Here is a 55,562-nt window from a genome sequence, read left to right as displayed (position 1 = left end):
AGCGGCCGGGTGGGTCCGGCTGAGATCCCGGCCCAGTCGTTGGCGCGGGCGTAGGAAGCCAGCACTGTCGCCCATTCGGCGCGGTTCCAGACGAATGTTCCGCGCCGGCCCGTGGTCCCTGCCGTCGCCGCCACCCACCACCGGCCCTTCCACGGCCTTCCCGGGTCACCACCGGTTTGGGTCAGGGACTGCAAATGGTTCTCAAGATCCGCCAGCGCCAGGCCGGGTGTGGTGATGGCCTCGTCGAAATGCTCCATCAAATCCGCTTTGGTCACTGGTGGCAGCTGGTCCAGAGGAGCGTCATGCAGGCCCGCATGGTGCCGGCGGTAGAACTCCGAGCCGGCGTAGGCCGCATGGCGCAACTCTTTGAGCGCCTGGTCCTGATGGGCTGCGATCCTGGCCGGATCCCAACGGTCACGCTTCCGCCACGCGGCCCGCAGGAACAGCACACGGGAGATAAGGCGCAGATCCACGGCCGTCTCTTAGCGGTTCCCGGCCGGGGTGAGTGGCTGGGAGGTGCGGGCGGTGGTGGCTTCGGGTGTTTCCGGGCGGGGCAGCCGGAGCCGTTTGAGCAGCAGGGCGTTGACGGCGACCAGGAAGCTGGAGCCGGACATCGACAGGGCAGCGATTTCGGGGCTGAGCTTGATCCCGGCGAAGGCGAAGACCCCCGCTGCGATGGGCAGCGCGATGGTGTTGTAGCCCACGGCCCAGCCCAGGTTCTGACGCATTTTCCGCAGCGTGCCTTTACCGATCCGCAGGGCAATGGGCACATCGAGGGGGTCCGAGCGCATCAGGACCAGGTCCGCTGTTTCGATGGCCACGTCGGTGCCGGCGCCGATGGCGATGCCCAGGTCGGCCTGGGCCAGGGCCGGAGCGTCGTTGACGCCGTCACCGACCATCGCGACTTTCTTCCCCATTTGCTGCAGCTGGGCGACCTTGGCCGACTTGTCCCCGGGGAGCACCTCGGCGATGACGGTGTCGATACCCAACTGCCCTGCGATTCTCTTGGCGGTTGCCTCGTTGTCTCCGGTGAGCATGACGACTTCGATGCCTGCTTCGTGCAGGGCGGCCACGGCGGGAGCGGCGGTTTCCCTGGCGGCGTCGGCCATCGCGATCACCGCGGAGGCCTTCCCGTCGACGGCGACGAGTACCGCGGTGCGGCCGGTCGCGGCCAGGTCATCGCGTACCGTGGCGAGCGGGCCCAGGTCGATGCCTTCATCGGCCATGAGTTTGCGGTTCCCCACCAGTACACGGCGCCCGTCCACCGTGGCGCCGGCGCCGTGGCCGGGAACGTTCAGGAAGTCCGAGGCAGTCAGCGCGGGCGCGCCTTTTTCGCGGGCGTGGCGGACGACGGCCGCGGCGAGGGGGTGCTCGGATTCCTGCTCGACGGCGGCGACCAGCGCCAACAGTTCGGCCTCCTCGATCCCTTCAACGACGACATCGGTAACTTCGGGTTCACCCTTGGTCAACGTACCGGTTTTGTCCATGACGACAGTGTCGATCCGGGCAGAGACTTCCAGGGCGGTGGCGTTCTTGAACAGGACCCCGCGTTTTGCGCCGAGCCCGGTGCCGACCATGATCGCCGTCGGGGTAGCCAGGCCCAGCGCGTCGGGGCAGGTGATAACGACAACGGTGATGGCAAACAGCATGGCCGCCTGGATCCCGGCGCCGAGGGCGAGCCAGGCGGCGAACGTAACGGTTCCGCCGACCAGGGCAACAAAGACCAACCAGAACGCCGCCCGGTCCGCCAGGCGCTGGCCCGGTGCCTTGGAATTCTGGGCTTCCTGGACCAGGGCCACGATCTGGGCCAGGGCCGTATCCGCGCCGACTTTGGTTGCCCGCACCCGCATCGTGCCGGTGGTGTTAATCGACGCCCCGATCACCTCAGAGCCGACGGTCTTGGTCACCGGCAGGCTTTCGCCGGTCACCATCGACTCATCGACCTCGGACTGGCCGTCCTCCACCTGGCCGTCCACCGGGATCTTGGACCCGGGTCTGATCAGCAGCAGGTCCCCGGTCTGCACTTCGGAGGTGGGGACTTCCACTGTCTCCCCGTTGCGGATGACCAGGGCCACCGGCGGGGCGAGTTCAAGCAGGGTGCGGATGGCTTCGTTCGCCCCGCCCCGCGCCCGCATTTCGAACCAATGCCCCAGGAGCACGAAGGAAGCCAGGACGGTGGCGGCTTCGTAGAAGACCTCGCCGCCGCCGGTGAGGGTAATCCAGACGCTGTACAGCCACCCGGTGCCGACAGCGATCGCGACCAGGACCATCATGTCCAGGGTGCGGGCACGCAATGCCCGGTAGGCGCCGTCGAAGAAAATCCAGGCCGAGTAGAAGATCACGGGCAGGGACAGGATAAGCGCCATCACGTCGTCGCGGAGCCCGAACGGCGTGGGGACGGTGAAGCCGAACATGTCCCGGCCCATCGGGGACCACAGGGTCACCCCAACGGACAGGGCCGCGGCGACCAGGAACCGGTTGCGCATGTCCTTGACCATGTCATCCATCGACATTCCGGCGTGATGTCCGCCGTGGCCCATGACATCCTGCGCCGCCCGCGCCGGTCCGTCATGACCGTCCACGGCATGGCCTGCGTGGCCTGGATGGTCGTCCCCGGGCCGGTGGGCGTGGTCCTGATGCCCGGCCGGTGGCGCGGGGGCATGGCCGTGGTGCAAGTCTTGGCCCTCAGGGTGGTGAATGTGCTGCATGGGGCGGTCACCCTCGTCGTGGGCATGTCCAGCGTGAGTCCGAGTGGAGGTGCCCGACCCGGGGGCCTCATGCGACATGTCCATGGGTGAGCAGATGTGGTCGGGCACGGATTCGCCCCTGCAGTGGTAGCCGCAGTCGCGCACCCACCCCGTGATCTGTTCCAGCGAGGTCACCGACGGATCAAAACTGACGGTCGCGGTCTGGGCGACGGCGTTGGCGTCGACGGTGACGACCCCGGGCCGCTGCAGCAGCACATGCTCGACGATGCCCTTGGAGGTCGCCCAGTGCAGACCTCGAACCTCCACGATGGCATTTTTCAATCCCGGTATGGCTGGCCCTGCAGGGGCAGGCTTCGGATGGGCTGACATGATCGTCCTTTCGCAGGCGTGTCTGAGGAAAGCAACTAGGGCTCGGGAGCCCCGTTGCCAGACCTTCACTGCGTGAGGGCTTTGCCCCTGACGTCGTTTTCCGGTTACCCACAACCTATACCCCCTGGGGGTATAGGTCAAGGGTTTGGGGGAAAGATTCGTACCCGGCTTCATGCCTTGCGGCGGAGCACGGTGAGGCGGGCCATGTATTCGGTCTCGTCGATCTCGCCGCGGGCGAAGCGTTCGGCGAGCATGTGCTCGGCGGGCCCTGTGCCGGGGGCGCCCGGCGCTCCGCTCTCGTAGCGGCGGCTGCCCGCTCCGGTCGAGCGGGCCAGCAGGACGAGGGCGGTGATGACGGCGCCCCAGAACAGGACAAAGCTCAGCACCATCAGGACGTAACCCCAGCCGCCCATGTTTCCGTCCCAATACATCATCGCCTTTTCCTTCCCCGCCGCCGAACCTACGTGTTCCCTTCAGATCACTGTTGTCCCTTCCGGCTCCTGCCGGCAGAGTCTTTAGTCACCTTGCCCTGACGCACCTTGCCTTGGACCGTCCTGCCGTCCGGGTGGCAAAGAACAAGCCATAGCGGGACCAGGACCGGACCGGGGTCGGCCGGTGCCCGCGGGGAACGTTCCTGCCGCGGAAGGAACAGGGACACTGCCACACCGATAACGGGCACAAGCACTGTCTTCGCCATCAGGTCATCCAGGCGGGACCACCCCGTGCAGGGCACGGGAGAACGCCGAAGCATCCTCCAGGCCCGGCCGGAAGGCAAAAAGTACACACCCCATACGCCGATGATCCAGAGCATCATTGCAGCCGCGGGAGGCTCCTGGCCCCCGTGTGGTTGGCGGACTTACTTCTCCGCCGTGTTCAAAGGGCGAGCTGGCGCAGGTGGCAGTGCTGGATCAGTTCGATGGCTTCGTCAATGTCGTCGGTGACCCGTAGGAGCCGGATGTCATCGCCGGCGACGAAGCCCTGGTCCTGGAGATGGTCACGGATCCAGTCCACGAGCCCTGACCAGTGGCTGGTGCCGATCAGGACGACGGGGAATTCGTGGATTTTTCCGGTCTGGACGAGGGTGAGGGCTTCAAAGAGTTCATCGAGGGTGCCGAAACCGCCGGGCAGGACGATGAATGCAGAGGCGTAGCGGATGAACATGAGTTTCCGGGCGAAGAAATACCGGAAGGACATGGACACGTCAAGGTAGGGGTTCAGTGACTGTTCGCGCGGGAGTTCGATGCCCAGCCCAACAGAGGTGCCTCCGGCCTCAAGGGCGCCGCGGTTGGCCGCTTCCATCAGCCCGGGCCCTCCGCCGGTGATGACCGCGAAACCGGCGCTGGCGAGGCGTGCGCCCAAGGCCTGTGCTGCCTGATAGCGCGGATCGTCCGGGCCCGGACGCGCGGACCCGAAGACGGTCACCGCCTTGCCGAGCCGGCCCGAGAGCAGACCGAAACCGTCGCCGATCTCGGCCGCTATCCGTGCCATCCGGGCGGGGTCCTCGGCCGGGTCGGCAAGTGCTGCACGCAGTTCGTCATCCGTCATTTTCATGGCAGTCCCGCTCCGGCATGGACGCGGCAGTGCAGGTTGTGTTCCCCGCCCTCCTCGGTGGTGAGCCGGCCGTCCTCGATGGTGATGATGCGTTTCGCAGCAGTCCGGAGTCGCTGGTCGTGGCTGACGATGATGACGGCCCGGCTTTCCCGGCACGCGGTTTCGCACAACAGCAGGGTCACGTCCAGCCCGGTCCTGGCATCGAGGTTCGCTGTTGGTTCGTCGGCGAGGATCAGGCGCGGGTCGTTGGCCAGGGACCGGGCGATCGCGACGCGCTGTTTCTCCCCGCCCGAGAGGTCCTTCGGCAGGTTCCGAAGCCGGTGTCCAAGCTGGAGTTTCTCCAGCGATTCCCGGGCTTTGGCCCGTGCCTGCCTTCGGGGAACACCTGCAGTGAGCAACGGCATCATGACGTTTTCTTCGGCCGTCAGGGCCGAGAGCAGGTTGAAGGTCTGGAAGACGAATCCGAATTCCTGCAGCCGCAGCCTGGACAGCTGCGCCGGTGAAAGGACCGAAGTGTCCTGCCCGGAAACCAGGACCCGGCCGGCCGTGGGTGACATCAGGGTGCCGATCATGGACAGCAGGGTTGTCTTCCCGGACCCGGAGGGGCCCATCACGAGCACGATGTCCCCGGCATCAACCTCAAGGGAGACATGGTCCACGGCCAACACCGCGGTATGGCCGGCGCCAAAGGTCTTTGAGACGTCCTGGACGGAGACGACGTTCATGCCCTGAACACCTCGGCCGGGTCGATGTGGGCCAGCCGCCGGACCGGCAACAACGAGGACACCACGGCCATGGCCACGGTAACGGCGAAAATCCACCCCGCATCAAACCAGCGGATTTCCGTGATGAACTCCGGAACGTACTGTCCCGCGGCGGCACTGATCACCAAAGCCAGGCCGGCGCCGGTGAGGTATCCGAGCACCGCCGCGGTGACGGCCTGCTCCACCACGACGGTGTAGAGCTGGCGGTTGCTGACTCCGATGGCTTTCAGCACCCCGTATTCGCGGGCTTTTTCGATGGTGGAGGTGAAGATGGTCAGGCCGATGACGGTCATGCCCACGGCGATCCCGATCAGCAGCAGGACCAGGATGATGGGCAGGAAGGTGTCCCGGACAATGTTCGTGTTGTTCTCCACGAACCGGTCCTTGGTGATGGCGTCAACGGCGGGGTTGGCTTCGATCCTGGATGCTACCTGCGCCGCGTCGGCGCCGTTCTGGACCGTGACGAGGAAGAAGTTGGTGGCGCCGGGAAGCTGGAGGATACTTTCGGCATCCTCCTTAGTGGCGAACGCGAAGGAGAAGCTGAGGATGTACCCGCCCTCGGAGTAGCCGGCGACTTTCAGCGTCCTGCCCGCGACCGGGATGGTGTCTCCGATCCGGATGTTTTCACTGCGTCCGACCACCGCGTCGATGATGATCTCGCCACGGTCGGGGACGGCTTTGCCTTGAACCACCCGTGCGGGTGCTCCGACACCGTTCTCCGTGTCGTCGGCGATGACGTAGAGGTTGATGTCCTTGCCGTTGTGGTCGAAGGCGACCCTGCGTCCGCTGAAGGGTTTGGCGCTGGCAACTCCGGGAACACCGCTCAGGTAGTCCCGGACAGTCAACGGCAGCACGGAGGGGGTGTGGAACATGTCCGTCGCTCCGGTCTGGCTGATCCAGTAGTCGGCCGGCACGGTCCTGATGTATTCACCGATCTTGTTGCTCCAGCCCTGGTACAGGCCCTGGATACTCATGATCAGCAGCACGCTGAAGGCGACCCCGCCGACGCTGATCAGCAGCCGGGTCTTTTCCTGGACCAGGTTCTTCACCGCCAAAAACAGCATGGCCGCGCCCCGTCTTCCGCGCCGTGTCCGTGTCCGGTTTCCGGCCCGTCACCGGCCCTTCTGCAGCGTCGGCCCTGCACCTGCAGGACGGCGCCCGAAACGCGGAATGAAGCCGGGGACCTCCCGGACGTAGGCGGCATACGCGTCGCCGAACTCAGCGCCCATCTGGCGTTCCTCCTTCCGGGCCAGCCGCAGGTAGACCACAACCAGCACCGGAAACATCAGCAACGTCAGCAGGGTGGGCCACTGCAGCAGGAACCCCGCCATGATGACCAGGAACCCCACGTACTGTGGATGCCTCACCTTCGCATACGGCCCCGAGAGCGCGAGCCGGTGCTCACGCTGGGCGGCAAAAAGGACCTGCCAGGACCGGTACAGCAGGATGAACCCTGCCGCGATCAGCACATTGCTCAACAGATGCAGCGGACTCAGGTGCGGGTCCCCCTGCCAGCCGCCGAGGTCCTGCCACAAATGCCCCGTGTTGTGGCTTAGCAGGTCCCCGCCCGGCATCCGGTCCCCCAGCCACCCTGAGAGCAGGTAAATCGTCAACGGGAAACCGTACATCTCGGTGAACAGCGCCACGATGAACGCGGAAAACCCGCCCAGCGCCCGCCAATCGAGCTTTGTCCTGGGCCGGACGAAACTGAAGGCGAAAATGATGAACACCGCCGAATTGATGATCACCAACCACCACAGGTCATACCCGTAGTCAGTGGACATGGCCGGCACCCCCGCCCGGCAGCGGACCGGCAGGGCCCTCCTGCCCGGAGCGGCTGTGACCACTGGAGCTGCCATGACCCCCGTGGCCGCCATGGCCGAACATGCAGAAACTCATCACCAGCACCACTCCCAGATACGGCAGCGCGTCCAGGAGATGGAGCCAGTGGTTGGTGATCAGATACACCGCCGCCACCACGATCAGCACTATCAACAGGGTCTGGGTCCGGGGCCGGAAACTGCCCGGTAACGGGCGGGATGTATCCGGAGCGGGACGGTCAGGAAAGCTGCTCATACCCTGATCTTCAATCAGCAAGACTGTCCCGACATAGAGCCGAACGGCCCCCAACCTCACTGCTGCTTCCCAGCCGCACCTGCAATCCCTTACCCCTTGCGCCCCATACCCCCTAGGGGTATCCTTCTGGTGTTGTCAGTGACGTGGTATGTCCCGGCCCCAAGGCCATCACAGCCGTTCATCCCCAACAGTCCCCACCATCCCTGTTCGAAGGAAAAACTGACATGTGTGGAACCACCGAACCACGGACCCAGCTCCCCCTGGCATCTGCCGCCCAACACGCTTGTGCATGCTGCTCACCGGCCGCTGATACTGCAGCCGATGCTTCGGCTTCCGGGGCAGCGGTCCAGGCTTCCGGTACGCAGTACGTCCTGGAAGGGCTGACCTGCGGGCATTGTGTGCAAACAGTTGAAAAGGCAGTGTCAGCAGTGGCCGGGGTCGAATCGGCGACCGTTGACCTGGTTCCCGGCGGAGCGTCACAGCTGAGGGTCACCGGCACCGCCGGCCGGGAGGAACTGGCCAAGGCGGTACGCTCCTCCGGATACGTCATGGCCGGGTCGAACTAAGCACCTCCCCGGCACAACCGGTGCCGGTTGCCCCGGGCGGCGCTCCTTAATGTCCGCTGTGCTCGGTATGGTCCACGGTCGGCACCGGGCCAGGACTGACGTCCTGGCCGGTGCCGCTGATGGCCGGCCCGATGACAAACGCCGACAAAGAGAACATGGCGGCGAAGACCAGCAGCCCCAGTGCCGGCGCGACCCAGCTGCCAAAACGCCGGTACAGGCGGATCAGCATGGGAATGGACGCAAGGAGCCCCAGCGCCCCGAACAGGGCGGTCCCCCCGGAACCTGCCACCAAGGCTGTCCCGGCGAGCAGCCCAACATGGTGCAGGACGTGCGGCAGGAGCCCAAGCACCAGTCCCATCGCCCCGACCACCGTGTGCCACAGGGCATGGAGCCTGCCCCGAACAGTGGGTCCGGGCTCCTCCGCCCCGCGTCCGGCCCTGGAGACCGGGTGCAGGTGGGAGGAATGGTTGCCGGTCACGGCATCTGCCCTTGGACGGGTGCGCCGGAGGACATCAAGGCTGGCTCATTCCTTCCCGCTGGCCCGGGACCGACCCCGGACCACGAGCACGGGGCAGGGCGCGTGATGAAGGACCTGGCCCGATACGGAACCGAGCAGCAACCCGGTGAATCCGCCCAGGCCGCGGGAACCGACCACCAACAGGTCGGCGTCCTCGGCCGCCCGCAGCAGCACCGCGGCCGAATTACCCTGAATCACGTCGCCGGTGACCTGCACACCCTCGCTGTCCACACGCTTCAACGCCTCCTTCTGGAGCCGGCGGGCCACCTGGGGGAAGATGTCGGGTTCCCGGATCAGGCCTTCCATGCCGACGGTGACGGGCGGGAACGCCCACGCGGTCACCACACGAACCTGCCCGCGCCGTAGCCGGGCCTCCCCGAACGCCCACTCCAACACGAAGGGCGACAATTCCGAACCGTCAACCCCCGCCACCACCCGGAATCCTTCCCCGCCACCCATAACCCGCCTTCCGACCGAATCTGCATTTGGTCCCCTCAGTGTCTTGCGTGCCACCATCAGCCGCTAGACCCAAAGGTCCCGACCCGAACTTCAAACTCTGCCAGACGACTGACCGGAATGCCGTGAAATGTGGACTTCAGGTGGTGAAGTTCATATGCGGTATCCGACAAGGTACGGTAAGCATACTGATGATTGCACTTTTGGGGGCTGGCTACCGAAGGGATGAGCATGTCCGCCTACCTGAACCTGGCGCTCTCCTTCGCTGTTGCGGTCATAGGTGTCGGCGGGCTGTATGCGCTGCACCAGCTAACTGCCGTAGCGAGGAATCCCTTGGTCAGTAAGCCATATACCAGCGGCTGGATCCCTGAACAGCACGCCCTCTCGCGGTATCACGCCCGCTACTACCCCGTGACGCTGGTCTTCCTGGCGTTCGACGTCGAGATGCTCTTCATGTATCCGTGGGCTGTTGTGGTGTCTCGCATGGGCGCTTCAGCTGTCATCGAGATGTTTGCGTTCCTGGGCGTGTTGATGGCCGGCGTGGTGTGGGCGTGGCGCGAGGGAGCTTTCAAGTGGGCCTGAGGAATGTGCTGGCGCGGGCTGCGGTGGCACGATGCCATGTGTTTTTGGTCGAGGCGTTTGCGGGTGCCCGGTCCAGGATGGCTGTGGAACGCTTTATTGCCGACAACGGCTGGGTGGAAGCTCTTTCACCTGGCGACGCGGACATCCTCTGCATCTGCGGGGAGGTTCCGGATGATCAGGCCGACGCGCTGGAGCGCCTTTGGGATCAGTTGCCGGGCCCCAGGAGCAGGACCGTGGTCACTGGCCCGGAACATGCCGGGCGTGCGCTGAATGGCTGCTTCGAGAAGCTGCTGGATGTGGACGAACAATTCCGGCTCGAAGCGGAACGCAGCGCTAGTGAACCGGAACAGGACGACGAAGGAAAAGGTGACGGCGGCATGGACCACGGCGACATGAGCCACGAGGGCATGGACCACGGCGACATGAGCCACGAGGGCATGGACCACGGCGACATGAGCCACGAGGGCATGGACCACGGCGACATGGAGATGCCAATGCCGGGGGGAATCGGTTTGGCGGGCGAGGGCAGGGACCGCGACGGTCTTGACTTGGATGCCCTGAAGGTGCCGTTGGGGCCGTATCTTCCGTTCTGGCCGGCCGGGTTGGTCCTGCACTGCGAGCTGCAGGGGGATGTCGTTTTCGCTGCCCGGGCTGAGTACGTGTTCGACCAGGCCACTGAGACTCGTGTTGGCGGGCAGTTGGGGACGGACCGCGTGGCCTTGGTGCGGCAGTCTGATCTCGTGTCACGCCTCCTGGCCTTGGCCGGGGCCGCACGGGAGGCCGCGAGGGTGCGGGGTGTTCGTGATGCTGCCTTGGATGGTGCGGTGTTGGATGAGTGCCGGCGGTCGCTTGCGGCAGCCGGTACACGGCTGCGCCGCGATTGGCTGTTGCGGCGGACGCTGCAGGGAGTCGGGCGCATTCCGGAGGGAGGCGGGGAACCTGGGGAATTCGGTGGCACGGATGCCTGGGACCGGCTCCTGGCCGTGCTGGATGGCACTGCGGCCGGCACTGCAACCGCGGTTGGAGTGCCGTTGGGCGTCCTGCCGAACCTGGTCCGGGGACTGGAGTTGTCCGTGGTGCGGCTTATCGTTGCAAGCCTGGACCTTTCGCCCGTACCTGTACCGGCAGCGGACGGAATGGCGCGATGACTCCGGACGTGGTTCAGCAGCTTCCTGCCTGGGGGCCGTTGGCGGCCCTGGTGGCGCTGGTGGTGGTGGCCCTGTCCGGGGCGATGATCAACGGAGTTCTGGCTGCACGCTCCAGTGGGCGCAGGGGCGGCGGTTTCGCTCCAATTGCGGAGGCGGCCCGGCTGCTCCGACAGCGAAGGCTCTCCACGGTGGCAGCCGATGAGCTGCTGCGCAGGGTGGGCGTGGCCGGGTTGACGGTGGCTGCGGCGCTGAAGGTGGCCGTGCTGCCGGTAGGTGGCTGGGTGGTGTCTGACCTCGCCGTGGGCCTGGTTTGGTTCAATGCGATGGACGTCCTGGTGTGGGCCTTCGTGTGGCTCGCCGGCTGGGGGCAGAACAGCGTGTTTCCGTTGGTGGGCGGTTACCGGTTTCTGGCCTTGGCCGTGGCCTATGAACTGCCGTTGATGTTTGCTTTGACTGCGCCTGCCGTGGCGGCGGGCAGCCTGCGGATGGGGGACATCGTCGCCGCGCAGGACGGGCTGTGGTTCGTGGTGTGGATGCCGGTCGCTTTCGTGGTGTTTCTGGCCGCGGTGCTGGCATTTTCCCTCCAGCGGCCCTTCACCGCCCCCATGTCCGCAGACATCGCAGGCGGCGTGACGGCAGAGCTGTCCGGGGTTGACCGGTTACTGCTCTTGACCGGCCGCTATTCGCTGTTGTCGGCAGGCGCCGGCTTTGGCGTGGCCTTGTTCCTGGGTGGCGGGTCGGGCCCGTTGCTGCCGGACTGGCTCTGGTTCCTTGGCAAAACCGTCGTCCTGCTGTGGCTGCTCGTGGCCCTGCGCCGGCGCATCCCGCAACTGCGTCCGGAGCAGCTGATGGCCCCGGCCTGGGTGGTGGGACTTCCCCTTGTCCTCCTGCAGGTCCTCGTTGTCGCCGTCGTTACCATTAACGGAAGGGGCAGCTGATGCCCGAAGCAGTACTTTTTGCCGTCCTGGCCCTGGTCGCGGTTGCCGCCGGGGTGGCGGTGTTCCGCACCGATTCAATGGCGCGAGCCAGTTACGCGTTGGCTGTGTCCTTCGTGGCCGTGGGCCTGATGCTGCTGCAGTTCAGGCTGGAGTACATCGGGGTGATTACTGTCCTGATGATGGTCATGGAGATGGCGGTCATGGCCATTTTCATGATCATGTTCATGGGCATGAACCCGGCGCTGATGCCCATGGACATGGTCCACAGCAAGAAGCTGTCAGCGGGGGCGGCCATCGGGCTGTTTCTGTTGCTGACTGCAGGGATCCTGCTGGCGGACTGGCCGGAGGGCAGGGGCACGGCGGGTGGTGACCTGACGGCGTCCCTCGGCGAAGCCATCATGGAACCCAAGATGCTCGTGATGCTCGTCATCAGCCCGGTACTGTTTGCCACACTGGTGTCGGCCCTGGTCCTGGCAAACCCGCGTGGGAGGTACAGCGCCTACCCGCTGGTCCCCCCAGAGGATGCCGACGACGACGGACAGGGCAAGGGACATGGCCACTCAGGTGGTTCGGCTGGACATGCGGCCCACGGCGCGCACGGGATGGACCACGGCGCCGGACAAACTGGGAAACACGCTGATGGGCAGGGGCAGCACCACGGGGCAGGTGGGCACGCATGACACTGGAACTGGTGTTGATTGCTGCGGCGGCGCTGTTCTGTGTGGGCCTGTATGGCGCACTGTCGCAGCAGGTGGTGGTCATGGTCATGATGGGCCTGGAGCTCATGCTCAACGGCGTCATCCTGGCCGCGGCCGCGTTCTGGTGGTTCCTCGCCCCGGCAGCGGATGGCCAGGTGCTGCTGCTGGTGGTGATTGCCGCCATGACGGTGGAGATGGCCATGGGCTTCGCCGTTGCCATCCTGCTGCACCGCTCCCGGCAGACCGATATGACGGAGATGGCATCGGACCTGGCCGGATGAGCTGGCTGCTGATCCTGCTTATCGGGCTTCCGGCTGCCGCCGGGGCAGCGCTTGCCGTGGCCGGGGCGAAGGCGGACCGTGTCGCGGCGGTGTTCGCCGTCGTCGTCTCTGCCCTGGTGCTGGGCGCCGCCTCCGCGGCCGCGGCCCTGCGCCCCTCCCTCTCGGCTCCCTTCCTGGCGGGAAGCGAGTTCGGCCTGGGCGTTGATGCCCTCAGCGCGCTGCTGCTCCCGGCCGTTGCCGGGGTGGCTTTCCTGGTCCTGCTCTACGCCGCCGCAACGGGCATGGCCGCGCCTGCCCGGTTCCATGGCCTCATGCTGGTCTTCATCGCCTCGGTGCTGGTCACCGTGACTGCCACCACCCTGTCCACGCTGCTCTTCGCCTGGGAGATCATGGGAGCGGCTTCCTACGCCCTTATCGGGTTCCACTGGAGGGAATCGCGGCGCGTCTCGTCCGGGTTGACGGCGTTCGTGGCCACCCGCACCGCGGACCTTGGACTGTACCTCGCGGCGGGGGCGGCGATGGCCGCCGGCGCCTGGTCAGGGGATGCCATGTCACTGGCAGGCCTGGACAGCCTTCCCGGGCCCTGGCAGGTTGTTGCTGCCGCCGGGATACTGGTGGCCGCGCTGGGCAAGGCGGCGCAGCTGCCGTTCAGCTTCTGGCTCTCCCGGGCCATGGACGGACCCAGCGCGGTCAGCGCCCTGCTGCATTCGGCCGCGATGGTGGCCATGGGTGGATACCTGCTGCTCCGGGTCCAGCCCCTCCTGGCCGCTACCGGGTGGGCTGCGGACGTGGCGGCGTGGACGGGTGCGGCCACCGCCGTGATTTTGGGCTTCATCGCGATCGGCCAGCAGGACCTCAAGCAACTCCTGGCGGCGTCGACGGCGGCGCAGCTCGGGTTTGTGGTGATGGCGGCCGGAGTGGGTGATGCCGCGGGCGGTGCCGCGCACCTGATGGCCCACGCGGCAACGAAGAGCGCGCTGTTCCTGGCGGCGGGCGCCTGGCTGGCGGCACTCGGAACCAAGAAACTGGCCAACCTTCGCGGGGCCGGTCGCCGCTGGCCCCTGCTGGGTAGCGCGTTCACCGTCGCGGTGCTCAGCCTCGCCGGTATTCCTCCGCTGGCGCTGTGGGCCACCAAGGACAACATCCTCACCGCAGCGCGCGAACACTCGTTTCCCCTGTATATCACCGGGCTGGCAGGCGCTGTTCTCGCCGCCGCCTACGCCGCCAAGGCCGTGGCACTGATCTGGAAACCGGTGCTCCCGGAAACTGCATCCGGCTACGACACCGAGGAGACGGGCAGCCGTACTGTCACCCCGTGGCAGCTGGTCCCCATTGGAGTCCTCGCCGCCGGCGCCGCTGTTTCCGGCCTCCTGGTGCTGGGCACAACAGGTGACACTGTCCGCGGGGTGCTGGGCAGCAAGGCCGAGTCCTCCCTGCTCGAACTCACGGTCTCAGGGGTGCTCGCCGTGGCGGTCCTGGTTTCCGTGTGGGTGCTTGGCGGCAAACTTCCACCCCTGCCCGGGGCGCTGTCCTGGCTTCACATGGAACGTGCAGCCCACATCGTCCTGGTACGCCCGGTCCTTGCAACCGCCCACTCCCTGGCCCGATTCGACGATGCTGTCCTCTCCCGCGGCGTGGAGCACGCCGCCGAAAAGGTCCTGCAGGGCGCACGAAGCCTCGGCCGAACCGACGCCGCATTGGATCACGGCACCGATGCAGCGGCCGCTGCGACCTCCCGGCTGGCCGGCCGCTCGGCCATCACAGACCGCACCATTGACAGCGCGGTGAGCGGGCTTGCCCACGGCGTCCGTCGCGCAGGTGCAGCCGCCCGCCGGCCCCAGACAGGGCAACTGCACCACTACTACGTCCAGGCCGCCGCAGTGATCGTGGTGGCCGCCGTCCTTCTGATCGTCGTGAGGTAACTTTGCTCAGTCTTGCCATCCTCTTCCCCCTGGCCGCAGCGGCGGCAGTCCTGCTGTCCGCCGGACGCGGACGCCTGGCCCGCGCCCTCTTCCTCGGGGCGACCGCCGTCGAGGTGGTACTCACCGCGATCCTGTGGGCCGGGTACCGGACTCCGGGACCGGATGGCCTGGCCTACGAGGAACGGCTGCGGTGGATCCCCAACGTGGGAAGCAGCTACCACGTGGGGGTGGACGGGCTTTCACTGCCCCTGATCGGCCTCACCGCCGTCATCTTTCTTGCCTGCGCCGTGTACGACTGGGGTGCCAGGGACCGGCCGGCCCCCAGGGCGGCACTGTTCCTGTTCCTCGAAGCCACAAGCGTGGGACTGTTCGCCGCCCAGGACCTCATCCTGTTCTTCCTGTTCTTCGATCTGTCCATCGTTGGCATGTATTTCGTGATTGCGGGATGGGGTCACGGGGACAAGGCACAGTCGGCCCTGAAGTTCTTCCTCTACACCTTCCTTGGCTCGTTGGCACTGCTGCTGGGGTTCATTGGCCTCTACCTCGGCGCCGCGCCGCACACGTTCGATATTCCGGAACTGCTCCGGGCCCAGCCACTGCGCGACAACCCGGCCGGCCTGTGGGTGCTCGGGGCCGTCGTCGTCGGCCTGGCCATCAAGACCCCCACCGTGCCGTTCCACACCTGGCTGCCCCCGGCACACACCGATGCGCCCGCCACCGGATCAGCCGTCCTTGCCGGCGTCCTGCTGAAAATGGGAACCTACGGCTTCGTCCGGATTGCGATGCCGCTGCTTCCCGACGCATGGCGGGCGTGGGTCCCCGCACTTGTGGCCGTAGGCGTGGTGTCCGTTCTCTACGGAGCCCTCGTGGCACTGGCGCAGAGCGACCTGAAACGCATGATCGCCTACACTTCGGTCAACCACATGGGCTACATCGTCCTTGCCCTGGCCGCTGCCGGCGCCGGCGGCAGCCCCGCAGCCCGGGAAACAGCAGTGACCGGCGCCGTCACGCAAATGGTCAGCCACGGCCTGATCACCGGCGCCCTCTTCCTGCTGGCCGGAGTGCTGCACAGCCGTGCCGGCATCTACGACATGGGGGCTTTCGGCGGCCTGGCCTCCCCGGCACCCCGTTTCGCGGCGTTCTTCGCCGTGGCCGCCTTCGCCTCGCTCGGGCTGCCCGGCTTCAGCGGCTTCATCGCCGAATTCCAGATCTTCGCCGGCAGCATCGGTGCCGTCCCCCTGACAGCGCTGGCACTTCCCGGGATTCTGATCACCGCTGCGCTCTTCCTGCGCGCGCTCCAACGCGTTTTTACCGGGGAACCACGGGGAAAGTCGCTGGGGCTGGGCGACCTTCGCCCGGCTGAGGCGTGGTCGGCAGGGGGCCTGCTGGTGCTCTCGGTGCTGATCGGGCTCGTCCCGGGGCCCTTGCTGGACACCATCAGCCCGGCGTCGGCGTCGCTGGTCACCCTGCTGGGAGGGTAGGCGCCAGTGGAATCCATGAACCCCGGCGCTGATGCCCTCGCGCTGCTCCCGGAAATCCTGATGCTGGCCGGTGCCATCACCGCCCTGCTGACGGGCTCATTCCTTCCCAGGGAACGGCAATGGATCAGCCGGATCATTGCACTGGGCGCGCTGGCAGCAAGCGCAACCGCGGCTGCTGCCGTCCTGGCTGGAGCGGCCGGGTCCGCTTATTCCGGAAGCTACGTGATCGACGCCGGCACCGGCGCGGGCCGCCTCGTGGTGGCAATATCGGCCCTGCTGGTCATCATGCTGGGCACCGATGAACTCCGAGGAACCGCGCGCGAAAGCGAAACCTACACCCTGATCCTGCTGGCCTCCCTGGGCGCGACTGTGCTTACGGGTGCGGCCGACCTCCTGGTACTCATCGCCGGATTCCTCCTTGCCAGCATCCCCCTGTATGCCCTGATCGGTATCGGACGAACCAAGAATGGCGCCGAGGCCGCACTCAAGACCTACCTGCAGGGCGCATTTTTCGGCATCCTGCTCATGCTCGGCGTCGCCGTGCTCTACGCCGTCGCCGGATCCACGTCCTATTCCGGTCTGCGTCCGGGACTCGAACATGGCAGCGGCGCGATAATGGGTGTGGGGCTGGTGGGCGTCCTGGCAGGGCTGATGTTCAAGGCAGGAGCCGTTCCCGCCCACTTTTGGGTTCCGGACGCCGCTGAAGGGGCCGGGACCGCAGCTGCCGCTTTCGCCACCACCGTACCGAAAATTGGCGGCCTGCTGGCCGCCTACCGCCTCCTCGAGCACATGCCCGGCACTGTGGCATGGCCACTGCTGGTCGCCCTGCTGTCCACCATGACCATGACCCTGGGCAACCTGGCAGCCTTCAGCCAGAAGAACCCCCGGCGCCTGCTGGGCTGGTCCACTGTCAGCCAGGCCGGATACTTGTTGATGCCCCTTGCCGTGGCGGGAGCAGTGCCGCTGGCCTTGCCTTCCCTGGTCCTCTACCTTGCCGGCTATTCGGCGGCGAACCTCGCTGCCTTCGCCGTCATCGGAACCTATCCAGGCAGGGACGTCCTCAGCGCATATGAAGGGCTGTCCGGCGCCCGACCGTGGCACGCCGTGGCACTGGTGGTGGCTCTCCTCAGCCTGGTCGGGACCCCGCCGACGGGCGTCTTCCTCGGGAAACTCACCGTGTTCTCAGCCGCTTGGGATGGCGGTTTCTGGTGGCTCGCGGTCATCGCCGCAACCAATACCCTCGCCAGCCTTTTCTACTACCTCCGCTGGCTCGCCCCGGCCTTCCGCCCAGCAACACCGGACTCCGCCGGAGCAGGCGACTTCGCCCCTCAAGTGTGGCCGGGGCACGTGGCCATCGCCGGAGCAATCCTGACCCTCGCTGTGGGCATCGGCGGAGGTATCATGTGGGCAGGCCCAGCCTGACCGCCCTCGCCGGCGGTCTCCAACGTTGCCGCCAGGACCGACCGTTCACGGATCATTGCCGATGACTTTGAGGCCGCTCTGCCGGCTTGGCGGGGAGGGGAATTGTGGATGATCCGCGGGTTCTTCAGCTCATGGGAATGGCCGTGCGGCCAAGGAGCCCCACCGTGACTGCGGGCGCTTCCTTCTGTAGAGCAGGCCACTACTGCCGCGCTGCCGCCTGATCAGCCTTCAGCTGCCCGCTGCGGACTCATTATGTGCAGGACTGGTCCGTTAGAATGGTTCACCCGTTGAAACGGCGGCTGCCCTCTAATGCCCCTGCGGCCAGATGATCCCTCGTATAGGAGGCGAGGACTTCTGCTGTGGAATCTCCTGCCATTCCAAACTGCCTTCCAAGGGTTTGTGCCAGGTCCTCAAGGGCTGTTTGAAGGATCCGGCCGTTGAGCTCAATGTCGCGATCAGCGCAGTTGCGCGCTTTATCGCTGAGGTCGAGGGCGTAGCGGAGGGAGGCGGCCAGGGCGATCCGGCTGTCGGTTTCACGGAAGTAGTAGGTCTCAGCGTTTTGCGTCATGTCGATCCGGGCCTCGGTGATACCGGCCGAGAGCTCCTCGAGCACCCGACTGCCGATCACGGCCCGAACCTCATTGAGTTTGTCGGCGTACCGGTTCTCTTTCAAGTGGTGCAGGCGGACGGCAAGTGTGCGTCTGCGCCGGAGTGCGGGATAGATCTGGTTAAACCAGGATAGTGCCGCTGTCAGCAGGGCGAACCCGGTCAGACCTTGAACGGGTGAGAGGATTCGCAGCCAAGGATTGACCGGAACGACGTCACCGTAGCCGAGGGTGGCGAGGGTGACCAAAGAAATATAGAACGCTTCAGAGAAACTGTTGTACCGGCCCGGATCCAAGCCGGGTGAGTAACTGAAGCCCTCCGGGACATGCGGGTAATAGATAAGAGCCCAGCCCAGGGTCTGCAGCAAAGTCCAGGCAACGATGACAGCAACCATTGCCGCCGGACCGGCGATACGGCCAAGCCTGTGACCGGTCCTCCGCGAGATTCCCCAGATCAGCACGGTGATCCAGTGGCTTATCCGGCCCCTGCCGGAGGGGTGCAGCAGGGTATGGAAGATATCGTTCAGCCCGGCCGCCACAACAGCGACCCCAAGAACGGTTAAAACAGCATCCACGGCCAGGTTCACTCTCCATTTTCCAATTTGTCCGTCCGGGCAAGGCACCCTGGCGGGGTAGCCGGAACAATAATGATAAGGCTACTGTCTATTAAGGGTCCGGTGTCCTGCCGGATCCCGTGACGTCCTATGGATCAGGAGCAGAACGATGACTCATATCACCTCAATGCTGGAGACCTATCCGAAAGACCTCGGAAACGTTGATCGGCAGAAGTTGGCCGACTTGATTGCGGCGTGCTTTGAATGCGCCCAGACCTGCACAGCCTGCGCCGACGCGTGTTTGAGCGAGGACATGGTCGCCGAATTGACCAAATGCATCCGTACGAACCTGGACTGCTCGGATATCTGCGCCACCACCGGCAATATCTTGTCCCGCCACACCGGCTACGACGCCAACATCACCAGAGCCGTCCTGGAAGCCTGTGCCGTGGCATGCAAAGCCTGCGGCGACGAGTGCGACCGGCACGCCGGGATGCACAGGCACTGCCGGGTCTGCGCCGAGGCCTGCCGCCGCTGCGAAAACGCCTGCAGGGAACTCCTCGCCTCCCTCGGGCGGGGAGCCTCAGACTAAGGCATGGAAACCGGCTCCGACCACTTAGCCCGCAGGAGCCACCACGTCAGTTAACACCACTACATGGAGGCAGGGAAAAATGAAGTACCCGACGATGGGAACAAAAATCCGTGCAGTCGCGGCCTCGGCCGCACTCGCGCTGGGAGCAACAGCAGGCGCCGGGGCAGCCGGAGCCGCGCCGGCGCTGGCCGATGCTCCGGCGCAAACCCGGCAGGTAGCCACATTCGAAGTGGACTTCCTCACCGGCATGATCGATCACCACGCGATGGCCATTGCCATGGCACAGACCTGCCTGGAGAAAGCCACCCACCAGGAACTCAAAGACCTGTGCCAATCAATCATCGAGGCCCAGCAGCAGCAGATCCAAAAGATGCAGGCCTGGCTGCAGGACTGGTACGGGATCAACTATCAGCCGCAGATGAGCCAAGGCGACATGCGCTCCATGGAACGGCTGCAAAACTTCAGCGGGGCCGAATATGAGATCCGCTTCATGCAATCCATGATCCGCCACCACTGGCGCGCCGTCCGCGAAGCCGAAAAATGCCTCGACAACGCCGAACACCCCGAACTGATCGAACTCTGCTCAAACATTAAGGAGGCTCAACTGGCCGAAATCAGCCAGATGCAGACCTGGCTGGAGCAGTGGTACGACCGGAACGGAGGACGGCCGGCATCCACGACCTGAACTGCCCGTCCCTGCTGGCAGGGTGGCCGTTACCCATCAGCGGTAACGGCCCCCGCCAGGAAGGACTGTAACAGCGCCCTTTCCTGCCCGGGGCGCGTGGGCTCTCTTACCACCTGTCCTTCACAGCTTGATGAAAGAGCTATCCTGCGTGCCCCGGCGCTCCGTGACCTCCTCGAATCCTGCCCTGCCGCTGCCGGTGGGTAGAGCCCTTCTTGCGGCCGGGAAGAGAGTAATCCAGGAAGCGCAAGGAAAAGCGCGGACGCCGCCTTCAGGTCCGGCTCCTCGCTTGGGAGTCGGACCTGCGGCACTTATTCTTATGCCGGTGGCCCGAAGTACTCCGCAGGGACCGGTTGGAAGCCGTTGTAGTGGAAGATGCGTGTCATTCCAACGGGGGCACCCTGAAAACCGGACTTTCCGGCATTGGCCTGATGGTCCGGGAAGCTGCAGTGGAAGACCCAGTTGCCTGGGTTGTCAGCCCTGAACTGCAAAGTGAAAAACTCACCGGGTGCAATGGCCTGTGTGGTGACTGTTGCAGGGGTCGTGGGGTGCCCGTTGATCGCCACAAGCGTCATGTCCATGCCGTGCAGGTGCATTGAGTGGGTCATGCTCGAAGCGTTGTAGAGCCTGATCTGTACCAGATCGCCTTCGTTGATGTTAATTGGTTCCCCAGCTGCATCGCCTGTTTTGCCGTTGATGGTATTGAAGGGCCACATTCCACGTCCGTCGGGTTTTGGTACGGCCGGGGCTCCATTGCTGATCGTCATCCCGTCATCGGCAGAAGGGTTGAATTGCTGGAGCGTCATCGCTACGTCTACCTGTGGGTTGTCTTTTGCCGCGGTTTGCCTGGGCAGAATTGTTATCATTCCGGCAAGGCCTCTCGGTTCCTGCTTGGCCGTGTTTGTATGGGTGTGGTACGCGAAGGTTCCGGCATGGCCCGGGGCGTAGGCAGGATAGGTTACTGACTTCCCCGGCTGGACGGGCTTAAAATCGATGCCTGCCACGCCGTCGGCGTCATTGGGCTCGTGCGTGCCGTGTGGATGCAGGCTCGTTGGCTGATCCAGCTCGTTAGTGAGTACAAACTGGATCTTCTCACCTTCGTAGGCCACCAGGGTGGGGCCGGGCGCGGAAGCCTTACTGTCGTCGCTGCCCGTGACCTTCCAGCCGAGCACCTTGGCGGTTTCGATGGGGAACGTCGCAATCTGCTGCTTGAACTCCAAGGCGGTGAGCGTGAAGACCCGTGTGTCACCTTTAAGTTCGCCTTCGTAGTTACCCACGCTTGGTGTGATGGGCACCGTTGTGGCAACGGGACGACTGTTCGTGCCGCCGCCTTGGTCCACTGGAGCTTTCGCGATCGCTTGGCCACCCGTCAAGGTGATCGTCAGAGCCAGGGCGCTGGCCCCGGCGAGTACTTTTTCCTTAAGCCGCATGATGGATCTATCCTCCTCGTATTTCGCCGACTCGTCGCCGCCGGCCTTCGACGCCCCCCCCCTACCCACCGGCGTTCGCACCGGATCGAAGAACACTTCGATCCGGTATAGACAGTAGGTTGCTCTCCCCTCACGGCAATTGCAAGCCTGCTTACCTTCTTATGGGCAGGGTCCGCTGCCGGGGTTTTTGAAGCCGCGCTCCCAAGCCTGCGGTGAGGCGCCTTAGATCTGATGGATGACTTTGACGGGTGAGGGAGCTGCAGCAGGAACACGCGGCAATTTCATCCCCGTACCATTCCGGACCACCGAGACTTCACCGCCGGCGCATGGTTCTACTGGGTTAACGCGTTCACCATTCGAACGCTCTCTACATCGTCTGGGCCCTGCGGAACGCATGTGCCATGCACCAGATATTCCTGCTGGCACTTGCTAGGTACCCCCCCGGGGTATATAATCGGATTGCGCTGAAAGGAATTCCGATGATTCAGAACATTGATAGCCTCCCTTCCGCCGATGCGGCGGACTACGGGTACAGCAGCGAAAAAGAGGCTTACCTGCGACGCCTGAAGCGTATTGAAGGCCAAGTGCGCGGGATCGCCCGCATGGTCGGTGAAGACGCCTACTGCATCGACATCCTGACCCAGGTCGCGGCCGTGAACAAGGCGCTGCACGCGGTCAGCCTGGGCCTGCTCGAAGAACACATAGGACATTGCGTGGTGAATGCCGCGGCCGCCTCCGATGAGGCCGGCGAAGCCAAGGTCAAGGAAGCAACAGACGCCATCGGGCGCCTGCTGCGCTAAGGACGAAGGAGAAACCGTCATGAGCGTAAAGACAACTGTCAATATTTCCGGAATGCACTGCGGCCACTGCGTGGCGTCGGTGACCGAGGAACTGAGGGAGCTCGACGGGGTCACTGGTGTGGACGTGACACTGGACAAAGATGGCGTCTCGGCCGCCACCATCACCTCGGTAGCCGAGCTGGACCCCGAACAGATCGGTGCGGCGATAGCCGAAGCGGGCTACGCCGTCGTGGCCGGCGGTTAGGCGTGGGCACCGAAACCCTTGCCCCCGGCACCCGGATCCTCGAGCTGGACATCCAGGGCATGACGTGCGCGTCCTGCGTTGCCCGGGTCGAGCGGAAACTCGGCAAGCTCGAAGGCGTCGACGCCACCGTGAACCTGCCCCTGGAGTCGGCCCGGGTGACCGTCCCGGGCACCATATCCGACCAGCAGATCATCGACACTGTCACTGCCACGGGATACTCGGCCGCGCTCAAGACCGAACACAGCGCCCCGGAAGAGCCGCCAGCCGACGTGGAGCCGGCACAGCAAACCGGGCCTGGCGGGGATAAGGCGGCTGCGGCACGGGCAGCGGCCGGCAAGAGTCTGCGGCCCCGCCTCTACGTGGCAGCCCTCCTGACCCTGCCGGTCCTGGTGATCTCCATGGTCCCGGCCGCGCAGTTCCCGCACTGGGGCTGGGCGGCTCTGGTCCTCAGCACGCCGGTGATCAGCTGGGCCGCCTGGCCCTTCCACCGGGCCGCAGCCATCAATGCCCGGCACCTCGCCTCCACCATGGACACCCTGGTATCCATCGGCGTCAGCGCCGCCTTCTTTTTCTCGGCATGGCAGCTGCTGGCCGATCCGTTCATGACGGCACACCCCGTCATGAACATGAGCGGTCACGCCCTGTACTTCGAAGTCGCAGCCGTCGTCACCACCTTCCTGCTGCTGGGCCGCTATCTGGAAGCCAACGCCAAACAGCGCGCAGGCGACGCCCTGCGCGCGCTGCTGAACCTGGGCGCCAAGGAAGCCACCGTGCTCCGGGACGGAACAGAGTCCCGGGTCCCTGTTGAGCGGCTCGTCCCAGGCGACGTGTTCCTCGTCCGTCCGGGGGAAAAGATCCCCACCGACGGGTACGTCGTGGAGGGCCAGAGCGCCGTTGATACCTCCCTCATTACCGGTGAGGCGCTGCCTGTCGACGTGGGTGTGGACGATACGGTGATCGGGGCAACGATCAACACGAACGGTCGGCTGCTGGTCAAAGCCACCCGTGTCGGCAGTGAAACGACTCTCGCCCAGATGGGTCGGCTTGTCAGCCAGGCCCAGAGCGGCAAGGCAGCGATCGCCCGGCTGGCCGACCGGATCAGCGCCGTCTTCGTTCCGGTCGTGCTGGGAATTTCCGCCGCCACCTTCGCCGGATGGTTCCTTGGCGCCGGTAACCTGCAGGCGGCCTTCACCGCCGCAGTGGCTGTGCTCGTGATCGCTTGCCCGTGCGCGCTGGGGCTTGCAACACCGACGGCGCTGCTGACGGGAACGGGCCGGGGGGCGCAACTGGGCATCCTGATCAAGGGACCGCAGGTCCTCGAAGACACCAGGACTGTGGACACCATCGTGCTGGATAAGACCGGAACGGTCACCAGCGGCAAGCTGTCCGTGTCCGCTGTCCAGAGCCTGGACGGGACCGGCAGGAACGAGCTGCTCACCCTGGCCGGGGCAGTGGAAGCGGCAAGCGAACACCCGGTAGCACACGCCGTCGCCCGGGCAGCAAGGACGACGGCGCCGCTGCCGGCGGTCACCGACTTTGTCAGCGCAGCCGGCGGCGGCGTCCGCGGGACCGTCAACGGACACGCAGTCGTCGTCGGACGCGCAGGCTGGCTGCGGGACAACGGCATCAACGAACCGGCCGATGGCCAGCAGATGCTGCGAACGCTGGAGGACTCCGGCGCCACGGTGGTATGGGTCGGCATCGACGGAGAACCCGCAGGACTGATCAGCCTCACCGACACCGTCAAACCCGGTTCGGCCGCCGCGATCGCGCGGCTGAAGGACCTGGGGCTGCGTCCCGTGCTGCTCACCGGCGATAACGCCTCGGCCGCGTTAACCGTCGCCGCGCAGGTCGGCATCCCGGCCGAGGATGTGCTGGCCGGGGTCCTGCCTGAAGGCAAGGTGGCCGCCGTGCGCCGGCTGCAGGACGCCGGAGCGACAGTGGCCATGGCCGGGGACGGCGTGAATGACGCTGCAGCCCTGGCCCAGGCCGACCTGGGCATCGCCATGGGCAGCGGCACCGACGTGGCCATCGCGGCCGCGGATCTGACGGTCATGGGAAGCGACCTGGGGCAGGTCGCTCAAGCCATCGAACTGTCCCGCCGCACACTGGGCACGATCAAGACCAACCTGTTCTGGGCGTTCTTCTACAACGCCGTCGGCATCCCGGTCGCCGCGCTGGGGCTGCTCAACCCGATGATCGCAGGCGCTGCGATGGCCGCCAGCTCAGTTCTGGTGGTTACCAACTCCTTGCGGCTGCGCCGCTTCGGGCGCCCCGCAGTGAGCATGTAATTACTCCCCGCCCGTGAGGCAGGGATGCTGAAGGCCGGTGATGCAGTGCCCCCAAGGCACTGCATCACCGGCCTTCAGTGGTCTGTGGATGGCCGCTTATTTTCCGGCGCGGACGAAGGTGACGGCGCCCTTGGCGGTCATCCAGGTCAGGGGGTGGACGGCGGTTTCGTTCCTGCCGTTCAGGCCGGAGCTGAGGACCTGGCCGTTGCCGACGTAGATCCCGACATGGCCCGGCTGCATGACCATGTCGCCGGGCTGCGGGTCGGTGACTACCGTTCCGTAGTTCATGAACTGCATCGGGCCAAGGTCCCCGACGGGGATGCCGGCCGCGTTGAGGGCGTTCTCCACCAGCCGGGTGCAGTCCTGGATCATGCCGATCTGGGCATAGGCGGAGGAAACCATGATGGCGTTGATGCCGCCGGCTGCCGGTGCTGCCACGGGGGCGGCAGCAGCAGGGGTCACCGTGACCTGGGCCTTCGCCGGCGCTACCGCTGCGGTCACCGCGGGCGCCACGGGGGCCTTGGGTGCCTGCGCTGCGACCGGTTTGGGTGCTTCCACGACCGGAGCCGGGGTGGTCTCTACAACAGGACGCTCGAAGGAAATCTGGACTGTGGCGTCGGCGCTGAGCGGCGTCTGGACCTGGTTGGTGACTTCCAGGTTTGAGGCCGGCTCCGCGTCGCGCTGGACCGGGGCGTCGGCTGCCTGGGCGGCGATGCCGCTGGTAAGGACAAGCCCGGACGCTGCGGCGATGACCGCGGCCTGGCGCCCGGCGGCACCGGCGTTACCGGCTACTGACCTGGACAGCACGGCAAGGGGACTGGTCTGGACGGGGACCGCGCGGCGGCGGCCGTGAGCTTTGCCATTGGGCATGAAAAGGCCTCTCCCACTGCCTGCGAGGTTAGCTGTCGGATTCGGATGGGAGACACCCGGCCGCACCGGTACATGAGTGGCACCAGGCACGGCTTCACCCCAAGACCTGCCCGAAGCAGGCCGCCATTGGGTTCCCCGTCTCTGCCGGACGAAAGTTGCGAATGGATCCCGGGCAGCGGCAGAGTTAGGCAAGTCTGCTCGGGAGTGCCGCACTTGGAGAAACGGGCACGGCTATGACCATACGTCACATCATCAACACTTGTCACATTCCGGTAACGCCGCGCCGGGCCACGTCTCCCCTCCCACTTGCAAACTTATACCCAGTGGGGGTATATTTTTGGATGTTGTCAGTGAAGTGGTATGTCCCGGCCGGTCCCTTGCACCTGCTCTCACAGCCGTTCAACCCCAGCGCCCATAAGTCCTTCGTCTAGGAATGGAAACTGACATGTGTGGAACTGAATCCCGTACCCAGCTGCCGCTTGCATCCTCAGCATCCGGGTGCAGCTGCTGCTCGACCCAAGACTCGGCTGTCCCGTCGGCAACGCCCGGAACCAGCGCCGTGGAATTCGCGGTGGATGGTCTTACCTGTGGGCATTGCGTTCAGACGGTCGAGAAGGCCGTCTCCTCCCTGGAGGGGGTCGAATCGGCTTCTGTCGAGCTGGTCCCGGGCGGCCGCTCGCGCCTGCTGGTAGGAGGCAGGGCAAATGAGGCTGCCGTGCGCGAGGCCGTCACCGCCGCCGGCTATACATTCGCGGCGAACTAGGCATTTCCCCCGGTAACTTCCTCCTTCCGGGCTCCGGAAGGAGGAACCGGTCCGGGCGGCTGGCCGGACAGGCCCGCCGCCTCTAACCAACGCCCCGCACCTCAACCGACGTGGGCGCAGTGAAACCGAATGCCGGCCGCGCACGTTGTACCAGCACGGCAGCGACTGGCCTGAAGCGGCGTGCCGGTAGGCTGAAGCTGTACTGCCGCCCTGGACTGAAAGGAGGAAGACCTCGTGACCGCATCATCCCAGCGCCGCCTCACCGCCTTCCTCCTGAGTGCGGGCTTCCTCGTAGCTGCCTTGGCCATCATCGCCGGGATCTTCGGCATGCACGTCATGACCGGCGCCCACGACATGGGTCCCGGTCACAGCATGACCGCAGCTGGCGAGGGTCCGGTCGTGCGGCTGCAGACCATGCCGGTCAGCCACTCCCATAAAACGATGACCGACGGTGCTGCTGAGGCTCCCGCTGTAGTCACCGGTTCATCCGCGTCGTCCTGTGCCCCGGCAGGGTCCTGCCCGGAGATGACGGCCGGTGCGGCTGCCTGCGTCCTGGCTCCGGGAACCACCACTCTCGCAGCCCCGCTTCCGGGAACAGCCTCCTATGAGCTGCCGGATTTCGGTGCCGCGGCCGCAGGGACAAGCACCTATTCCTACTCACCGGACAGCCCCTCCCCCGGTGACCTCTGTATCAGCCGAACGTAAACCCTTCCTCAGCGCCTTGCCCTGCACCAGCGCACCGTCCACCCGGCAGCGACAAACGGCCCAGCCGTCTTACCTAGGCTGCCACCTACAAGGCGTCCCCGTGCGCCGCTGATACTTTTGAGGACCTGATTTTCATGAAGAAGACCCTGACAATTTCTGCTGCCGCCATCGCCGCGGCCATCGCCCTTGCCGGATGCTCCACCGGATCCGGAAGCGGAACCTCCGAGACAAACAGCATGCCCGGGATGAACCACAGCAGCTCCGGGATGTTGTCATCCAGCCCCGCCCCGGCAACATCAGCAGCCGCTGCCGGGTTCAACGACGCGGACACCATGTTCGCGCAAATGATGATCCCGCACCACGCCCAGGCTGTGGAAATGAGCGACGTGATGCTCAAGAAGCAGAACATCCCCGCGGCCGTGACCGACCTGGCCACCAAGATCAAGGCAGCCCAGGGCCCGGAAATCGAGAAAATGACCGGCTGGCTTCAAAGCTGGGGCAAGCCCACCCAGGCGCCTACCGACATGGCCTCCAGCCACAGCATGGAAGGCATGATGGGCGAGGATGACATGGCCAAGCTCGACGCGGCCCAGGGCACCGAAGCCGCGAAACTGTTCCTGACCCAGATGATCGCCCACCACGAAGGGGCGGTCATGATGGCCAAGACCGAGACCACGGACGGCAAAAACGCCGACGCAGTCCAGCTCAGCAAGGACATCGTCAGCGCCCAGGAAACCGAAATCCAGGAAATGAAGGACCTGCTGGCCACCCTCTAGCCCGCGCCCCAATGGGTGCCGGCTCTCTTCCCCCTGGAGGCCGGCACCTCCCCTGTCACCCTTCCCGGTTACCCTGGTCCGCCCGGTTGGCCGGTCCAGTCTTTGGAGTTTCCCATGCCCCTGTACCCTTCCCGCCGTCACCTGACTGTCTCTGCACTTGCCGCAGCGGCCGCGCTGTTTACCTTGTCCGCCTGCTCCCCCGTCACGGCTGCCTCCACGGACGGGGCGTCCGCCCTGCCCAGCTCCCACGTCCATAGCTTGAGTGTCAACTCCGAAAGCGGGCAGGTACTGCTGGCGACCCATGAAGGGCTTTTTGACATCACGCAAAATCCCGGCGTCAAAGTCGGAGCGACAAATGATCTTATGGGTTTCGCGGCCGCCATGGATGAGGGTGTCTTTTATGCTTCCGGCCATCCCGGCAAGGACTCGAAAATGCCCAATCCTTTAGGCCTTGTGAAAACCGTTGACGGCGGAAGAACCTGGGAACAGGTCTCCCGGCAGGGGGAGTCGGACTTCCATGCACTCACGACCACTAAGTCCGGGCTTGTCGGCTTTGACGGGACGATGCGCACCAGCACCGACGGCAAGACATGGAGGACCGCTGGTGCCGGCTTCGCCCCGGCCGTCCTGGCCGGCAACCCTTACAGCGACACCGTGCTCGCAACGACCCCAGAAGGCGTTCAGCGGTCCGTAGACGCCGGCAACACCTGGAAGCCGGTGCCGGCGGCTCCGGTGATCCAGTTCGCCGCTTTCGCAAATGCTGCCGACGCAGCCGGCGTGGCACCCGACGGCACAGTGTATGTGTCCAACGACGGGGGTTCCAGCTGGAAGAACGCCGGAAAGATTGACGGTACCGTTCAGGCAATCGCGGCGTCCGAGGGATCAGAAGGCGGTCCCTGGATCTGGGCTGCAACGACCGCCGGACTTGTCGTCTCCACCGATGGCGGAGTCACTTTCCGCCCCGCCGACGCCGCCTGAGCCATGGACATCGGCGGCTTCTTTGCCTCCACCGTCACCTCCGGTGCGCTGCTGATCGCCATCCCGCTGGCCATGACAGCGGGCCTGGTGTCGTTCCTGTCACCCTGCATCCTGCCCCTGGTGCCCGGATACCTCGGCTTCGTCTCAGGCCTGACCGACCCCGCCCAGCCGAAAAACCGGCGCCGGGTCCTGGCGGGAGTGGGACTCTTCGTGCTCGGATTCGCCACCGTCTTCACCCTGTACGGGGCGGCGTTCGGGGCGATCGGCTCCTGGCTGCTGCGCTGGCAGGATGCACTGATGCGCGGTCTGGGGGCAATAGTGATCCTGATGGGCCTGGCTCTTCTGGGATTGGTGCCCTGGCTGCAGCAGACCCGCAAACTCACCCTCAGCCGAAAGACCGGCCTGGCCGGCGCCCCACTGCTCGGGGTCGTGTTCGGCCTGGGCTGGACCCCATGCATGGGACCGACCCTGAGCGCTGTCCTGTCGCTCAGCGTCACAACCGGCAGTGCAGGACGTGGAGCGTTGCTGGCGTTCGCCTACTGCCTTGGTCTTGGCATCCCCTTCGCCCTCACGGCCTTGGGACTGGGCTGGGTCAGCAACGCCCTGACCTTCATCCGCAGGCACATCCGGGCCGTCAACATCGTGGGCGCGTTAATGCTCATTGTCCTGGGCATCCTCATGGTCACCGGAGTCTGGGTCCGCTGGATCTACCAGCTGCAAAACCTCTCCGGGACCTTCCTCACCCCCATCTGACACCGGCGGGGCCGCAAGCTCCGCTCACAAAGGAAATCCTATGAATCACCATCTGGACCGGCGCCGCTTTTTGGGTCTATCGGTCGCCACCGCCGCGGCCGCAGCCCTGGCTGCGTGCACTGAGAGCACTAAACCCGGCACCGCGACCGTGCAACGCATCATGGCCGCGGACCCCGCCGTCGCCGAGTATGAAACCGCACGCCCCTCTTCGGGGAATACCGTCACGCAACCTCTGCAGGCAGGTGCCTTCACTGCCGCCGTGGCCGGCAAAACCATCACCACGTGGGGGTACAACGGGGCGTTGGCCGGACCGGCCATCCGCGCCAAGGCCGGAGACCGCCTGAGCGTGAACCTGGTCAATAATCTGAAGGACGCCACCAGCATTCACTGGCACGGGCTCGCCCTGCGCAATGACCAGGACGGCGTCCCTGGCCTCACCCAGGACCCTGTCAACGCCGGGGCCGAGTTCGCCTACGATTTCCGGCTCCCCCACCCCGGCACCTACTGGTACCACTCGCACGTCGAAATGCAGCGTGAACGCGCCCTCTACGGAGCGCTGGTTGTCGAGGACCCTGCAGAGGACCTCGTCTACGACAGGGACTGGGTCATCCTGCTCGACGACTGGCTCGACGGTATTACCGGCACCCCGGACGAGGTCGTGCAGGAGCTTTCCGGCGGCATGTCCATGCCCGGAATGGACCACGGATCGATGATGGGATCCAAACCCGCCCCCACGGCAGGAGCATCGGGCATGAAACACATGTTGATGGGCTCCCGCAGCGACTTCCTCGGCGGTGACGCCGGTGATGTCAGATACCCGTACCACCTGTTCAACTCAAAAGCCCCGGATGAGGCCGAAACCCTGGCCGCGAAACCGGGGGAAGTGATCCGGCTAAGGATCATTAACGCCGCCGGGGACACAGCCTACCGGGTCGGCGTACCGGGTCAAAAACTCACCCTCACCCACACGGACGGGTTCCCGGTCCAACACCAGGACGTCGACGCCGTGGTTCTCGCCATGGGCGAACGCATCGACGCACTCCTCACCGTCCGGGAGGGCTACACCCCGGTCATGGCACTGGCCGAGGGGAAGACCGGCCAGGCACTGGGTTACATCAGCACCGGCACGGGCAAGAAGCCCCTGCCCGCTGTACTCCCGAACAAACTGGACGGTGCCGTGGTCGACGGAGGACAACTGAAAGCCGATCCCAAAGTCACCCTCGCGGACAAGGCCCCGGACCGGACCCACGACGTCCACCTCACCGGCAGCATGATGAACTACGACTGGGGCATCAACGGCAAACGCTTCGACATGAACAACCCGTACGCCACCACCTTCGATATCAAGGCAGGTGAACGGGTCGAAGTGAAGTTCATCAACGACACTGACATGTGGCACCCTATGCACCTGCACGGTCACACCTTCCAGGTATCCGGTGGCGGGGCGCGCAAAGACACCGTCATCGTCCGGCCCAAACAGACGGTCACGGTCATCTTCGACGCCGACAACCCGGGTCAGTGGCTTACACACTGCCACAACGCCTATCACGCTGAGCGCGGCATGATGGCCGTCTTCTCCTACATCAAATAAGGGCCCCTGATCATGAACGCCGCTGTCGCGACAGAACTGTTCTTTCCCTCCCCTACCGTGAGTGCCTTCCAGCTCGGACCGCTGACGATACGGTTCTATGCCCTCGCCATCCTGGCAGGCATTGTCTTCGGGGTTTGGCTGACCGCCAGGCGCCTCCGGCTTCGCGGAGGCACCACGTCCCAGACTCTGGACATCGTGACCTGGGCGATACCTTTCGGCATTGTCGGAGGAAGGCTGTACCACGTCATCACCGACAACCAGCTCTACTTCGGTCCGGGAAAAGACCCCTGGGGGGCGCTTAGAATTTGGGAAGGCGGCCTCGGGATCTGGGGAGCCGTTTCCCTCGGACTCGTCGGCGCCGCGATCGGCGCGCGCCGCGCCGGGGTTCCCTTCTCCGCGTTCATTGACGCGGCAGCTCCCGGACTACTGATCGCCCAGGCGCTGGGACGCTGGGGCAACTGGTTCAACAACGAACTCTACGGCCAGGCCACCGACCTGCCGTGGAAACTCCAGATCCATGCCATGAACCAGACCACCGGCCAGGCCTTCACCGGACCCGACGGCAGCCCCGAAATCATCGGCTACTTCCAGCCCACCTTCCTCTACGAATCCCTCTGGTGTCTGGCGGCCGCATCACTGCTGATGTACCTGGACCGTAAGTACCGGCTCGGCGCCGGGTCCGTGTTCGCGCTGTACATAACCCTCTATACCGCCGGCAGGTTCGTGTTCGAGCTACTCCGCTCCGATCCCGCCAATACCATCCTGGGGCTGCGGGTGAACACCTGGGCAGCGGCACTGTTGTTCATCGCCGGGCTGGCCCTTTTTCAGGCCCGCAGGCGCCTGCCCCGCTCGGGAGTCGGGCCTGACCACGGCAGCACGCCCCAACCTGCTCCTGACATTGAAAGCAAAGGAACACCGCTATGAGCAACGCAGCCAAGCGACGCAGTGAACACCAGGCGATAGTCGCCTCGATCCAGGCCAGGCAGAAAGCAAAGCAACGCAAATGGAACCTTCTGGTCTACGGAAGCTTTGGCCTCCTCCTTACAGCCATCATCACCGCGGTGGCGATTACGGTGGTGGGCTCCGTCCAGGAACGAAACCAAGCCGCGGAAGAAGCCCGGAAACCCATCGAAGGTGTTCAGACTTTTGCTGACCTTACCCGCAACCACGTCCAGACAGCTGTGGACTATCCGCAGGAACCGGGAGTGGGAGGAGACCATGCCGGCATCTGGACGAACTGCGGCGTGTACACCAACCCCATCAACGAACAGAGCGCAGTCCATTCACTGGAGCACGGCGCGGTGTGGCTGACCTATAAGCCCGACCTTCCCGCCGCCGACATCGCAACCTTGACAAGCCTTGTCCGGGACAAACCCTACGTACTCCTCAGCCCCGACAGCGGCCAGAGCGCAGCAGTGATGGCGACGGCCTGGGGGACGCAGCTTGCGCTCCCGGCAGCTGGCGATGCCCGTATTCCTGCGTTCATCCGCGCCTATGCCCAATCCAAGAACGCCCCCGAGCCCGGCGCCGCATGCACCGGCGGTACCAACGGTTGACCCTCCCCGTCAAGGAACATCATGAAAAACTACCGCAAGCCAAAACAAGAGACTGAAGCCCAGGCACGCTATCGCCGGCACCGGCGGCTGGTCCGTATCGGGCAGGTCCTCATGGGGTTGGGCGCCCTCGTGGCCATCGCCCATTGGATCGCCCACCTGGCACCTACCGGGCCGGGACCGAGCCCCATGGAGGACATCTTCATCGGCTACCCCACCGGTGCTTTACTGCTCCTCATCGGTGCTGTCATCGCCGGACGCACCGAGACGAAAAACCACTAACATGCCGCCCCTGGATGTTGTCCTAACCTCCTGGACGATGAACTGGCCGGCCCTGGCCCTCCTGACCACGGCCGCCCTGCTCTATGCGCGGGGCCTGCGACGGGCCCGGCTGCTGCGGACCCGGTGGCCGTGGCTGCGGACCGCGACGTTCTACACCCTGGGTCTGGGCAGCTTTGCGCTGTTGAGCTTTGGATTCACCGGCGTCTACAGCCATGACCTGCGATGGGTCTTCACCCTTAAAATCACCTCATACCTGTTCATCGTTCCGCTGCTCGTCACCGCTGGTAAACCCCTCACCCTCGCCCGGACAACCCTTGGACCGGCCGGTACGGCGAGGCTGGACCGATTTCTGGCACACCCTGTCATGCGGGCGCTGGCCAACACCGTGGTCGCCGCGTTGCTGGGCCTGGGAATCTTCACCCTCTTTCTGACACCCCTGTTCTTCCCCCTGCGAACCGAGCCGTTCTGGGACATCGCCCTCACCCTTCTCGTGCCGTTGGCCGGGATGCTGATGGTCGTGCCCATCATCGAAGACGCCTCCTCCAAAACCGTCAGCGCAATGATCATCGTCGAATTCATCTACGTATTCATCGAGCTGGTGGCCGACGCCGTACCCGGGATCATGATGCGGATCAGCCCGCAAATTTTGGATGGCGCGGCGCAGGGCCTTACCGGCCATCCGGCCTGGCTCCCGGGACCGCTGCGCGACCAACAGCTCGCCGGTGACCTGCTGTGGTTCCTCGCAGAAACAGTCGATGTGCCACTGATCATCCTCATGTTCGTCCGCTTCGCACGCAGTGACCGAAATGAAGCACGCTCCTACGACAACCTCACTGACGACCAGCTCGAGGCTCTGAACAGCGAACACTTGAACCGCCCGCATCTACCCCCGGGTCCGCCGTGATGCCTGACCCGGGCCTTCGCAAAATTCCCGACGGCACAAAATCGCCGGTGCATCCTGCCATCGTCGACCGGAGCCAACAGCCAACGCAGAAGGCAAACTCCCTTCCAAGCGGAGATTTGCAGTCCCAAACACAAGGCGACCGCAGGCCCTTCTTCCCATCCCGGCGTACTGGCGGCCACGTCACTCACTCAAACAGCAAGGGATGATCGTGCACGAACCCACACTTCCTGTCCCCCCTCGGCCTGATCAGGGAACGGCCACCGTCCTGACCCGCCGAAGGTTCATTTCCACTGCCCTTGTGGGGGCGGCGGGCGTCGCAGCCCTCGCAGGATGCAGCTCCCCCGACGCCTTGGCCCAACAAGCCAAGGCCGGTGACAACAAGAATTACATCGCCGGCGACGGTTCCGTCACAGAATACGCCGCCGAGCAGCGGACCCAGGCGGTGGTATTGACCGGCAAACTCTACGATGGGACTGCCGTCAGCTCAACCGACTGGGCCGGCAGAGTCACCGTACTGAACTTCTGGTATGCCGCCTGCGCCCCGTGCCGGCTCGAAGCCCCCCGGCTGGAGGCGCTCTGGGAGCAGTTCCAACCCGACGGGGTCCGGTTCTATGGCGTGAACATCAGAGACGAGGAACAGGCCGCCACCGCCTTTGAACGGACGTTCGGCGTCACTTATCCCAGCATGCAGGATAAGGACGGCGGGATCCTGCTCGCGATGGCCCGCTACGTCCCGCCGCAGGCCGTACCCTCCACCCTTGTCCTGGACAAGCAAGGACGGGTTGCCAGCAGGATCCTCGGACTGGCAGACCAAGGCATCCTCAAAGCCCTCATCCTCAGCGCTTTGGCCCAATGATGATTCCCCGGGCGGCCGGCCGGCCTCAACCGCCAAATTGCTTTCGGACAGCCGGATGAGTGGATAGTACATGGAACCTCAAATGCACATGTGGCATACGGATGCAGAAACCCTGCTGGACGTAGTCGTGGACCGGGCCGCCATGGAGGCGCGGCTAACAGACTGCACCGTCCTGGAACGCGTCTGGGTCCTCACCCTCCTGGGCCACGGCGGTGAGGCGATCAGAGAAGGCCATGTTCTCCTGGAAAGCTCCGACGATCCCTTCCAGGCCCTGCTTGTCCTTGCTCATGCTTACCAGAGGACCTACCGATGGAGGGAGGCTGGCAGATTTCACGAAGAGGCCCTCCGGCTGGCCCGCACCAGAACCAGGGAAGCTCTCGTACGCCACCAAATTGGCAGGCGCCTCTTCGACGAAGGACTTTACGCGGCCGCCGCTGCTGAATTTGAATGGGCCCAGGATCTGTACCGCTCCACGGGAAGGGCACGCCAAGCCGAAACATGTGGACAAGCCAGGGACCGCGCCTTGGATGTTCAGGCACAGGCCATGTCCCTATAAGTCCAGCCTCGTCGACCATTACGGCGAGCCTTCACGGCCTAGAGAAAGGGGAAGCCAGCGCCACACTGCAGGCCGGCAAACACAGGCGCTGCAGCGACATGACAGTCAGCGTAACCAATCAAAGGAGAAAGAAATGACTATGTCAACCTTTTTTGGCCCCAGCATGACGGTTATTTCTGGCCCCACTGAGGACTTTGGTTGCCCTGTGGTCATGGATCCACAACCGGGCACCGCGCAAACGTACTCCAGTGCTGGCCGGGCCTTTGAACTAACGACAAAGAGTCTTCGCGCGCCGTATGCTCACGAACAGAATGTGCACGAGGACCCATGGACCGAAGGATGCCCCATGTGGGAGAGGATGGTTGCCAGGATAAGGACTTCAGTGCGCTTTCCGAAACGCTCAACCACTGATCTCAGCTGGCTGAGGAATATTGGGATTGCATTGGGAATACTCTGGCTCGCGATTGTTTTATTCGGCTGGTCGGGACGGTGGTCGGGTATTTTAGCTGTCCTCGTGGGCGTCGGCTGGTTTGCCCAGTCCGGTCTGGCAGTGAAAGAAATTCGGCGGCGCCAACGGGAGGCCACCCTCGAACAGCCAACAGGTCAAGACCACGGGCAGTAACTCGCTCCAGCGGCTTCAAGATGGGCGCAACAGAAATGCCTCCTGCTCACAATTAGTGCACTTGTCCTGTCATGGTCTTTGAGAAGGCGACGGGTAGGAGGGTATGCCGCTTCCAGAGCCTGCTGCCATGAAAACGCCGACCTTGGTTTCGCCGTCACTAAGGAACACGGCGATCTCGTGTGAGGGGCGTGCAGTGCTGAAGTTCTTAGCCGCGTCCTCCGGGCTGGTGGGCATAGGGCCGCCGTGGAGGTCCTTGGCGTACACGTAGCCGTTCGCTCCGTTGGTGGCCGTCACGGCGATCAGATCCGGAACTCCGTTTTCGGGACTTTCCATGCCGTAGGTCTCACCCTTGGCGTTGACGCCGAGCTCGGTCCGTTCCTGCTTCACGTACTTGGCAGTGAGCTGCCATTGGCTACCGGGCTCTGTTTTGATCGTGACACTGTGCTGTCCTGGTTCAAGAGAGGTGGTGTAGCGGCAGGAATTTAAGCGTGCATCAGCTTCGAGTTCGGTGTAGCTGCAGCTGGCACCGTTGGGAAACTGAAACGAACCGGGAGTCAGAGCGGTGAGGGCCAGTTCGATGTCAGTGGTGCCTGCCGGTGGATCGCCGAGTTCCACTGCCGCGGTTCCGGTGTAGGTCTTCGTCACGGGTGAAGCCAAAGGCGTTACTTCCTGCCCGCCAGGAATCTGGAACACCCCGGACGCGGCCGCGCCGATACCGCCGAGCAGGCATGCGCTGGCCACCGCCCCGCCACCGAGCCAAAAACGGGTGTGCGTCCGCGGACGGACCGGGGCCGTTTGGTGAACCTGGGCGATAAGCTCCGCCCTCAGTGCCTTGCTGAATCGGTCATCGACATGGAGCTGGTTCATGACCGTTCTCCTTCCATAACTGAAGTTGGCTGGCTGCAGACGGCAGGAGCGCCCGATCTAGTGCTGCCAGTGAGGGCAGCTTTCATTCGTTGCTTCGCCCGGTGCATGCGCGTCTTAGCCGCCCCTGGCGTCATGTTCAAAACGGCTGCCGCGGCAGCGAGTGGGTAGTCCTCAAAAACGACCAGGCTCACCAAGTGCAGATCTTTAGCGCTGAGCGTTTCAAGAGCCTGAGCGAAGTCCTGGTCGAGGCTCTCTTGGTGAGCGGTGAAAAGGTCGGCTTCCAAGTGCTGTGAAGATGCCTCTGTGCGGGGTAGGGAGTCCAGCAGCTTCCGGTAGCGGAGGGCAGCTCGCCCGTTATTGCGGGCCATGTTCGTCGTTGTGACCAGCAGCCAAGGAAGGATAGACCCCTGCACTACACGGACTTTGGCACGCCGCCGCCACAGCTCAAGAAAGGCGGCCGCCATGACGTCTTCAGCGTCGTGATGGTTACCCACGAGCCGGTAAGCGTGGCGGAATACTCGGTCCCGATGCCTGTCATACAGCACACCGAATGCTTCGCCGTCACCCCGCAGGCTGCGGGACCAAAGGCTGTCCTCGTCACTTTCAAGGTTCCCCATGCTCTGAATTGTCCGGGATAGCCGAAAAGGTTACACAGAACGGAGAATTTCACAGAAACTCTTTTGAGCAGCCTGTACCGGGCGCCGTGAGTAAAACGTGACCATCCCTAGTATTGTGGCGCTCTTTCCCACGGCATACTCTTTGAGCCTGATCGGGAATTGGGGTGCGGTCGAATGGCCGGAAAAATCAGACTCTCCCTACTGAGCGTTATGCTATTGGCCCTTCTGGTTGCGTGCGCAGGTCCTACCGCGCCGATGACCGAAGCCTCCTCGGAGTCGCCGGCCCCAACTGCTTCCGGCATGCCAACCATGCTCTATACCCACTGCGGCATCAAGGAACTGCGCGTCGACGACACGTTCTTCCTTGCCGAAACACCATTGGACGACGGACAGGGCAATCCCCCTCCAGGATGGGGAAACCCTTACCAAGCCGGCACTGTGACCGTGTCCGGCTCAAAAGCTGTATTTCAGGATGAAAATGGCCACATCATCACTTTCCTTGCTCGTCCGGGTGCCACAGGTTTTCTCAACATCTGTTCCTAAGAGCCGATAGGACGCGCGGTAAAGTTCCTGGTCCAGACCACAATGGCTGCCTCCTCTGGTAGCTCGCCAAGAGCACCAATAAGTGTTCTCATAGTCGAAAGCACAGGGAATCCAGCACAGGGGGGGCGACCTTGAACGATAATCCCGAACCAGTCTTCGCACCCCGCAAAACCCTGCGTAAAACCACTACCGTTCTCCTGGGTTTCACAGCGGCGCTGTGCTGGTGGATCGGATTTGCGGGCACGGCCGCCGCAGGTGGTGGAGGCCAGATCTTCTTGACGATTCCGCTTCTGGCAACCGTTGGCACAGTCCTGATCGCGGCCTGGCGCCCAAGCAAGACGAACGTCTCCCGCGGCCTCCCCCGTCATAAGGTAAGTGGAGGGCGGGCTTCCAAGCCCAACTCCGCCGTTGTCCTCCTCGGTTTCACCGCCGGGCTGTGTTGGTGGGTAGGAATCACCGCCGTAGCCACTACCGGAGGTGGAGCACAAATCTTTCTCGTATTCCCCACCTTGGCCACACTGGGAACCTTTCTAGCAGCTCTGTACGCGCGCGGACGGAAAACACGAAAGCATCTTCTCACTCAATGAAGCGTCGATGGGCACTTCTCCTTGCAACCGGCATCGTTGCGGCCGTGTTGACGATCATCGCTGTGAACGGAGGCATCCCTCGTGTTCCTCGGGTGTGCCCAGCCATGGGTTATGCCTATACGGGTCCCGTGGAGTTGGTCTTCTCCACTCCGCCGGCGGCAGTTGCAGCTTGTTTTGGAGAAGGGTGCATGCCGGAGCCGGTGGCACAGAACGATGAGCGGAAGTGGCTGGTGCCGCAATCCGCGCCTTACCTGACCGAGCCCGTGAGCGTCACCTCGATCCATGTGGAAGCGACAGATGCGCTCGGCGACCGAACAGCGGCTGACTTGCCAGTAGAAACGGAATCCACCGGAGAACATCCCTTCGGAGTCGGGTGCGGGGGCCCTTTCAGATTTAAGCCCGTCCAGGTCGTCTCTAACTGAAGGTGTCGGGTAAAGGATCCTTCATGTACCACTGCATAAACTGAGGCGCCGTCCTGTACTTTCCGCCCACGACGTGCCGGCGTAGCGTGAGGGCATGATGGAGCAGACGCGGTGCCATCCGCTCGGACTGGTTCCTTTGATCCTGCTGCTGGCTGGATGCACCGGCGGCGGCACTCCGGCGCCGGACGCTGCGAGCGACTCCCCGCATTCGTCGTCCACGGCCCCAACCTCCGTCGCGGCACTTCCTCCGCCTGCGGGGCATTACGAGGCGGGATGCCTGCAGGGCCAGACCGACGCTGCGGGGTTCAGCCCGTCCGGGGAAAGGCTCTTCAACGTCGATCCGCTGTTCATCAGGGACAACTTCTCCCAGACCAGCGATGGCACAAAGCAGCTCATGAACGGCGTTCAATGGATGAAGGATCCGTACTGGCTGCGTGCCGGGCAGACGGTCACCGTCACCGTGGCGTCGGAGCAGCAAAAAACCGTGGGACTCGTGGCCGAGTATGGGGCGACGGAGGGCAACACGTCCGTGACCTTCACGGCGTGCCCGGAGGAGAAGACCCCGTACACCTGGTGGCCCGGCGGCTTCCTGGTCCACGGAACGGAGACCAGGTGCATAAGGCTGAGCGTGGAGGTGGCGGGGGCCGAGGGGGCCAGAAGGCCTGTCATCCCCGTCGGTTCCGCCCCGTGCCCCACGTCCTGGTGAGGGCCTGAAGGATTCCGTCAGACTGTCGCGCCCTGTCCCAAGTCACAGGGGTGGGGTCAGTTCCATGCCACGGAACGATGTTTATCTCGCATAGACCGGAAATCCGTGGTCGTATCTCACGGCGCGCCAAACCTCATCTGCTCCGCCCACCAGGGGAGCGGAGACACCGGCAACCAGCCTAGTTCCAGCGATTAGCTAGCGGCTTGTTGGTTGAGGGTGTGGGCAAGGCGGTAGGAGTCGGTGCCGGTTTCGATGATGGTTCCGTTGAAGGTCAGCCGGTCCACGATGGCGGCGCAGAGGCGCGGGTCGGTGAAGGTTTTGGTCCAGCCGGAGAAGGATTCGTTGGACGCGATAGCGATGGAGTTCTTCTCTTCGCGTTCGGTGAGGACCTGGAAGAGGAGTTCGGCGCCGCGGCGGTCCAGTTCCATGTAGCCCAGTTCATCGATGCAGAGCAGGTCCACCCGCCCGTAGCGGGCGATAGTCTTTGCCAGGACTTTCTCATCGGCGGCTTCGACGAGTTCGTTTACGAGCCGGGTGGCGAGGGTGTACTTGACCCTGTAGCCCTTCTCGGCGGCGGCAGTGCCGAGCCCGATGAGCAGATGAGATTTGCCAGTCCCGGAGTCCCCAATCAGGCAGAGGGGTTGTCCTTTACGGATCCATTCCCCGGTGGCCAGGGTGTGGATGGTAGCGGGGTTGATGTTCGGGTTTGCATCGAAGTCGAAGTCCCCGAGCCACTTGTCCCGGGGAAAGTTCGCGGCTTTTACGCGGCGGATCGAGGAGCGCCGGTCCCGGTCGTCGCACTCGGCCAGCAGCAATTCGGCCAGAAAGCCTTGGTAGGAGAGTTGTTCCTTCCCCGCGACGATGAGGGCTTCATCGAGGACTCCGCGGATGGTGGGTAGGCGCAGCCGCCGGCAGGCCTGGTCCACGGCGGCGACCGCTGCCTGCTCGGTCAGGCCGCGCCGCCGGCGCAGGGTCGGGGTGATTGCGGTCGCCGGTGTGGTGGGGCTCATGAGATGTTCTCCTTTGACGCGGTTCCTGCGGGGTATTCGGAGCGTTTGGCCAGCAGCTCGTCATAGGCATTGACCGAGGGAAGGGGACGGATGTCTGGCGGGAGCCCGGCGATGACGGCGGCGGGGTCCATGAGTCGGCGTTGGGTGAGACTGACAACCCGTTGCACTTTCTCTTCAGCATGAGCACCGGGATGACGGTCGGAGCTGGCCCCACCCAGGGACGAGGTCGTGGCGTGTCTGCGGGCTTCGACCGCGACGACGTCGGCGCTGACCGCGCCCACTCCCAGCGCCGCGCTGATCCCTGCATGAATGTCTGTGGCATTCATGGACCGGTGGAGGAGCAGGACGTCGATGAGTTCCCGGGTCCCGTCGGCGTCGCCGTTGACCCGGCGGGACGCGGCCCAGAAGGCTTCGTGGGCGGAGGTGAACGCCCCGGATTCCCGCGCTCTGGCCAAAGCGGTGGAGCCGGGGAGGGCTCCGGGTTTGGTTTTGAGGACTTCGAGATAGTGATCCAGCTGGACCGATTGACCGGACCGGGCGGCGACCCGCTGATGCCTGGCGACCACGGTGCGGCCATCGAACACCACGACCTCGGACGCCCGCAGCGAGACCCGGAGCCTCCGGCTGATGAACCGGGCTGGGACGGAGTATTTCACCATTCTGACTGTGATCATCGAGGACCTATCGACCCTCGGGTTCAGCACCAGGCCAGGATCAAATTCCTCGGCCGGCAACGGGGCCAGGAATGGCCGTTCGATCTCGAAGCCCTGGCCTATGGTGCTGATCCTGTCGTTGATCCGCCGGGCCTCGTCCTGGGCTTCCCAAGCCCGTATCCGGTCGTTGAGCTCATCCAGGGAGTCAGCGACCGGCATCGGTGAAAGCCGGTTGCGGCGGAACCAGCCCACCTCACCCTCGACGCCGCCCTTTTCATGGGCGCCTGCGATGCCAGGCTGGCAATAGAAGGGATCGAAGCCGTAGTGCGAACGGAACAGCACCCACCGGTCGTTCTCCTGGCGGTGCCGGCCCTGTCCGAACACCACAGCGGTGACCGCGCTAGTGAGATTGTCGTAGCGGATGTGTTTGGTGGGGATGCCTCCCAGAACTTTGAAGGCCTCGATGTGCCCTTCGAGGAAGGCTTCCTGGGCCTGGGTCGGGTAGATCCGGTGGATTGCTCTGCCCGAATGCGATAGCCGGAAGATGAACATGTGGCACTTCGTTTTCGCCCCGTTCAGGACGACATAGACCTCGCCGAAGTCCACCTCGGCCTCCGCGCCTGGAGCATGTTCCTGAGGGACGAACACTTCGACGCGGCGGCCGGCCTCGACATCGATCTGGGCTCGACGGACCCTTACGTAATCACGAACTGTCGAATACGACAGCTCCTGCGCACCGTGCTCTTCGACGAGGCGGGCCAAAATGCGGCGGGCGGTGTGGCGCTGCTTTCGCGGTGCCGTCGTGTCCTCGGTCAGCATCGTGTCGATCGCGCCCTTGAACGGCTCGAGCCTCCAGGACACACCTTGTCTCTGTTTGCGCTCCGGAGGTGCAGCTGAATCCAGTGCCTGTCTCACCGTCCGTCTGTGAACTCCATACCTGAGCGCCAATGCGCGAACCGACAGGCCCTCAACCCGGGCGTCCCTTCGGATCTGCGCGAACAACTCCACTCTCGACTCCATCCAGCCCAGCCTTCCGCCGCATCCATCCACTGATGAATCCAACGTTGAAGGTGGGGCCACAAATAACCGTCACAAGTGCCCGGCGAGTCATGAAGTGGGGCCAGATATAACCGTCCTACCGGGGCCATCCAAACCTGTCACAGCCAAAGAAATGACACACGGCACAACCCATAAGCTATTGGATGCTTACCCTAAGGACCTGGGCGGCATTGACCAACACAAACTGGCCGAATGCATTGCAGCCTGTTATGACTGCGCCCAAGCCTGCACTGCATGCGCAGATGCCTGCCTTGGTGAGGACATGATCGCTGAGCTGGCCAAGTGCATCCGCACGGATCTGGACTGCGCCGACCTGTGCATAACAACAGGCAATATCCTCTCCCGCCACACGGGCTACGACGCCAATATCACCCGGGCCGTGCTTCAGGCCTGCGCTACCGCCTGTAAAGCCTGCGCGGACGAATGCGAACGGCACGCCGGCATGCACGAGCACTGCCGGATCTGTGCCGACGCCTGCCGGCGCTGCGAGACAGCGTGTAACGAGATCCTCGCCTCACTCGGCTAAGTATTCCCAACAGCGGCGGGGCGCGTTGCACGCCAGTGCGCCCCGCCGTTCACCCGGCGCTTCCCGGGCAACCGTTGGCTGGTCCCGGTGACCGCTCATGTCCGGGATGCGGCCGGGCTGGGCAGAGCTTGCCCGTCGTTTGCCTTGACCACCAGTACTGCGATGAGGGTGGTGACCGGGATCGCAAGTACCAGACCCACAGAGCCAACCAGGGTGCGAACCACCTCCTCTGACATCTCGGCACTGGTCAGCGCCTCACCCAGAGGGCGGCCGCTAAGCATCACAATAATCAGGATGGGCAAGGCGGCCCCGGCGTAGGCGAAAGCAATGGTGTATACCGTCGAGGCAATGTGGTCGCGGCCGATGCGCATGGCTGAGGCGAAGAGGCCACGTGCGGATGTCTCAGGAGCAAGTTCATAGAGTTCCCATACCGCAGATGACTGCGCTATCGTCACGTCGTTCAGTACTCCAAGCCCGGAGATGATCAGGCCGCACAGGATGATCCCGGAGATTGAGACGTTGCTCGAGACGCTGGACAGGGTCGCAGCTTCGAAACCCGATTTGCCCCAAAGATTTGCAGCGTCGGTTGACCAGGCGGCCAGCAATGCTGTCGTCCCCAGCCCGAAGATCGTCCCCAGCAGAGCCGTGGACGTGCGGGCGGAAAACCCATGGGCGAAGTACAGCATGCCTGTCATGATGGCGGTAGATCCCACGAGCGCCAGCAGCACGGGAGGCTTGCCTTCTGTCAAACCAGGAAGTATGAAAGCGGCCAGCACGGCAAAGGCCCCGATTAGTCCCACAAGGGCGCGCAGTCCCCGCCATCGTGCGACGGCGACCACCACGATGGCATACAGGATGGCAAACAACAGGATCGGCACCGTACGGACAAAGTCCACAAAGATGTAGTGCGGCGTGGCAGGGTTGGCGGCGATACCAGGGGACGCTGTCAGATTCAGATAGGTAATGCTGTCACCTGCCCTGACGCCCCGGGACCTTACAACATCAGGATTAATGCTTACTTTGACGGGGCTGCCGCCTCTGTCCGGTTCGGTGAAGGCGAATACGCATTCCGGGGATCCGGGCACCCGACGTTCCAAGTCTGTCCCCTGAGCACAGTTTTCCTGAACCACGCGCTGAACCCTGCCACTGTCAAAGGTTGCTCCCGGCGCACCCGCGTAAGGGTTGTTAAGGGTGATGTCTTCCCGGCTGCCCGATGGCCACATCAAGAGCATGACCACCAGAGTAATGAGAGCCAACGGCGCGAGGATGGCAAGGAGCAGCCGGTTCGCCCGGCGCTTGCTCCCGGTCCCGGTCACGTTGCGTCCTGCCCGGCATGTGGGCTTGCCTGCATCGGCAGTCTCAGCATTTAGACCTCATCGGACAAACTTTATCTGAATCACCCCTGCAACTGGTTCCAACCTCCGTGAGTATGAACAACCGGAGGCCGCGGCAGGGCGCGTCAATCTGGCGCAGGGACGTGACCACCGGCCCCGCCATGAAGCTGATGGGTGTGGTTTGGAGGCACGGGCTGAGCACGGGCTCATTGACCCGTCTTTGCTGACAGCGAAGTTATGCTCCGGGCGGTGTTTTTCGTGCCCGTAAGGTGCGTAAAACAGCGGCCGTCACTACTCCTCCCGCCATAATGACAAGGCAGCCCGCGCCTCCATAGAACAGAGGTGACGCAATGGCCGGCACCTGCTGCCCAGCGTCTGCAGCGGTAGTAACCGTCAGCCAGTATCCGGCGGTGGCTGCGGTCCACAAAGCACCTGCCACGCAGACAACCCACGTCACCGGGGAGAACCAGCGACTGCCTGGCCGGTAGGAAAGGGCAACTGCCACGGCAGTCATTCCTGCTGCGGCCAGGATCAGCCCTGCGAACAGGAACCGGCCGGCCAGAATTCCGAGGAGAATGCCCACGGCAGCGACCAGCATCAGCCGCCGGGCGGAGAGGGGCATGCGCGGGCGGGAATCGGGAGACGTTGGTACCTGGTGCTGGAGACTTTCATCCCGATCGAACATGTTTTTCCTTGATTTCGGTCATTGCCCGGAGGGTGTCGCAGGCGACAAACAGGCAGGGCTGGACAACTGGACGTTTCCCTGACCACCCTACTCACAACGGTGCTCATGTAGAGGGTGGTTAGGGCGACGGTCCGTGAGGGTTGGGGAGTGCACCTGAGGTCAGTAGGGCTTCTCCCGTGTGGAGCAGTGGTTTCAGCAGTCTGAGCGGGACTTCGTTCATCAGCGCTGAAGGCTTCGAGGGCGTGGTGTCGGACCCGCCGAGGTGGTCGCGGATGAAGTGAATGGCCTTTCTGGCACCGAGCGGGGCCGGTGTTGCAGGAGGCAGCAGTACTGTCTGTGCAAGGGGGGCGGGTGCTCTACCTGTCACCCTCGTGCGGTAGGGCCTTGGTGGCCCGAGTTCCTGGACCGGCGCTGCGTCAGGTAAAAGAGTCCTCCGGCCACAGCCAGCAGCGCCCCGGCGATGCCCACTGTCAGGGGCGCGTTCTCATTATTCGGCGATTTGAACTGACCCTCCGAGGCATCGGCCGGGACCGTTCCGGTCGCGGAGCTGGCAGCTGCCGGGGAAGTTGATGACGGCGCGGGACCGGCACCACCATGGTTCATCCCGGGCATGCTGCTGCCGGAGCCGGCCGAGCAGCTGGTCAGGGCGATAGCGGCGGCAACGGCAACCGATGTGATGGTCCTGTACTTCTTGTTCATGGATGTTGTCCTGATACATCAACGACGCAGGAGCGTCTTCGTGGGCATTGAGCTGAAAAGGGGTCGAAAAGCTACAGGCCGGCCTCGGGCCTGGCTGGCAGCAAGGAGTCCGCCAGAACTTTCCACAGCGTCCAGCGGGACGGGGAGGCCCGGCTGTGCGGTCATACGTCGGACTGAGATCATGTCCTGCCGGTGCTTTGCTCCGGTGAAGCTTCGTTTTGCCCGCCGCTGCAGGGTGGCCGTCGCTCCATTCCAGCCTTGACGTGATGGGCTGTGCGGGGCAGGCTAAGCGTCGGCGGGCTTGTTGTCTTCCGGCAATCCGGGACGGGAAGTTGTGATTTCCTGGCGGAAGCTCCAGATGCACGAGGCTCCATTGATGGGTTTAACGGGCCCGAACGGTGGTTTCCGGTAATAATGCCTTGACTCGGTGCGGGGCGGGGCTCACTCGTGGACACCTTCCTGGTTCACCTGCTGTCTTCCTGCCCGAGCCAATTTCGTTCTGCACGGATCTTTCCTACCGGGGCGGAAAGATCCGCCAGGACCGCCGCCGAAGGGAGCCGGTCCGGGGTCAGGAGAACTTCGGTGCCAGGATCTCGGCCAAAGGTCGTCTGTCCACACCGTATCCCCTTCCTTAATCAGCCAGTCGATGCCCGTTGACGCTAACGCACCTGTCCGGGGTGGGGCCAGGGACGTTGACGCCGCAGTGGAGGATCACCCGGCAGGGATCTCCCCATGCAGCTGTTGCCTGGCTGTTGGTCTTGCGCGACGTCGCATCCCCATCATATTTGGCAGGGCCACCATCATCGGCGCGCATGCCGGGTTTGCCGCGTCCTTCGCAGATTTTATGTCCACTACCTGGGAACATGCCGTACGAGAACCACTGCAGCCGCCGCACAGATGCCGAACCCGCCGAAGCGCCCGGCCGGGGAGGTAACTCTGTGCCGCAGGGGCATCTCTACACTCTAGAGGATGCCTGGGCCAGGGCCGGTGCAACCCGGCATGGCTATCGGACACCGGGCTGCGGGCTGGCCTGGACTAAACAGGGCAGTCCCCCGCCGGGAAGTGCACCGGGACCGGCCAACGGCAAAGCGAAGCAGACGCCTGCGAGAAAGGATTTCCCGAAACGGACCCTTCCCAACCCCGACACCGTGGGGCAGCCCATTCCGCCACTACGTACCGGCGGGCCCGAAGTACACGGCACCTGCGGCGCCTACCGCTACTCTTATACGTGCCAGTGCTTTTGCGGAAGGAGGAACCATGACAGTGGCCCGATTCGGCTCCGTCGCGTCGTTTCTCCGGCAGGCGGGCCTGATGACCGTTCTTCTGGCGGTTGCCACCGCTATTGTGGCTCTGCACTTGTTGTCCGGCGCTCATGCCACGGCTGCTGATACCGGGGCTCTGACAGGCCCGAACCTCCCAGCCGCCGCCGATAGTACTCATTCCCCCGCTTCGTCTTCTGGTGGGGTTGAAGTCGGCGCCCGGTCTTCCTGCACTACTGCCGCTGATTGCCCGGACATGTCACACACCGCTTCAAGTTGCGTTCTGTCCGCCGGCAAAACGGCACCGTCGCCCCAGCCACCGGTTGCAGCGTTTGGCACTCATGCTGCGCCGAGGGCTCATTCCGCGGGCCTCCCCTACGTCTATCTGGGCGCTGCGCCGTCGCCGGGCGACTTCTGTGTCAGCCGGACATAAAACAATCAGCCGCAGATAAAACGCTCTCCCATGGCAGCCTGGGGCCGCTTCTGCAAACCTGCATGACGTGTCCCCTACTGCGACGCACTAAAACCGGGCCTTCACTCCCCTTACGACACCCAGGCCTACTCCGATCTGGAGTACCGATTCCGGACCCCTGATCCATCCTCATCGCCCATCCCGTGATTCAGCGTCCGGCAGGCCCGTAGGAAGTGGCATCGCCCTCCCGCTGCTCTCCGCACTGCCCCCGCGACCCTGAAAAGCCGGGGGTCCAACACGGGACCCACTCCAGGGCTGGACGGAAAAGCACCCCTCCTACACGACCAGGATCTCGACGTGAACCATCCACCTTCCGCCTTGGGCCGCCAGTGTTTTCTTGGTCCGAAGTCCGCAGCTGTTTCGGCCGCCATCCTCCGTTTCCGTCCCGGGCAGCTCCGCGGCCCCCGACTCTCCGCCGTGGGACCCATATTGCCTCTGTAACAGCACTTGAAGCCCAGCGTCGCCGGGCGGGACAACGTTGTCCCAGCGGGCTTGAAGAGTAGCGCGGCCAAAGCCGGATACGGTGCAGCCGGACCGCGCAGCTGGGTAACCGGGCACAAAGCCCGGTGGCCTGGACAGTACCGGGGCAGCGAAGACCGAATTGAATTTCAGCAAGCATAAGAACTGTAGAAGGGAAACGTTATGACTATTCCATCGACTGGGCGATGGTCCGGCACCTGGGTAAGCGGGCAGGGGAAGCTGATCGCTTTTGTGGCGGCGAGCGTCCTGGCCGGCGTGCTGGTGGCCGGTTTGTTCGTGCCCGGGGCAGCCGTGGCAGGGGCAGCCCTGAGCGGATCCAATGCGCTGTTCGCCAGTCTCCCGGCCGAACTGGCGGTCGAACCTCCTTCACAGTCCACCAAGGTCCTGGCCGCGGACGGACAGATCATTGCCACCTTTTACGCGGAGAACCGCTCCAGTGTTCCGCTTGATGCGATGTCCCCTTACCTCAAAGACGCCATCGTGGCGATTGAAGACAGCCGGTTTTTCGAGCACGGCGGCGTCGACGGGCAGGGTATTCTGCGGGCCCTGACACGCAACCTCGCCACAGGTGGCCGGCAGGGCGCCTCCACGCTGACCCAGCAGTATGTCACCAACGTCATCAACGAATCCCTTGCTTCTTCGGGCCGCGACTCCGAAATAGTTCTCAACGGGCAAAAGGAAATTGGCGACAAACTGCGGGAGATGAAGCTGGCCATCGCCCTGGAAAAGAAGTTCTCCAAGGAACAGATCCTCGAGGGGTACCTGAACATTGTGTTCTTCAACCGGGACGCCTACGGCGCCGAAGCTGCGTCCCGGTACTACTTCAATACCACGGCGAAGGAACTGACCCTGCCACAGGCCGCCCTGCTTGCGGGGCTGGTGAACAGCCCGAGTTTCTACGATCCGGCCGTGAACCCGGAAAAATCCATTGCCCGCCGCAACCAGGTCCTGGGCAACATGCTTGCACAAGGGAAAATACAACAGGCAGAGTACGACGCCGCCGTCGCGACAGGACCGGACCTGCACCTCACCCCCTCACGGCAAGGCTGCGCCGGTGCTCAAATGGCACCGTACTTCTGCAACTACGTCGCACGGCTGGTGTTGAACGACCCGGCCTACGGCTCCGACGTCACAGAACGGGAACGGAGGCTCTACCGTGGCGGCCTGACAATCACCACCACCCTGGACAGCAGACTGCAGAACGCCGCGCAACAGCAGGTCGACGTCAGCGCCGGGCCAAACCTTGACAAGTGGGGTGCGTCCCTTGTCACCGTGCAGCCAGGAACCGGGAAAATCCTGGCAATGGCTCAAAACACCGTGTACCTGCCGCAGGACGGGAAATTCGACACCCAGCTGAATTTCAATGTCGACGCCAAAGACGCGGCAGGGAACGACCTCAACGGGGCCGGAGGCTTCCAGCCCGGATCCACCATGAAACCGTTCACCTTCGCCCAATGGCTGAACGAGGGCAAAAGCATCACCGCGACAGTGGATGCGTCCAAACGCGTCTACCCGGTCGGGTTCCCGTGGAAATCGACGTGCGGGAAGGTTTCCGGCGCCTACAGCACGGCCCAGAAAGCTGCCCGTCTGGATGCCGCAGACGACCTGCAGAACGCTGAGGAAGGGTTCTACCGGCCCATGCCGGTGAATTACGGTCTGTACAACTCCATCAACACCGCCACCTTCGCCTCCGCAGCGCAGCTGGACTTCTGCGGGATCCAGAAAGTAGTCGACGCCCTCGGGGTGCGCAACGGCCTGGACGGCACGCCCGTAAACATCCATCAACTCGGCAACCTCCTGGGAGCCACCGGCGTATCACCCTTGAACATGGCCAACGCCTACGCAACGTTCGCCAAAGACGGTCAATACTGTGAACCCCGGGCCCTGGTTCGCATCACACAGGCCGACGGAAGCGAACTCCCCGTCCCGGAAACCACCTGCCGCGAGGCCCTCAAACCGGACGTGGCCAAGGGCGTGAATTACGTACTTCAAGATGTCCTCAAACGAGGCTCCGGGGTATACATCACACCTAAAATCCCCGCCGGGATACCGGCCGCCGCTAAAACGGGCACCTCAAACAACAACGGCGCCACCTGGGTTGTGGGTTACACCCGAGGACTCGCTACAGCCTCCTTCTTCGGGGACGCGCTGGAGGGACAGCAACGAGCAGGACAAAACGTAACAATCAACGGCAAATTTTATAAAGGCATCGACGGGTACATGATTGCCGGTCCACAATGGGCAAATTACATGTCCCAGGTAGCCGGCCTGTACTTAACCGAAGCATTTCCCGAACCGCCCGAGACGATGCTCAAGAACCCACCCTCAAGCCCATCCACCACCGGCACGAGGCCGACTCCTTCCACCTCGCCGTCACGCTAACCCCGGTTGGGGAGGGCGAGGCGCGGCGGTTGCATGCACGGGTACCGTCTCACGACGCGGCGGGTTCTGCTGCCTGAACGTGTGAGTATGTCAACTCTATTTGGCCCCGGCAGGACGGTTATTTCTGGCCCCGCGTGGGCTATCAGCATCCTCTTGCCGCCAGCCCGGTCTGAGGGTCTTCCTGTTGAGGGAAAGTCTCCCCAACTGTGCAGCCATCGGTTTATGTGAAGCTCCCTAGAGGGAAGAGAGGAGCTTTATCAAGGGACGGCCCTTCACGAACATGGAACGGGGTCCTGTCCTAACGGCTGTCGGGCGAGTCGTTCTCCAGGGTGGACAAAGACGTTCGCTGATCCCCGGCTATCGCCGCAATCGTGGACTGGCGCACGTTCAACGGCTGCAACATTGAAACCGGCGCGGACTCCTACTGCCTTGCCATACCAAACAGCAGTCTTAACAAAGCCGAGCCCGGCATTTGGAAAGGTAATTTAGCTCTTAGGTCACCGTTGCGACGGCCCCTTCTTCCCTCGTCCGAAAACAGCCAGCTACGCGGCGGCGTACACCTGGACGGCCCTTTCTAGGAGTCAACGGGGCTGGTCTGCTTGGCGACCCGGTCCGACCGGGCATATCGGGGGCGTCGTGACGGCGTTGCGTTCACTCACTGAAAGCTCCCCGACTCACAGTGCCGGGCCAGCGGGTACCACCTCAGCAGACCCGCCGCTGCACGGGCATTACCAAATGATTCTTCGGTAGCAGCTACGTGGAATCTTCTATGAGTCAACGCGGGGCTATTGTGCTGCTAGATTCTGAGCGCTAGTCTCTGGCCACCACATGAATTTCCATGTGGGATTCTATTTGGGGGAATCATGAACAAACGCCTTTTGCGTCATAGTTTTTCGGCCGCCGCGGTGGCCTTTTTTCTTGCATTCGCATCGGGCGGCGTAGCCCACGCGGATCCAGACAAAAATGGCATCACAGACACGTGGACAGCCGCGAAGGGGCAGCTAAAGAAGCAGGACGTACTGTCCGAATCCACCACGCAGACCATGCATATTACGGGCTTCGACGAAAAGGTAGCCAACGACAATGGCTACGAGATCATCAAAGATGCCAATGGTAAGGCGGTCGGAAGCAAGAAGAAAGGCGAAATAACCACCAACGCCAACATCATCTGGGGACCGTGCGGCGAGTCTCATGTGTACTACAACGCCACAGGCGGTGGATGGACGACTGCAACCACTGGATTCTCGCTTTACAACACACCTCTCTCCATGGGCTGGACGGTCGCCGTCGTCGATAACGCCGGCGTTGCTTCACGTCGTTGGAGCATGCCGTGGTTCTGGTCGAGCTGGCAGGACACATTACAAGCTGGCACTCTGTCAATGGTTACTCCTATGCTTACGTATCCGAAAGTTGGGTCTTGTTAAACACTGGCTCCATTTGCACAACGGGTAGTCCGTCAGATGGCGCAAACGTCTATTGGTAGAGGGCAGCCCTGATGCATTTCGCCAAAGAGGAATGGTCGGTTCACGAAGCACGGTGGGATCTGGACCTCGACGTGGCGCTCTGGTTTCGAGAGTACCTGCGAATCAAGGCAGCTTTGCCAGCTCAAATGCCTGGCCCTCTAACGCCGCCACAGACCGTCACGTCCAACCAGCCTCCTTCCCTAGAATTTCAAGAAGGCTGGGAAGCATGGTGGTCCGGGTTGACTTCCTCACCTCCAGGTACTGAACCGGGAGGAGTCGCAGGATATGCAAGGGACGAATACCAGGCACTGGCAAGCTGGCCCAATCTGAGGAGTGTAGTACTAGATGCCGTGCCGGTCGCAGAGAGATGGCACCGCGACCGAAAAAGTGCGGCATTGAACAGTTGGCAGCCTGATCTTCTCCTCCTGGAGATTGTGAAAGCTGTTGAGGATTCATTAGGGCATGAATTGGCACCCTTCCGAATCGACCTTCTCCTGCTTCCCATCCAGACGACCGAAATTTGCGAAGTGATACCAGGTCGCTTCATGCTCTCGGAAGACCAAAGAGAAGCGTTCCTTCGTTCTAATCTGTTCAGAAATACAATAAGAACGTTTGGTTCCAACTGAAACTGGCGTAACTACAACCAGCCACATGTGGTAATAACGTTGAAGCGGGCACGGTTAAACCGCCTGCCCGCTTCAACTCCCTCCACTTTGTCCCAGAATTCCGCCCGTCAGAGACAATGGAAAGAGGATCCGGCGTGTAACGGAACGTTTCTCGCTCATTTTCGCGGCGTAAAACGCCGTTGATTGCCGGCTGAATGATTCCCGTTTCTTGACAGCGCCAATCACTAAAAACAATTGTGCTACCAGCCGCGGCCCGAGGGTGGTTGCAGCTAACTGGCCTACCAGTCCTCAGCTGGCGGTCTGTTGGGCGATGGTGTGGGCGAGGCGGTAGGAGTCGGTGCCGGTTTCGATGATCGTGCCGTTGAAGGTGAGACGGTCCACGATGGCGGCGCAGAGTCGGGGGTCGGTGAAGGTTTTGGTCCAGCCGGAGAATGACTCGTTTGAGGCGATGGCGATGGAGTTTTTCTCTTCCCGTTCGGTGAGGACCTGGAAGAGGAGTTCGGCGCCTCGGCGGTCCAGTTCCATGTATCCGAGTTCGTCGATGCACAGCAGATCGACGCGGCCGTAGCGGGCGATGGTCTTGGCCAGGACCTTTTCATCGGCAGCTTCGACAAGTTCGTTTACGAGCCGAGTGGCGAGGGTGTACTTGACCCGATAGCCCCTCTCTGCGGCGGCGGTGCCGAGTCCGATGAGCAGGTGGGATTTGCCGGTCCCGGAGTCTCCAATCATGCAGAGGGGTTGTCCTTTGCGGATCCATTCCCCGGTGGCAAGGGTGTGGATGGTGGCGGGGTTGATGTTCGGGTTCGCATCGAAGTCGAAGTCCCCGAGCCACTTGTCTCGGGGAAGGTTCGCGGCTTTCACGCGGCGGATCGAGGAGCGTCGGTCCCTGTCGTCGCACTCGGCCAGCTGCAATTCGGCAAGGAATCCTTGGTAGGAGAGTTGTTCCTTCCTCGCGACGGAGAGGGCTTCATCGAGGACCCCGCGGATGGTGGGCAGGCGCAGCCGGCGGCAGGCCTGGTCCACGGCGGCAACTGCTGCCTGTTCGGTCAGGCCGCGGCGCCGGCGCAGGGTCGGGGTGATGGTGGTCGCCGGTGCGGTGGGGGTCATGAGATGTTCTCCTTTGACGCGTTTCCTGCGGGGTGTTGGGAGCGTTTGGCCAGCAGCTCGTCATAGGCACTGACCGAGGGCAGGGGCCGGATGTCAGAGGGGAGCCCTGCAATGACGGCGGCGGGGTCCATGAGCCGGCGTTGGGTGAGACTGACAACCCGTTGTACTTTCAATTCGCCGTGAGCACCGGGATGACGGTCGGAACTGGCCCCACCCCGGGAAGATGCCGCGGCGTGTCTGCGGGCTTCGACCGCGACGACGTCGGTGCTGACGGCGCCCACTCCCAGCGCCGCGGTGATTCCCGCGTGAATGTCTTCGGCATCCAAGGACCGGTGCAGGAGCAGGACGTCGATGAGTTCACGGGTCCCGTCGGCGTCACCGTTGACCCGGCGGGAGGCGGCCCAGAAGGCCTCGTGCGCGTTGGTGAACGCCCCGGACTGCCGCGCCCTGGCCAAAGCAGTGGAGCCGGGAAGGGCGCCGGGTTTGGTTTTGAGGACTTCGAGATAGTGATCGAGCTGGACTGACTGACCGGACCGGGCGGCGAGCCGCTGATGCCTGGCGACCACGGTGCGGCCGTCGAACACCACGACCTCGGACGCCCGCAATGAGACCCTGACCCTTCGGCCGATGAAGCGGGCCGGGACGGAGTACTTCACCATCCTGACCGTGATCATCGAGGACCTATCGACCCTCGGGTTCAGCACCAGACCGGATCGAATTCCTCGGCTGGCAGCGGGGCCAGGAGCGGCCGTTCGATCTCGAAGTCCTGACCGATGGTGCGGATCCTGTCATTGATTCGCCGGCGATCGTCCTGGGCTTCCCATCCGCGGATGCGGTCGTTGAGCTCGTCCAGGGATTCAGTGACTGGCGTGGGCGAGAGTCTGTTGCGCCGGAACCAACCCACCTCACCCTCAACCCCGCCCTTTTCATGGGCCCCTCCGATGCCAGGCTGGCAATAGAAGGGATCAAAGCCGTAGAACGAACGGAACAACACCCACCGGTCGTTCTCCTGGCGCTGCCGGCCTTGCCCGAACACCACAGCGGTGACGGCGCTGGTGAGATTGTCCTAGCGGATGTGTTTGGTCGGGATACCGCCCAGAACGTTGAAGGCCTCGACGTGGCCCTCGAGAAAGGCTTCCTGGGCCTGGGTCGGGTAGATCCGGTGGATGGCTCTGCCCGAATGCGATAGCCGGAAGATGAACATGTGGCACTTCGTCTTCACCCCGTTCAGCACGACATAGACCTCGCCGAAGTCCATCTCGGCTTTGGCGCCCGGCGCGTGTTCCTGAGGAACAAACACCTCAACGCGGCGTCCGGCCTCCACATCAATTTGGGCCGGACGGACCCTTACGTAATCACGCACCGTGGAATACGAGAGCTCCTGCGCACCGTGCTCTTCGATGAGCCGGGCCAGGATCCTTCGTGCGGTATGGCGCTGCTTCCGAGGAGCCGTTGTATCCTCGATCAGCATCGCGTCGATCGCGCCCTTGAACGGCTCCAGCCTCCAGGAGACACCTTGTCTCTGTTTGCGCTCCGGAGGGGCAGCTGAATCCAGTGCCTGCCTCACCGTTCGTCTATGAACTCCGTGCCGGACCGCCAACGCGCGAACCGACAAGCCCTCAACCCGGGCGTCCCTTCGGATCCGCGCGAACAACTCCACTCTCGACTCCATCCAGACCAGCCTTCCGCCGCATCCATCCACTGATGGATCCAACGTTGAAGGTGGGGCCACAAATAACCGTCACAAGGTGCCCGGCGAGTCATGAAGTGGGGCCAGATATAACCGTCCTACCGGGGCCCTCCAAACCTGTCACAGCCAAACGTGGAAAACGCTCGACAGGGGTGCCAGGTGTGCAGGTCGCCGGGCTGCCGCGGGCAGGTGTGACAGTAAGGCTTGGGCCCGGCGACCATCGCACCGGTACCGGCCAGGTGTCCCAGTCGTGGAGACACCGATGCGTGCAACTGCGCGGTTCGACCCGCGCAGTTTCACTCCTTAAGTCGAAGACGGTCTTCGACGCGGCCGGACGCCGGAATGTGGCCTACAGATAGGGGGCGGGGTTTACGGTGCGGTCGTTAATTACGACCTCGAAATGAAGGTGGCAACCGGTCGAGGCGCCGGTCGTTCCAACGCCGGCGATCTGCTGGCCCGGTGCCAGGGCTTGGCCTAAGAAGACGCCGA

General features: G+C 63.8%; 55 protein-coding genes, 2 pseudogenes and 1 riboswitch (2 of these 58 cut by a window edge). Of the genes and pseudogenes, 33 read left to right on the top strand and 24 right to left on the bottom strand.

Features of this window, described 5'->3' with window-relative positions; genetic code table 11:
• The 8 genes from LFT44_RS08695 to LFT44_RS08660 form a co-directional block, all read right to left on the bottom strand.
• Positions 1–473: the 5' portion of a hypothetical protein gene (locus tag LFT44_RS08695; RefSeq protein ID WP_236802260.1), read on the bottom strand. Its footprint begins 388 nt before the window's first position; the window shows 473 of its 861 coding nt (coding positions 1–473); the start codon lies at positions 471–473; its stop codon lies off the left edge, out of view.
• Positions 474–482: 9 nt separating this feature from the next.
• Entirely contained in the window at positions 483–3,014 is a 2,532-nt protein-coding gene (locus LFT44_RS08690) for a heavy metal translocating P-type ATPase (RefSeq protein ID WP_236802258.1), read from the bottom strand.
• A gap of 233 nt (positions 3,015–3,247) precedes the next feature.
• On the bottom strand, positions 3,248–3,511 hold the full coding sequence (locus tag LFT44_RS08685) for an SHOCT domain-containing protein (RefSeq protein ID WP_236802256.1): 264 nt from the start codon (positions 3,509–3,511) through the stop codon (positions 3,248–3,250).
• A gap of 439 nt (positions 3,512–3,950) precedes the next feature.
• Positions 3,951–4,628, bottom strand: coding sequence for a TIGR00730 family Rossman fold protein (locus LFT44_RS08680; protein ID WP_236802254.1), 678 nt, complete (start codon positions 4,626–4,628; stop codon positions 3,951–3,953).
• On the bottom strand, positions 4,625–5,353 hold the full coding sequence (locus tag LFT44_RS08675; protein WP_236802252.1) for an ABC transporter ATP-binding protein: 729 nt from the start codon (positions 5,351–5,353) through the stop codon (positions 4,625–4,627). Before LFT44_RS08675 ends, LFT44_RS08680 begins: the two co-directional genes overlap by 4 nt.
• On the bottom strand, positions 5,350–6,456 hold the full coding sequence (locus tag LFT44_RS08670) for an ABC transporter permease (protein WP_236802250.1): 1,107 nt from the start codon (positions 6,454–6,456) through the stop codon (positions 5,350–5,352). The genes LFT44_RS08675 and LFT44_RS08670 overlap by 4 nt, the downstream gene beginning before the upstream one ends.
• A 48-nt stretch (positions 6,457–6,504) precedes the next feature.
• Positions 6,505–7,176: a methyltransferase family protein gene (locus LFT44_RS08665; RefSeq protein WP_236802248.1), complete on the bottom strand. Its 672-nt coding sequence runs from the start codon at positions 7,174–7,176 to the stop codon at positions 6,505–6,507.
• A complete protein-coding gene (locus LFT44_RS08660; RefSeq protein WP_236802246.1) occupies positions 7,166–7,468 on the bottom strand; it encodes a DUF2933 domain-containing protein in 303 nt (100 codons plus the stop codon). The genes LFT44_RS08665 and LFT44_RS08660 overlap by 11 nt, the downstream gene beginning before the upstream one ends.
• A 224-nt stretch (positions 7,469–7,692) precedes the next feature.
• On the opposite strand from LFT44_RS08660, the gene LFT44_RS08655 reads away from it, so the two are divergent.
• Positions 7,693–8,034 carry a heavy-metal-associated domain-containing protein gene (locus tag LFT44_RS08655; RefSeq protein ID WP_236802244.1) on the top strand — a complete coding sequence of 114 codons (342 nt, stop codon included), beginning with the start codon at positions 7,693–7,695 and terminating at the stop codon, positions 8,032–8,034.
• A gap of 46 nt (positions 8,035–8,080) precedes the next feature.
• On the opposite strand, the gene LFT44_RS08650 is transcribed toward LFT44_RS08655, so the two are convergent.
• Positions 8,081–8,512 carry a hypothetical protein gene (locus tag LFT44_RS08650; RefSeq protein WP_236802242.1) on the bottom strand — a complete coding sequence of 144 codons (432 nt, stop codon included), beginning with the start codon at positions 8,510–8,512 and terminating at the stop codon, positions 8,081–8,083.
• 45 nt (positions 8,513–8,557) lie between these two features.
• Positions 8,558–9,010, bottom strand: coding sequence for a universal stress protein (locus LFT44_RS08645; RefSeq protein ID WP_236802240.1), 453 nt, complete (start codon positions 9,008–9,010; stop codon positions 8,558–8,560).
• 222 nt (positions 9,011–9,232) lie between these two features.
• Between LFT44_RS08645 and LFT44_RS08640 the strand changes: the two genes are divergently transcribed.
• The 8 genes from LFT44_RS08640 to LFT44_RS08605 all read left to right on the top strand — a co-directional run bounded on the left by LFT44_RS08640 (position 9,233) and on the right by LFT44_RS08605 (position 17,479).
• Positions 9,233–9,589, top strand: a complete 357-nt coding sequence (locus LFT44_RS08640) for an NADH-quinone oxidoreductase subunit A (RefSeq protein ID WP_236802238.1) — start codon at positions 9,233–9,235, stop codon at positions 9,587–9,589.
• Between the two features lie 77 nt (positions 9,590–9,666).
• Positions 9,667–10,737 carry a hypothetical protein gene (locus LFT44_RS08635; RefSeq protein WP_236802841.1) on the top strand — a complete coding sequence of 357 codons (1,071 nt, stop codon included), beginning with the start codon at positions 9,667–9,669 and terminating at the stop codon, positions 10,735–10,737.
• Positions 10,734–11,675: a complex I subunit 1 family protein gene (locus LFT44_RS08630; RefSeq protein ID WP_236802237.1), complete on the top strand. Its 942-nt coding sequence runs from the start codon at positions 10,734–10,736 to the stop codon at positions 11,673–11,675. The genes LFT44_RS08635 and LFT44_RS08630 overlap by 4 nt, the downstream gene beginning before the upstream one ends.
• Entirely contained in the window at positions 11,675–12,355 is a 681-nt protein-coding gene (locus LFT44_RS08625; RefSeq protein ID WP_236802235.1) for an NADH-quinone oxidoreductase subunit J, read from the top strand. Before LFT44_RS08630 ends, LFT44_RS08625 begins: the two co-directional genes overlap by 1 nt.
• On the top strand, positions 12,352–12,654 hold the full coding sequence (locus tag LFT44_RS08620) for an NADH-quinone oxidoreductase subunit NuoK (RefSeq protein WP_236802233.1): 303 nt from the start codon (positions 12,352–12,354) through the stop codon (positions 12,652–12,654). The genes LFT44_RS08625 and LFT44_RS08620 overlap by 4 nt, the downstream gene beginning before the upstream one ends.
• Positions 12,651–14,576 (top strand): proton-conducting transporter transmembrane domain-containing protein, encoded by a 1,926-nt coding sequence (locus LFT44_RS08615; protein WP_236802232.1) that lies wholly within the window; start codon positions 12,651–12,653, stop codon positions 14,574–14,576. The genes LFT44_RS08620 and LFT44_RS08615 overlap by 4 nt, the downstream gene beginning before the upstream one ends.
• Positions 14,577–14,578: 2 nt before the next feature.
• Complete coding sequence (locus tag LFT44_RS08610; protein ID WP_236802230.1) at positions 14,579–16,057, top strand: complex I subunit 4 family protein; 1,479 nt, start codon at positions 14,579–14,581, stop codon at positions 16,055–16,057.
• Between the two features lie 15 nt (positions 16,058–16,072).
• Positions 16,073–17,479, top strand: coding sequence for an NADH-quinone oxidoreductase subunit N (locus LFT44_RS08605; protein WP_236802840.1), 1,407 nt, complete (start codon positions 16,073–16,075; stop codon positions 17,477–17,479).
• 280 nt (positions 17,480–17,759) lie between these two features.
• Here the strand turns inward: LFT44_RS08605 and LFT44_RS08600 are convergent, their stop codons facing one another.
• Entirely contained in the window at positions 17,760–18,671 is a 912-nt protein-coding gene (locus LFT44_RS08600) for a potassium channel family protein (protein ID WP_236802228.1), read from the bottom strand.
• Positions 18,672–18,807: 136 nt separating this feature from the next.
• Between LFT44_RS08600 and LFT44_RS08595 the strand changes: the two genes are divergently transcribed.
• Both LFT44_RS08595 and LFT44_RS08590 read left to right on the top strand, forming a co-directional pair.
• Complete coding sequence (locus tag LFT44_RS08595) at positions 18,808–19,230, top strand: four-helix bundle copper-binding protein (RefSeq protein ID WP_236802226.1); 423 nt, start codon at positions 18,808–18,810, stop codon at positions 19,228–19,230.
• 79 nt (positions 19,231–19,309) lie between these two features.
• A complete protein-coding gene (locus LFT44_RS08590) occupies positions 19,310–19,915 on the top strand; it encodes a DUF305 domain-containing protein (protein ID WP_236802225.1) in 606 nt (201 codons plus the stop codon).
• 314 nt (positions 19,916–20,229) lie between these two features.
• Here the strand turns inward: LFT44_RS08590 and LFT44_RS08585 are convergent, their stop codons facing one another.
• Complete coding sequence (locus LFT44_RS08585; RefSeq protein WP_236802223.1) at positions 20,230–21,438, bottom strand: multicopper oxidase family protein; 1,209 nt, start codon at positions 21,436–21,438, stop codon at positions 20,230–20,232.
• A 383-nt stretch (positions 21,439–21,821) separates the two neighbouring features.
• Between LFT44_RS08585 and LFT44_RS08580 the strand changes: the two genes are divergently transcribed.
• Genes LFT44_RS08580 through LFT44_RS08570 form a run of 3 tightly spaced genes read left to right on the top strand, consistent with a single transcriptional unit; the run spans position 21,822 to position 24,677 of the window.
• Positions 21,822–22,142, top strand: a complete 321-nt coding sequence (locus LFT44_RS08580) for a metal-sensitive transcriptional regulator (RefSeq protein WP_236802221.1) — start codon at positions 21,822–21,824, stop codon at positions 22,140–22,142.
• A 19-nt stretch (positions 22,143–22,161) separates the two neighbouring features.
• A complete protein-coding gene (locus LFT44_RS08575; protein ID WP_236802220.1) occupies positions 22,162–22,386 on the top strand; it encodes a heavy-metal-associated domain-containing protein in 225 nt (74 codons plus the stop codon).
• 59 nt (positions 22,387–22,445) lie between these two features.
• Positions 22,446–24,677: a heavy metal translocating P-type ATPase gene (locus LFT44_RS08570; RefSeq protein WP_236802839.1), complete on the top strand. Its 2,232-nt coding sequence runs from the start codon at positions 22,446–22,448 to the stop codon at positions 24,675–24,677.
• Between the two features lie 96 nt (positions 24,678–24,773).
• Here the strand turns inward: LFT44_RS08570 and LFT44_RS08565 are convergent, their stop codons facing one another.
• The gene (locus tag LFT44_RS08565) at positions 24,774–25,547 is read right to left on the bottom strand and encodes an NlpC/P60 family protein (protein ID WP_236802218.1); all 774 of its coding nucleotides are present in this window, start codon (positions 25,545–25,547) and stop codon (positions 24,774–24,776) included.
• 3 nt (positions 25,548–25,550) lie between these two features.
• A riboswitch (cyclic di-AMP (ydaO/yuaA leader) is annotated at positions 25,551–25,748 on the bottom strand.
• A 244-nt stretch (positions 25,749–25,992) separates the two neighbouring features.
• Here LFT44_RS08565 and LFT44_RS08560 point away from each other — a divergent pair.
• From LFT44_RS08560 to LFT44_RS08500, 13 genes are all read left to right on the top strand, one after another.
• A complete protein-coding gene (locus tag LFT44_RS08560) occupies positions 25,993–26,310 on the top strand; it encodes a heavy-metal-associated domain-containing protein (RefSeq protein WP_236802217.1) in 318 nt (105 codons plus the stop codon).
• A gap of 234 nt (positions 26,311–26,544) precedes the next feature.
• Positions 26,545–27,015: a hypothetical protein gene (locus LFT44_RS08555; RefSeq protein WP_236802215.1), complete on the top strand. Its 471-nt coding sequence runs from the start codon at positions 26,545–26,547 to the stop codon at positions 27,013–27,015.
• Between the two features lie 134 nt (positions 27,016–27,149).
• Positions 27,150–27,791: a DUF305 domain-containing protein gene (locus tag LFT44_RS08550; protein ID WP_236802213.1), complete on the top strand. Its 642-nt coding sequence runs from the start codon at positions 27,150–27,152 to the stop codon at positions 27,789–27,791.
• A 114-nt stretch (positions 27,792–27,905) separates the two neighbouring features.
• A complete protein-coding gene (locus tag LFT44_RS08545; protein ID WP_236802212.1) occupies positions 27,906–28,769 on the top strand; it encodes a F510_1955 family glycosylhydrolase in 864 nt (287 codons plus the stop codon).
• Positions 28,770–28,772: 3 nt separating this feature from the next.
• Positions 28,773–29,522 carry a cytochrome c biogenesis CcdA family protein gene (locus LFT44_RS08540; protein ID WP_236802210.1) on the top strand — a complete coding sequence of 250 codons (750 nt, stop codon included), beginning with the start codon at positions 28,773–28,775 and terminating at the stop codon, positions 29,520–29,522.
• 40 nt (positions 29,523–29,562) lie between these two features.
• Positions 29,563–31,113 carry a multicopper oxidase family protein gene (locus LFT44_RS08535; protein WP_236802208.1) on the top strand — a complete coding sequence of 517 codons (1,551 nt, stop codon included), beginning with the start codon at positions 29,563–29,565 and terminating at the stop codon, positions 31,111–31,113.
• A 12-nt stretch (positions 31,114–31,125) separates the two neighbouring features.
• Positions 31,126–32,037: a prolipoprotein diacylglyceryl transferase gene (lgt, locus tag LFT44_RS08530; protein WP_236802206.1), complete on the top strand. Its 912-nt coding sequence runs from the start codon at positions 31,126–31,128 to the stop codon at positions 32,035–32,037.
• Positions 32,034–32,669 (top strand): DUF3105 domain-containing protein, encoded by a 636-nt coding sequence (locus LFT44_RS08525; protein ID WP_236802204.1) that lies wholly within the window; start codon positions 32,034–32,036, stop codon positions 32,667–32,669. Before lgt ends, LFT44_RS08525 begins: the two co-directional genes overlap by 4 nt.
• A 21-nt stretch (positions 32,670–32,690) precedes the next feature.
• Positions 32,691–32,948 carry a hypothetical protein gene (locus LFT44_RS08520; RefSeq protein WP_236802203.1) on the top strand — a complete coding sequence of 86 codons (258 nt, stop codon included), beginning with the start codon at positions 32,691–32,693 and terminating at the stop codon, positions 32,946–32,948.
• A 1-nt stretch (position 32,949) separates the two neighbouring features.
• A complete protein-coding gene (locus LFT44_RS08515; RefSeq protein WP_236802201.1) occupies positions 32,950–33,852 on the top strand; it encodes a cytochrome c oxidase assembly protein in 903 nt (300 codons plus the stop codon).
• 202 nt (positions 33,853–34,054) lie between these two features.
• On the top strand, positions 34,055–34,708 hold the full coding sequence (locus tag LFT44_RS08510; protein WP_442863775.1) for a TlpA family protein disulfide reductase: 654 nt from the start codon (positions 34,055–34,057) through the stop codon (positions 34,706–34,708).
• Between the two features lie 82 nt (positions 34,709–34,790).
• Entirely contained in the window at positions 34,791–35,264 is a 474-nt protein-coding gene (locus tag LFT44_RS08505; RefSeq protein WP_236802199.1) for a hypothetical protein, read from the top strand.
• A gap of 133 nt (positions 35,265–35,397) precedes the next feature.
• Entirely contained in the window at positions 35,398–35,886 is a 489-nt protein-coding gene (locus tag LFT44_RS08500) for a hypothetical protein (RefSeq protein ID WP_236802197.1), read from the top strand.
• Between the two features lie 69 nt (positions 35,887–35,955).
• Here LFT44_RS08500 and LFT44_RS08495 read toward each other — a convergent pair whose 3' ends face one another.
• Entirely contained in the window at positions 35,956–36,753 is a 798-nt protein-coding gene (locus LFT44_RS08495) for a peptidase M56 family protein (RefSeq protein WP_236802195.1), read from the bottom strand.
• Positions 36,750–37,370: an RNA polymerase sigma factor gene (locus LFT44_RS08490; protein ID WP_236802193.1), complete on the bottom strand. Its 621-nt coding sequence runs from the start codon at positions 37,368–37,370 to the stop codon at positions 36,750–36,752. Before LFT44_RS08490 ends, LFT44_RS08495 begins: the two co-directional genes overlap by 4 nt.
• 255 nt (positions 37,371–37,625) lie before the next feature.
• Here LFT44_RS08490 and LFT44_RS08485 point away from each other — a divergent pair, with 255 nt between their 5' ends.
• Together LFT44_RS08485 and LFT44_RS08480 are read left to right on the top strand one after the other, a co-directional pair.
• On the top strand, positions 37,626–37,913 hold the full coding sequence (locus tag LFT44_RS08485; protein ID WP_236802191.1) for a hypothetical protein: 288 nt from the start codon (positions 37,626–37,628) through the stop codon (positions 37,911–37,913).
• 1,103 nt (positions 37,914–39,016) lie between these two features.
• A complete protein-coding gene (locus LFT44_RS08480; protein WP_236802189.1) occupies positions 39,017–39,628 on the top strand; it encodes a hypothetical protein in 612 nt (203 codons plus the stop codon).
• A gap of 191 nt (positions 39,629–39,819) precedes the next feature.
• Here LFT44_RS08480 and istB (LFT44_RS08475) read toward each other — a convergent pair whose 3' ends face one another.
• On the bottom strand, positions 39,820–40,638 hold the full coding sequence (istB, locus tag LFT44_RS08475) for an IS21-like element helper ATPase IstB (RefSeq protein WP_236802187.1): 819 nt from the start codon (positions 40,636–40,638) through the stop codon (positions 39,820–39,822).
• Positions 40,635–42,311: an IS21 family transposase gene (istA, locus tag LFT44_RS08470; protein ID WP_236802185.1), complete on the bottom strand. Its 1,677-nt coding sequence runs from the start codon at positions 42,309–42,311 to the stop codon at positions 40,635–40,637. The genes istB (LFT44_RS08475) and istA (LFT44_RS08470) overlap by 4 nt, the downstream gene beginning before the upstream one ends.
• Before the next feature lie 151 nt (positions 42,312–42,462).
• On the opposite strand from istA (LFT44_RS08470), the gene LFT44_RS08465 reads away from it, so the two are divergent.
• Positions 42,463–42,876 carry a four-helix bundle copper-binding protein gene (locus LFT44_RS08465; RefSeq protein WP_236802183.1) on the top strand — a complete coding sequence of 138 codons (414 nt, stop codon included), beginning with the start codon at positions 42,463–42,465 and terminating at the stop codon, positions 42,874–42,876.
• 95 nt (positions 42,877–42,971) lie between these two features.
• Here the strand turns inward: LFT44_RS08465 and LFT44_RS08460 are convergent, their stop codons facing one another.
• From LFT44_RS08460 to LFT44_RS08445, 4 genes and pseudogenes are all read right to left on the bottom strand, one after another.
• Positions 42,972–44,192, bottom strand: a complete 1,221-nt coding sequence (locus LFT44_RS08460) for a YibE/F family protein (RefSeq protein WP_236802181.1) — start codon at positions 44,190–44,192, stop codon at positions 42,972–42,974.
• Between the two features lie 253 nt (positions 44,193–44,445).
• The gene (locus tag LFT44_RS08455) at positions 44,446–44,895 is read right to left on the bottom strand and encodes a hypothetical protein (protein ID WP_236802179.1); all 450 of its coding nucleotides are present in this window, start codon (positions 44,893–44,895) and stop codon (positions 44,446–44,448) included.
• Between the two features lie 363 nt (positions 44,896–45,258).
• Positions 45,259–45,594: a hypothetical protein gene (locus LFT44_RS08450; RefSeq protein ID WP_236802177.1), complete on the bottom strand. Its 336-nt coding sequence runs from the start codon at positions 45,592–45,594 to the stop codon at positions 45,259–45,261.
• Between the two features lie 464 nt (positions 45,595–46,058).
• A pseudogene (locus LFT44_RS08445) lies at positions 46,059–46,491 on the bottom strand (DUF3515 family protein).
• 1,476 nt (positions 46,492–47,967) lie between these two features.
• Here LFT44_RS08445 and LFT44_RS08440 point away from each other — a divergent pair.
• From LFT44_RS08440 to LFT44_RS08430, 3 genes are all read left to right on the top strand, one after another.
• A complete protein-coding gene (locus tag LFT44_RS08440; protein WP_236802175.1) occupies positions 47,968–50,187 on the top strand; it encodes a transglycosylase domain-containing protein in 2,220 nt (739 codons plus the stop codon).
• 863 nt (positions 50,188–51,050) lie between these two features.
• The gene (locus LFT44_RS08435; RefSeq protein ID WP_236802174.1) at positions 51,051–51,611 is read left to right on the top strand and encodes a hypothetical protein; all 561 of its coding nucleotides are present in this window, start codon (positions 51,051–51,053) and stop codon (positions 51,609–51,611) included.
• Positions 51,612–51,682: 71 nt separating this feature from the next.
• Positions 51,683–52,276 (top strand): hypothetical protein, encoded by a 594-nt coding sequence (locus LFT44_RS08430; RefSeq protein ID WP_236802172.1) that lies wholly within the window; start codon positions 51,683–51,685, stop codon positions 52,274–52,276.
• A 288-nt stretch (positions 52,277–52,564) separates the two neighbouring features.
• Here the strand turns inward: LFT44_RS08430 and istB (LFT44_RS08425) are convergent, their stop codons facing one another.
• From istB (LFT44_RS08425) to LFT44_RS08415, 3 genes and pseudogenes are all read right to left on the bottom strand, one after another.
• Entirely contained in the window at positions 52,565–53,383 is an 819-nt protein-coding gene (istB, locus tag LFT44_RS08425; RefSeq protein WP_236802171.1) for an IS21-like element helper ATPase IstB, read from the bottom strand.
• Positions 53,380–55,055 (bottom strand): annotated as a pseudogene (gene istA / locus LFT44_RS08420) (IS21 family transposase). The gene istB (LFT44_RS08425) and the pseudogene istA (LFT44_RS08420) overlap by 4 nt, the downstream one beginning before the upstream one ends.
• 367 nt (positions 55,056–55,422) lie before the next feature.
• Positions 55,423–55,562, bottom strand: the 3' end of a protein-coding gene (locus LFT44_RS08415; RefSeq protein ID WP_236802170.1) for a M23 family metallopeptidase. Its footprint extends 481 nt past the window's final position; only the last 140 of its 621 coding nucleotides appear in the window; the start codon falls outside the window, past its right edge; the stop codon is at positions 55,423–55,425.

Source organism: Arthrobacter sp. FW306-05-C (assembly GCF_021801725.1).
GTDB lineage: Bacteria > Actinomycetota > Actinomycetes > Actinomycetales > Micrococcaceae > Arthrobacter.
Note: the sequence above shows the minus strand (reverse complement) of the source record. Positions and strands in the feature narration are given on the sequence as shown.

Excerpts from the sequence above, each read along its gene's own strand:
- LFT44_RS08645 (WP_236802240.1), bottom strand. The coding sequence starts at position 9,010 with ATGGGTGGCGGGGAAGGATTCCGGGTGGTGGCGGGGGTTGACGGTTCG.
- LFT44_RS08685 (WP_236802256.1), bottom strand. The coding sequence starts at position 3,511 with ATGATGTATTGGGACGGAAACATGGGCGGCTGGGGTTACGTCCTGATG.
- LFT44_RS08565 (WP_236802218.1), bottom strand. The coding sequence starts at position 25,547 with ATGCCCAATGGCAAAGCTCACGGCCGCCGCCGCGCGGTCCCCGTCCAG.
- LFT44_RS08560 (WP_236802217.1), top strand. The coding sequence starts at position 25,993 with ATGTGTGGAACTGAATCCCGTACCCAGCTGCCGCTTGCATCCTCAGCA.
- LFT44_RS08630 (WP_236802237.1), top strand. The coding sequence starts at position 10,734 with ATGACTCCGGACGTGGTTCAGCAGCTTCCTGCCTGGGGGCCGTTGGCG.
- LFT44_RS08450 (WP_236802177.1), bottom strand. The coding sequence starts at position 45,594 with ATGAACAAGAAGTACAGGACCATCACATCGGTTGCCGTTGCCGCCGCT.
- LFT44_RS08605 (WP_236802840.1), top strand. The coding sequence starts at position 16,073 with ATGAACCCCGGCGCTGATGCCCTCGCGCTGCTCCCGGAAATCCTGATG.
- LFT44_RS08570 (WP_236802839.1), top strand. The coding sequence starts at position 22,446 with ATGACGTGCGCGTCCTGCGTTGCCCGGGTCGAGCGGAAACTCGGCAAG.
- LFT44_RS08680 (WP_236802254.1), bottom strand. The coding sequence starts at position 4,628 with ATGAAAATGACGGATGACGAACTGCGTGCAGCACTTGCCGACCCGGCC.
- LFT44_RS08655 (WP_236802244.1), top strand. The coding sequence starts at position 7,693 with ATGTGTGGAACCACCGAACCACGGACCCAGCTCCCCCTGGCATCTGCC.
- LFT44_RS08485 (WP_236802191.1), top strand. The coding sequence starts at position 37,626 with ATGACCGAAGCCTCCTCGGAGTCGCCGGCCCCAACTGCTTCCGGCATG.
- istB (WP_236802187.1), bottom strand. The coding sequence starts at position 40,638 with ATGAGCCCCACCACACCGGCGACCGCAATCACCCCGACCCTGCGCCGG.
- LFT44_RS08590 (WP_236802225.1), top strand. The coding sequence starts at position 19,310 with ATGAAGTACCCGACGATGGGAACAAAAATCCGTGCAGTCGCGGCCTCG.
- LFT44_RS08505 (WP_236802199.1), top strand. The coding sequence starts at position 34,791 with ATGCACATGTGGCATACGGATGCAGAAACCCTGCTGGACGTAGTCGTG.
- LFT44_RS08640 (WP_236802238.1), top strand. The coding sequence starts at position 9,233 with ATGAGCATGTCCGCCTACCTGAACCTGGCGCTCTCCTTCGCTGTTGCG.
- LFT44_RS08510 (WP_442863775.1), top strand. The coding sequence starts at position 34,055 with ATGATCGTGCACGAACCCACACTTCCTGTCCCCCCTCGGCCTGATCAG.
- LFT44_RS08490 (WP_236802193.1), bottom strand. The coding sequence starts at position 37,370 with ATGGGGAACCTTGAAAGTGACGAGGACAGCCTTTGGTCCCGCAGCCTG.
- LFT44_RS08435 (WP_236802174.1), top strand. The coding sequence starts at position 51,051 with ATGAACAAACGCCTTTTGCGTCATAGTTTTTCGGCCGCCGCGGTGGCC.
- LFT44_RS08575 (WP_236802220.1), top strand. The coding sequence starts at position 22,162 with ATGAGCGTAAAGACAACTGTCAATATTTCCGGAATGCACTGCGGCCAC.
- LFT44_RS08635 (WP_236802841.1), top strand. The coding sequence starts at position 9,667 with ATGGCTGTGGAACGCTTTATTGCCGACAACGGCTGGGTGGAAGCTCTT.
- LFT44_RS08580 (WP_236802221.1), top strand. The coding sequence starts at position 21,822 with ATGATTCAGAACATTGATAGCCTCCCTTCCGCCGATGCGGCGGACTAC.
- LFT44_RS08515 (WP_236802201.1), top strand. The coding sequence starts at position 32,950 with ATGCCGCCCCTGGATGTTGTCCTAACCTCCTGGACGATGAACTGGCCG.
- LFT44_RS08625 (WP_236802235.1), top strand. The coding sequence starts at position 11,675 with ATGCCCGAAGCAGTACTTTTTGCCGTCCTGGCCCTGGTCGCGGTTGCC.
- LFT44_RS08670 (WP_236802250.1), bottom strand. The coding sequence starts at position 6,456 with ATGCTGTTTTTGGCGGTGAAGAACCTGGTCCAGGAAAAGACCCGGCTG.
- LFT44_RS08595 (WP_236802226.1), top strand. The coding sequence starts at position 18,808 with ATGACTCATATCACCTCAATGCTGGAGACCTATCCGAAAGACCTCGGA.
- LFT44_RS08665 (WP_236802248.1), bottom strand. The coding sequence starts at position 7,176 with ATGTCCACTGACTACGGGTATGACCTGTGGTGGTTGGTGATCATCAAT.
- istB (WP_236802171.1), bottom strand. The coding sequence starts at position 53,383 with ATGACCCCCACCGCACCGGCGACCACCATCACCCCGACCCTGCGCCGG.
- LFT44_RS08500 (WP_236802197.1), top strand. The coding sequence starts at position 35,398 with ATGACTATGTCAACCTTTTTTGGCCCCAGCATGACGGTTATTTCTGGC.
- LFT44_RS08455 (WP_236802179.1), bottom strand. The coding sequence starts at position 44,895 with ATGTTCGATCGGGATGAAAGTCTCCAGCACCAGGTACCAACGTCTCCC.
- LFT44_RS08620 (WP_236802233.1), top strand. The coding sequence starts at position 12,352 with ATGACACTGGAACTGGTGTTGATTGCTGCGGCGGCGCTGTTCTGTGTG.
- LFT44_RS08545 (WP_236802212.1), top strand. The coding sequence starts at position 27,906 with ATGCCCCTGTACCCTTCCCGCCGTCACCTGACTGTCTCTGCACTTGCC.
- LFT44_RS08480 (WP_236802189.1), top strand. The coding sequence starts at position 39,017 with ATGATGGAGCAGACGCGGTGCCATCCGCTCGGACTGGTTCCTTTGATC.
- LFT44_RS08660 (WP_236802246.1), bottom strand. The coding sequence starts at position 7,468 with ATGAGCAGCTTTCCTGACCGTCCCGCTCCGGATACATCCCGCCCGTTA.
- LFT44_RS08495 (WP_236802195.1), bottom strand. The coding sequence starts at position 36,753 with ATGAACCAGCTCCATGTCGATGACCGATTCAGCAAGGCACTGAGGGCG.
- LFT44_RS08540 (WP_236802210.1), top strand. The coding sequence starts at position 28,773 with ATGGACATCGGCGGCTTCTTTGCCTCCACCGTCACCTCCGGTGCGCTG.
- lgt (WP_236802206.1), top strand. The coding sequence starts at position 31,126 with ATGAACGCCGCTGTCGCGACAGAACTGTTCTTTCCCTCCCCTACCGTG.
- istA (WP_236802185.1), bottom strand. The coding sequence starts at position 42,311 with ATGGAGTCGAGAGTGGAGTTGTTCGCGCAGATCCGAAGGGACGCCCGG.
- LFT44_RS08440 (WP_236802175.1), top strand. The coding sequence starts at position 47,968 with ATGACTATTCCATCGACTGGGCGATGGTCCGGCACCTGGGTAAGCGGG.
- LFT44_RS08535 (WP_236802208.1), top strand. The coding sequence starts at position 29,563 with ATGAATCACCATCTGGACCGGCGCCGCTTTTTGGGTCTATCGGTCGCC.
- LFT44_RS08615 (WP_236802232.1), top strand. The coding sequence starts at position 12,651 with ATGAGCTGGCTGCTGATCCTGCTTATCGGGCTTCCGGCTGCCGCCGGG.
- LFT44_RS08675 (WP_236802252.1), bottom strand. The coding sequence starts at position 5,353 with ATGAACGTCGTCTCCGTCCAGGACGTCTCAAAGACCTTTGGCGCCGGC.
- LFT44_RS08520 (WP_236802203.1), top strand. The coding sequence starts at position 32,691 with ATGAAAAACTACCGCAAGCCAAAACAAGAGACTGAAGCCCAGGCACGC.
- LFT44_RS08465 (WP_236802183.1), top strand. The coding sequence starts at position 42,463 with ATGACACACGGCACAACCCATAAGCTATTGGATGCTTACCCTAAGGAC.
- LFT44_RS08430 (WP_236802172.1), top strand. The coding sequence starts at position 51,683 with ATGCATTTCGCCAAAGAGGAATGGTCGGTTCACGAAGCACGGTGGGAT.
- LFT44_RS08550 (WP_236802213.1), top strand. The coding sequence starts at position 27,150 with ATGAAGAAGACCCTGACAATTTCTGCTGCCGCCATCGCCGCGGCCATC.
- LFT44_RS08525 (WP_236802204.1), top strand. The coding sequence starts at position 32,034 with ATGAGCAACGCAGCCAAGCGACGCAGTGAACACCAGGCGATAGTCGCC.